The organism is Empedobacter sp. UBA7620, from assembly GCF_002484185.1.
In the GTDB taxonomy this organism is placed as follows: Bacteria; Bacteroidota; Bacteroidia; order Flavobacteriales; family Weeksellaceae; genus Empedobacter; species Empedobacter falsenii_C.
In genome coordinates, this window is sequence record NZ_DLJI01000048.1 from 1 (window position 1) to 42,243 (window position 42,243).

The 42,243-nt window shown below is 33.1% G+C and carries 36 protein-coding genes and 1 other RNA gene; 15 read left to right on the forward strand and 22 right to left on the reverse strand.

Features of this window, described 5'->3' with window-relative positions; translation table 11 throughout:
- On the forward strand, positions 1-403 hold a 403-nt coding region (locus B2217_RS11895; protein ID WP_414647365.1), incomplete at its 5' end, for a tyrosine-protein kinase family protein.
- Positions 404-454: 51 nt separating this feature from the next.
- Here B2217_RS11895 and B2217_RS11900 read toward each other — a convergent pair.
- On the reverse strand, positions 455-1,228 hold the full coding sequence (locus tag B2217_RS11900) for a TrmH family RNA methyltransferase (RefSeq protein ID WP_115002246.1): 774 nt from the start codon (positions 1,226-1,228) through the stop codon (positions 455-457).
- Positions 1,229-1,382: 154 nt separating this feature from the next.
- Here B2217_RS11900 and B2217_RS11905 point away from each other — a divergent pair, with 154 nt between their 5' ends.
- Both B2217_RS11905 and B2217_RS11910 read left to right on the forward strand, forming a co-directional pair.
- Positions 1,383-2,675, forward strand: coding sequence for a peptidase U32 family protein (locus B2217_RS11905; protein WP_038336270.1), 1,293 nt, complete (start codon positions 1,383-1,385; stop codon positions 2,673-2,675).
- Positions 2,676-2,688: 13 nt separating this feature from the next.
- On the forward strand, positions 2,689-2,919 hold the full coding sequence (locus B2217_RS11910; protein WP_038336269.1) for a ferredoxin: 231 nt from the start codon (positions 2,689-2,691) through the stop codon (positions 2,917-2,919).
- A gap of 71 nt (positions 2,920-2,990) precedes the next feature.
- Here B2217_RS11910 and B2217_RS11915 read toward each other — a convergent pair whose 3' ends face one another.
- On the reverse strand, positions 2,991-3,692 hold the full coding sequence (locus B2217_RS11915; RefSeq protein ID WP_280046197.1) for a hypothetical protein: 702 nt from the start codon (positions 3,690-3,692) through the stop codon (positions 2,991-2,993).
- Positions 3,693-3,878: 186 nt separating this feature from the next.
- On the opposite strand from B2217_RS11915, the gene B2217_RS11920 reads away from it, so the two are divergent.
- The 4 genes from B2217_RS11920 to B2217_RS11935 all read left to right on the forward strand — a co-directional run bounded on the left by B2217_RS11920 (position 3,879) and on the right by B2217_RS11935 (position 6,760).
- Positions 3,879-4,718, forward strand: a complete 840-nt coding sequence (locus B2217_RS11920) for an HAEPLYID family protein (RefSeq protein ID WP_280046198.1) — start codon at positions 3,879-3,881, stop codon at positions 4,716-4,718.
- Positions 4,719-5,359: 641 nt separating this feature from the next.
- Complete coding sequence (locus B2217_RS11925; RefSeq protein ID WP_219035425.1) at positions 5,360-6,115, forward strand: hypothetical protein; 756 nt, start codon at positions 5,360-5,362, stop codon at positions 6,113-6,115.
- On the forward strand, positions 6,115-6,570 hold the full coding sequence (locus B2217_RS11930) for a DUF5675 family protein (RefSeq protein ID WP_219035424.1): 456 nt from the start codon (positions 6,115-6,117) through the stop codon (positions 6,568-6,570). The genes B2217_RS11925 and B2217_RS11930 overlap by 1 nt, the downstream gene beginning before the upstream one ends.
- A gap of 1 nt (position 6,571) precedes the next feature.
- A complete protein-coding gene (locus tag B2217_RS11935; protein WP_306822329.1) occupies positions 6,572-6,760 on the forward strand; it encodes a hypothetical protein in 189 nt (62 codons plus the stop codon).
- A 1,777-nt stretch (positions 6,761-8,537) separates the two neighbouring features.
- On the opposite strand, the gene B2217_RS11940 is transcribed toward B2217_RS11935, so the two are convergent.
- The 14 genes from B2217_RS11940 to ssrA all read right to left on the reverse strand — a co-directional run bounded on the left by B2217_RS11940 (position 8,538) and on the right by ssrA (position 27,128).
- Positions 8,538-11,723 (reverse strand): helicase-related protein, encoded by a 3,186-nt coding sequence (locus B2217_RS11940; protein WP_291122656.1) that lies wholly within the window; start codon positions 11,721-11,723, stop codon positions 8,538-8,540.
- Between the two features lie 235 nt (positions 11,724-11,958).
- The gene (locus B2217_RS11945) at positions 11,959-15,171 is read right to left on the reverse strand and encodes a type I restriction endonuclease subunit R (protein ID WP_291122657.1); all 3,213 of its coding nucleotides are present in this window, start codon (positions 15,169-15,171) and stop codon (positions 11,959-11,961) included.
- Positions 15,172-15,183: 12 nt separating this feature from the next.
- Positions 15,184-17,610 (reverse strand): AAA family ATPase, encoded by a 2,427-nt coding sequence (locus B2217_RS11950; RefSeq protein WP_291122659.1) that lies wholly within the window; start codon positions 17,608-17,610, stop codon positions 15,184-15,186.
- Positions 17,594-17,785 (reverse strand): hypothetical protein, encoded by a 192-nt coding sequence (locus B2217_RS11955; protein ID WP_291122661.1) that lies wholly within the window; start codon positions 17,783-17,785, stop codon positions 17,594-17,596. The genes B2217_RS11950 and B2217_RS11955 overlap by 17 nt, the downstream gene beginning before the upstream one ends.
- Positions 17,786-17,792: 7 nt before the next feature.
- On the reverse strand, positions 17,793-18,092 hold the full coding sequence (locus B2217_RS11960) for a hypothetical protein (protein ID WP_291122662.1): 300 nt from the start codon (positions 18,090-18,092) through the stop codon (positions 17,793-17,795).
- 169 nt (positions 18,093-18,261) lie between these two features.
- Positions 18,262-19,422: a restriction endonuclease subunit S gene (locus B2217_RS11965; RefSeq protein WP_291122664.1), complete on the reverse strand. Its 1,161-nt coding sequence runs from the start codon at positions 19,420-19,422 to the stop codon at positions 18,262-18,264.
- Positions 19,412-20,299, reverse strand: a complete 888-nt coding sequence (locus tag B2217_RS11970) for an ORF6N domain-containing protein (RefSeq protein WP_291122666.1) — start codon at positions 20,297-20,299, stop codon at positions 19,412-19,414. The genes B2217_RS11965 and B2217_RS11970 overlap by 11 nt, the downstream gene beginning before the upstream one ends.
- On the reverse strand, positions 20,296-21,843 hold the full coding sequence (locus B2217_RS11975; RefSeq protein ID WP_291122668.1) for a type I restriction-modification system subunit M: 1,548 nt from the start codon (positions 21,841-21,843) through the stop codon (positions 20,296-20,298). The genes B2217_RS11970 and B2217_RS11975 overlap by 4 nt, the downstream gene beginning before the upstream one ends.
- A 96-nt stretch (positions 21,844-21,939) precedes the next feature.
- Positions 21,940-22,545 (reverse strand): ATPase, encoded by a 606-nt coding sequence (locus tag B2217_RS11980; protein ID WP_291122670.1) that lies wholly within the window; start codon positions 22,543-22,545, stop codon positions 21,940-21,942.
- 15 nt (positions 22,546-22,560) lie between these two features.
- On the reverse strand, positions 22,561-23,403 hold the full coding sequence (locus B2217_RS11985) for a transcriptional regulator (RefSeq protein ID WP_291122672.1): 843 nt from the start codon (positions 23,401-23,403) through the stop codon (positions 22,561-22,563).
- A gap of 371 nt (positions 23,404-23,774) precedes the next feature.
- Entirely contained in the window at positions 23,775-24,050 is a 276-nt protein-coding gene (locus B2217_RS11990; protein ID WP_291122674.1) for a helix-turn-helix domain-containing protein, read from the reverse strand.
- Between the two features lie 182 nt (positions 24,051-24,232).
- Positions 24,233-25,072 (reverse strand): RteC domain-containing protein, encoded by an 840-nt coding sequence (locus tag B2217_RS11995; RefSeq protein WP_291122677.1) that lies wholly within the window; start codon positions 25,070-25,072, stop codon positions 24,233-24,235.
- A gap of 105 nt (positions 25,073-25,177) precedes the next feature.
- Positions 25,178-26,410, reverse strand: coding sequence for a site-specific integrase (locus B2217_RS12000; RefSeq protein WP_291122679.1), 1,233 nt, complete (start codon positions 26,408-26,410; stop codon positions 25,178-25,180).
- Between the two features lie 320 nt (positions 26,411-26,730).
- Positions 26,731-27,128: a transfer-messenger RNA gene (ssrA, locus tag B2217_RS12005) on the reverse strand.
- Between the two features lie 142 nt (positions 27,129-27,270).
- Between ssrA and B2217_RS12010 the strand changes: the two genes are divergently transcribed.
- The 3 genes from B2217_RS12010 (at position 27,271) to B2217_RS12020 (ending at position 30,271) form a co-directional block, all read left to right on the forward strand.
- Positions 27,271-28,776 carry an aldehyde dehydrogenase family protein gene (locus B2217_RS12010; RefSeq protein WP_291122681.1) on the forward strand — a complete coding sequence of 502 codons (1,506 nt, stop codon included), beginning with the start codon at positions 27,271-27,273 and terminating at the stop codon, positions 28,774-28,776.
- Between the two features lie 63 nt (positions 28,777-28,839).
- Entirely contained in the window at positions 28,840-29,874 is a 1,035-nt protein-coding gene (gene adhP / locus B2217_RS12015; protein WP_038336794.1) for an alcohol dehydrogenase AdhP, read from the forward strand.
- A gap of 16 nt (positions 29,875-29,890) precedes the next feature.
- Positions 29,891-30,271 (forward strand): DUF779 domain-containing protein, encoded by a 381-nt coding sequence (locus B2217_RS12020; RefSeq protein WP_038336795.1) that lies wholly within the window; start codon positions 29,891-29,893, stop codon positions 30,269-30,271.
- A gap of 53 nt (positions 30,272-30,324) precedes the next feature.
- Here B2217_RS12020 and gltX read toward each other — a convergent pair whose 3' ends face one another.
- Positions 30,325-31,833 carry a glutamate--tRNA ligase gene (gene gltX, locus B2217_RS12025; protein ID WP_291122683.1) on the reverse strand — a complete coding sequence of 503 codons (1,509 nt, stop codon included), beginning with the start codon at positions 31,831-31,833 and terminating at the stop codon, positions 30,325-30,327.
- 117 nt (positions 31,834-31,950) lie between these two features.
- Between gltX and B2217_RS12030 the strand changes: the two genes are divergently transcribed.
- From B2217_RS12030 to B2217_RS12045, 4 genes are all read left to right on the forward strand, one after another.
- Positions 31,951-32,820, forward strand: a complete 870-nt coding sequence (locus B2217_RS12030; RefSeq protein WP_291122685.1) for an MBL fold metallo-hydrolase — start codon at positions 31,951-31,953, stop codon at positions 32,818-32,820.
- An 86-nt stretch (positions 32,821-32,906) separates the two neighbouring features.
- Complete coding sequence (locus B2217_RS12035; RefSeq protein ID WP_291122687.1) at positions 32,907-34,580, forward strand: PSP1 domain-containing protein; 1,674 nt, start codon at positions 32,907-32,909, stop codon at positions 34,578-34,580.
- Positions 34,564-35,025: a gliding motility lipoprotein GldH gene (locus tag B2217_RS12040; protein ID WP_291122689.1), complete on the forward strand. Its 462-nt coding sequence runs from the start codon at positions 34,564-34,566 to the stop codon at positions 35,023-35,025. The genes B2217_RS12035 and B2217_RS12040 overlap by 17 nt, the downstream gene beginning before the upstream one ends.
- Before the next feature lie 6 nt (positions 35,026-35,031).
- Entirely contained in the window at positions 35,032-37,368 is a 2,337-nt protein-coding gene (locus tag B2217_RS12045) for a penicillin-binding protein 1A (protein WP_291122690.1), read from the forward strand.
- A 54-nt stretch (positions 37,369-37,422) separates the two neighbouring features.
- On the opposite strand, the gene B2217_RS12050 is transcribed toward B2217_RS12045, so the two are convergent.
- Together B2217_RS12050 and B2217_RS12055 are read right to left on the reverse strand one after the other, a co-directional pair.
- Positions 37,423-37,644 carry a hypothetical protein gene (locus B2217_RS12050; RefSeq protein WP_038336800.1) on the reverse strand — a complete coding sequence of 74 codons (222 nt, stop codon included), beginning with the start codon at positions 37,642-37,644 and terminating at the stop codon, positions 37,423-37,425.
- Positions 37,645-37,656: 12 nt separating this feature from the next.
- Positions 37,657-38,181, reverse strand: a complete 525-nt coding sequence (locus tag B2217_RS12055; RefSeq protein ID WP_291122692.1) for a GNAT family N-acetyltransferase — start codon at positions 38,179-38,181, stop codon at positions 37,657-37,659.
- 95 nt (positions 38,182-38,276) lie between these two features.
- Here B2217_RS12055 and metG point away from each other — a divergent pair, with 95 nt between their 5' ends.
- Positions 38,277-40,313 carry a methionine--tRNA ligase gene (metG, locus tag B2217_RS12060; protein WP_291122694.1) on the forward strand — a complete coding sequence of 679 codons (2,037 nt, stop codon included), beginning with the start codon at positions 38,277-38,279 and terminating at the stop codon, positions 40,311-40,313.
- Between the two features lie 92 nt (positions 40,314-40,405).
- Here metG and B2217_RS12065 read toward each other — a convergent pair whose 3' ends face one another.
- Genes B2217_RS12065 through B2217_RS12075 form a run of 3 tightly spaced genes read right to left on the reverse strand, consistent with a single transcriptional unit; the run spans position 40,406 to position 42,158 of the window.
- Complete coding sequence (locus B2217_RS12065) at positions 40,406-40,798, reverse strand: hypothetical protein (RefSeq protein ID WP_291122696.1); 393 nt, start codon at positions 40,796-40,798, stop codon at positions 40,406-40,408.
- Positions 40,799-40,801: 3 nt separating this feature from the next.
- The gene (locus B2217_RS12070; RefSeq protein ID WP_038336808.1) at positions 40,802-41,773 is read right to left on the reverse strand and encodes an SPFH domain-containing protein; all 972 of its coding nucleotides are present in this window, start codon (positions 41,771-41,773) and stop codon (positions 40,802-40,804) included.
- A 58-nt stretch (positions 41,774-41,831) separates the two neighbouring features.
- The gene (locus B2217_RS12075) at positions 41,832-42,158 is read right to left on the reverse strand and encodes an iron-sulfur cluster assembly protein (protein WP_038336809.1); all 327 of its coding nucleotides are present in this window, start codon (positions 42,156-42,158) and stop codon (positions 41,832-41,834) included.
- Positions 42,159-42,243 lie beyond the last annotated feature (85 nt).

Consider the following 42,243-nt stretch of genomic DNA (forward strand, 5'->3'; position numbering starts at 1 on the left):
CATCAAAAATCCTGCTGATTATAAATTTGATGTTATTTATTCTGGACAGGTAGCTCCAAATCCTTCAGAGCTATTGATGAACGGACGTTTTGATGATATTGTCAAATATGGAAAAGCAAACTATGATTATGTATTAATAGATACTGCGCCTGTTAGTTTAGTTACAGATACTTTATTAATTTCTGATAGTGCAGATATTACAATGTACGTTGTTCGTGCTAATTATTTGGACAAACGAATGCTGGCTATTCCTAAAGAATTATATCAAGATAACCGTCTTAAAAATATGGCAATGGTTGTTAACGATGTTGACTTTACAAAAGAATACGGATATGGGTACGGATATGGTGAAAATCATAATAAAGGAAACTCTTTCTTTAGTAAACTATTCGGTAAAAAATAAAAATAAAAGCCACTTCGAAAGAAGTGGCTTTTATTTTTATTATAATCTATCTTATTGTCTTTGCCTCACAGCTTCGTAAACACAAATCGCTGCTGCGTTACTCACATTTAGCGAATCTACAAAACCTAACATCGGAATTTTAATCAACGAATCTGAATGATCAGCCCAAAAATCAGAAAGCCCTGTTGCTTCTGTTCCTAAAATAATGGCAGATGATTTTGTAAAATCAGTTTCGTATAAATTTTTCGTTTCATCTCTCAAAAATGTGGAAACAACTTGAATTGAATGAGATTTTAAAAACTCTAAAACAGCCTCTTTACTCGCCGATGCAATTTGATTAGTAAACAATGTTCCAACCGAAGAACGAATCACATTCGGATTGAAAAAATCAACTGTTTCATCACAAACAATTACAGCATCTACTTTTGCTCCATCTCCTGTTCGTAAAACTGCACCAAGATTTCCAGGCTTTTCTACCGCTTCCAAAACAACAACCAATGCATTTTCTGGCAATTGTAAATCTGTCAATGTCGAAGATTTCGTTTTATAGACACCAATAATTCCACCTGTCGATTTTCTATACGCAAGCTTCTCAAAAACTTGTTTGGTAATTGTAAATACTTTTACTTGTCCAAAATCTATTGATTTGTTATAAATATCTTCGCAAATATAAATTTCAACCGCTTCGTAACAACCTTTTACAGCTAATTCATTTTCTTGTGTTCCTTCCACAATAAATAAACCTTGATTTTTACGTTCTCTTGATTTTTCTTGCAATTTCAGCAAGTTTTTAATCCTTGGATTTTGAAGACTTTCTATTAACATTTTGCAAAATTAATTCTTTTTCAGTCAAAAAAATATAGAATTTTCATTTAACATTTTTTATCAGTTAAAAAACTCATTTTCAATCATATTTAATTTATATTCAGTATAAACTTATATTTTTTGTACCTTTGCACCTTAAAATCAGAATTTTCGTATGACCAAAGATGGAAAAATGGAGTTGATGGCTCCTGCTGGGAATTTCGAATCGTTACAAGCGGCTTTAGATAATGGAGCTGATTCTGTATATTTCGGAGTTGAGCAGTTGAATATGCGTGCGAGAGCATCAATAAACTTTACAATGGACGATTTACCAGAAATCGTAAAACGTTGTGAGGAAAAAGGTGTGCGTTCTTACCTTACTTTAAATACAATTATATACGATCACGATTTATCTTTAATCAAAAACTTATTGGACAGAGCAAAAGAAGCTAATATTACGGCTGTTATTGCGATGGATCAATCAGTTATTGCCTATGCAAGACAAATTGGGATTGAGATTCATATTTCGACACAAATTAACGTTACGAATATCGAAACAGTAAAATTCTATGCAATGTTTGCTGATACAATGGTATTGTCGCGTGAATTGAGTTTGAAACAAGTGAAAAAGATTTGTGAACAAATTATTAAAGATGATGTTCGTGGACCAAGTGGAAATTTAGTTGAAATCGAAATTTTCGGTCATGGAGCATTGTGTATGGCTGTTTCAGGTAAATGTTACTTGAGCTTACATTCTCACAATTCTTCTGCAAATCGTGGAGCTTGTAAACAAAACTGTCGTAAAAAATATACCGTAATCGACCAAGAATCTGGTTTCGAAATCGAATTAGATAACGAATACATGATGTCGCCAAAAGACCTTTGTACAATGGAATTTTTGGACGAAGTGGTTGATGCTGGTGTAAAAGTATTGAAAATTGAAGGTCGTGGACGTGCTCCAGAATACGTTGCAACTGTAATTCGTGCGTATAGAGAAGCGATTGATTCTATTGCGGATAAAACATATTCGAAAGAAAAAGTAGATTACTGGATGGGATTATTGCAAACTGTTTATAATCGTGGTTTTTGGTCTGGATATTATTTAGGTCAAAAATTAGGAGAATGGTCTGCTGTTCCAGGTTCTATGGCAACTCAGAAAAAAGTTTACATAGGAAAAGGAGTTCATTTCTTCCCAAAACCAAGCATTGGTCAATTTGTAATTGATGCGTATGATTTGAAAGTTGGTGATTTGATTTTAGTAACAGGACCAACAACTGGAGCCAAAGAAATGGTGGTTACAGAAATGATGGTGGAAGATGTAAAATCTGATACAGCTAAAAAAGGTGATTCGATTACAATTCCGATGGAATTTAGAATTCGTCCTTCTGATAAATTATACAAATTAGTAAAAGTAGAAGAGCCAGGAACGCAACAAAATAGTGTTGAAGAAGGCGCTTATTCTCATTAAAAAATAGTTATCAATGGTCATTATTACGTTACAACGCGATAAATGCATCGGATGCAACTATTGTTATGAGTTAGCACCAGAACGATTCAGAATGTCAAAAAAAGATGGCAAATCTGTTTTATTAAAAGCAATTGATAAAAAAGGTTTCCACACGTTGAAAGATCCTGATCATTCTATCGCAGATAATTGCGAACGTGCTGCCAAAGCTTGCCCTGTAAATATAATTACAGTAAAAGAAATATAGATTAAAACATTAGCTATATAAAAAGTCCATCAAAATTTTGATGGACTTTTGCTTTATGTAAAAAATAAATCTTAATTCATTTTTCCTTCTTTCTCCAATCTCTCTAATGCTTTTTCGTGAGCAGATTTCACATCATTTTTGATCTTTTTATCTTGGGTAGATTTTCTAATCTTTTCTGCATGATAGGCCAAATCATCCAAAGTCATTTTATAACTCACATAAAACCCGCGATTATATCTTGAATACGAAGCTAATCCCCAACCAGCAATTAATTGATTCTTAATTTTTTTGGTTTGATATTCGTTCAAATAACGTTGAAGTTTTGGAGATATTTCTTCTTTTGCAATTGATTTTACAGAACCATTCATTCGGCTAAACCAATATTTATTATCCAATTTTATATATGATTTTGCACCTAAAATGCTTTTAAAAGCAAGATCTCCAAGCAATAAAACCTTCTCAAATTCAGATTTTTCATTGGTCATATAATCCCAATACATTTCAGAAGTCATTCCAACCATCGGACTTTTATCTATTGTTGCTTCATACAAATCTTTACCATTTTGATAAGCTGCTGCAACATTTTTAAACTCGATTCCAAAATCATCACAAGCCTTCTGGTAACCTGTAAAAGAACCCGAATATTTCTCGAAATTATCTATAAAAACTCTATAAATACAATAATGTGAAATATCAATCAAAACTTTTTTAGAATCATCTAAAAAACCGTTTATCAACTGTATCGGAAAGTTATAATATTCGTAGGAACTCATAATTGTTTGATTGTCTTAAATGTGGTGTTAATTCATCGACTAAGATAAGATAGTTTTTATTATTCTTAAAATGATAAGTATCAAAAAACTTCAAAATTTAATAGGTTAGATTTTTAAAGGGGTAAAACTTCAATTCCTAATTTCTTCCTAAATCTTCTTTGTCCTTTGTCTCAAAATAATAAACAAATGAAATTTTTCTTAACAATAATTACAAGCACTTTCTTAACAATTACTACGATAGCTCAGACGAAAAATGATTCAATTATCACCATTCAACCTCAACAAAAAACATTAAAACCTAAAGTTGAACATGCAGAACCTCTCTATACAGATTTGATGCGTGATTTGGGCGCACGAAAAGGAGAAGCTGAGATAAATGTAGGATTTGGAGTTGCCTCAAAAAAAGGATATAATGAATATAATGGTTTTATTGAGTATGAATGGGCTGTTGCAGATCGTTTGGGATTGGAGGTTGAAGTACCTTTTTCTTTTAATCACAAAAGCGATAATAACGATGGCTCTATTTATGTTCCGAACAATAAAATTGAAGGTTTAAAATTAGCAACTCAATATACTTTTTTAGTAAATGAAAAACAAAAAATGTCTTTGGCTGTAGCTTATGTTCATGAATTTGAGTTTAATAATTTTAAAGAATTAGGACATCAAGGTTCTGTATTTACGGGTATGAAAATGAATCCTGTTTTTATTGGAGCAAAGAATTTTAAAAATTTCAACACGTTAATCTATACAGGTCCTGTTTTTGAACATCATTATAAAGAGCAAAAAGTAGATGTTGGAGCAACTATAAATGCAAGTATGATGTATGTTTTACCAAATTCGAAAAACTTTATTGGACTTGAAAATAATATGGATATTGACCGCGATGGATTTCATTATACTTTAAGACCTCAAATTAGATTGGCTATTCAACACAATTTAATGATTGGTTTGGTTACTGGAGTTCCTATCACCAAACATACCAGAACCAACCTTGATGTGATGACACGTATTATTTGGGAACCTTAGTTTTCTTAATAAAAAAAAACTCCTTTAAAACTTTTTAAAGGAGGTCTGTGGAGCTGGCGGGATTCGAACCTACGCCAAAATTCCTTTATTTCAGAGGGATTGAAAAATCTAAATTACTTAGGGTCTCGGTTGAGTACCTTCATATTTATAAGAACATCTTTATTCTTTTGCAAAGATAAAACATATCTAATTGTAAATATAATAGATAACTAAAATTTAGATAGCTAATTATAATATTAATTTACATAAATATTAAAACTTAATTTTAAATCTCCTTCACCCCTAAATACTCCTCTAATTCCTTCCAGGTAATGACTTGATGAGGTTGTTTATTAAAGTGTTTTTTTATTTTGTTATAGATGCGAAGGGATTGCCTATAACTTTTGCCTGTGACGATCTGAATGTCTTTTGGGTAAACACAAATCCTTTGTAACTTTTTTTGCTGCATAATTATACATTTTCATACACTATCTATGCTTTATCTATACTGTAAATATACTTCATCTATATGTCATCTAGTGACATAAGATGATAAAAAAGTCATTTGGAAAAGTTTGGTTTTAATAAAGTTACGATTTTTTCTTATTCTTGTTTTGTCTACCGGTAGAAGGATTAAATGTTGAACGAAACAATGTAGTAAAATGGCAAGACAAAAAGGTATTATTAAGCTTTTGGGTACTGTGGGAGACATTACCTTTTACAAAGCAAAAGAAGGGTTTTTAGCACGTGAAAAAGGTGGCGTGGATAAGAACAGAATTATGAATGATCCAAACTTTCAACGTACACGTGAAAATGGCGAAGAATTTGGGCGAGCAGGAGCATCTGGAAAGATTTTGCGAACGGCTTTTCGAGCGGTATTGTTAAACTCTGCTGATTCGAGAATGGTTGGGCGTTTAACTCGTGATATGGTTAAGGTGATTCAGACCGATACGGTGAGCGAACGCGGACAACGAAATGTAATTGATGGAGATTTATCATTGTTGAAAGGATTTGATTTCAACATCAACGGGAAATTATCGACTACGTTGTATGCGCCTTATAGCGTTACTTTAGATCGTGTGGATGGTGATGTGGTTGTAGATATTCCCGCATTTACTCCAGCAAATATGATCAATGCGCCATCTGGAACAACGCATTTTAAAATTGAAGCTGCAGCAGCTGATGTCAATTTTATGGATGGTTCATTTAATGTGTCGAATGCCGATACTGGAATTCTTCCTTACGATACTGTTTCCACTTCAACGATTAGCTTGGCGACGACTTTGCCTGCAAATAGTACAGAACCTATCTTCTTGGTTCTGGGTGTGGAGTTCTATCAAGAAATTAACGGTGAAAAGTATGTACTGAAAAATGGTGCGTACAATGCGCTACAATTAATTGATGTGAATCAAATCTAATGCAATTAGAATTAATCAGAACGTATTTCCCTAATGGAACAAATGGAATTTTGCAGAATGCAAAAGGTATTATTTGTTATACGATCGAGTTGCCTTGGTTGAATAATGAAGTGAGAAAATCGTGTATACCGGAAGGGAAATATGTTTTAGCGAAAAGATACAGTCAAAAATATGGATGGCATATTTGGTTAAAGGATGTAGCGAACAGGACTTATATTCTGATGCATCCTGCGAACAATGCAAAAAAGGAATTACTAGGCTGTATTGCTCCGGTTACTTCTTTGGGTGGTGCTGGAATAGGATGGGAAAGTCGAAAGGCTTTTAATAAAGTGAAGGATTTGGTTTATCAAGCGATTGATTCGGGTGAATCGGTTAGACTTGAAATTAAGTGTATAAAAAAAACGGATAATTTAACGGATGAAAATAATAGATCGAATACAATCCCCAACGCCTAAGTTGTTTCAATGGCTCCGAAATATCGGTTTGGTTTTAGCTGCAATCGGAGGAGTGCTTTTGGCATCTCCAATCCAATTGCCGGAATGGTTAAATGATCTTGGTGGTTATTTAACGGTTGCCGGTGGTGTGTTAGGTGCAGTAAGCCAATTGACGGTTTTAGATGGCGTGAATAAAGATGATACAGGATAGTCATATGAAAATGGGGGTTCTCTGTGGTACAATGTTTAGTATACTGGGAAATTTAGGTTTAAGTGATTTGTTACAAACTGCTATTCTCGCTGGAGTTGGTGCTTTTGTGAGTTTTGTGGTTTCGTACATTTTAAAGAAATTTGATAAATAAAAGTAAAGGTTCTTCAATGGAGGAACCTTTATTCATTTCTATATGCTCATTTTTATTCATTACTTTTTTAATTGTTTTTAAATGAATTCATATGCCCATCGGGGAATTCTTGACACAAAAACGAACCAAAAAAGTCAAGACTTCAATTCTCGACGGTCAATATTCATTTCGCTTCTCTAAAATGTTTAAATCATTCCCTACGGTCAGTAAACATTTATACGTTACTCTCAATGGATTTACACTCGTCTGCGAATTGTTATGCCGTTTTTTTATGAAAATGATTTTCTTAACGCTGAAGACTTAGAGGCTATTTTTGATTTTAGAGAAATAGAAAAAGGTTCTTCGTGTGAAGGGCCTTTTTCTATTTAGTCATTAGATATTTTTATTGAAAATCAGTTTTTATTCAGTAGATATTCTTCAAAAGAAAAAACGGAAAAAAAGAAAGCCACTTTTCATTATCAGGGGCATTTTAAAGGCAAGGTTTTTTGAAAAAATACAACCTAGAGAGGTGTTTTTTTAAAAACCTATAAGGCTTGACCTTGACTAAAAATGCAACTGATAGACCTTTGCCGTTCTTTTTGTTGGATTTTTTTTTCAAAATTCTTCTTTTCAAGGTTTTGTTTTCGATTCAAAGGTTTCTTTTCAAGAGTGGATTTTGGTTAGAATTCAAGGTTTTAAAACGGGGTAATATGCGCAGGTGAAGAAAAGCAATTTAAAATCAAAATAAGGTGGCGAGGGATTGTAGCTGAACATCCGACAGGATGTTTTGCTACACCGAGCCAATTGGTGTGGGCTAATAAGCTACAAAGCAGCACAAAAGTGAGGGGTTACGAATTGCTTGCAATGGCGTACCGAACGATGTGCTACGACTAGCGGTTTAGCGCAATACACCAATGTACCTTACTAAAAAACTTTTGCTTTTTCTGAACCTGTAACCGCTTTCTTGGGTGGCGGGGTGCGTGGAATAATTAGAAATTATAAATGATGAATTATTGGAAATGCGTTGTGGTAAGTGGAATAGCGTTCGAGATTTAATTTGCTAATCGAGCATTTTTGGTGGAACGAAAAGCCGTTCAAAAATGGGCTTGACTGAAAGGAAAGCTTATTTTAGGCTTGGTTTTGCGGAGTAGGGTGAATGGAACGCTTCGCTTAGATATTAGATATTAGTAAATAGATTATTACTGGGCTTGAAAAATGTACGGATAATGGAATGAACCTAAGGAGTATTTTTACCCGAGGCTTCTCAAGCTTCTCTTCTTAATCTCAAATCCAAAAATGATTGTGGCAAAACTGCACCATTCAACAAAGGCAAAAAACGATTTGAGATGCATAGACCTTCGGACATGTAATGGGCCGCTATTTTACATAATGTGATTATAGTGGCTTTACGCCCGTTAGCCTGTAGGTGACTATAATGCCACGTTATGTAAACATAGCTTGGGTGGAGCGGCTGGTTACTCCCTGCTGTGGTATGTGTAGGATGGAGTTTTTGCTTTTGTTGGTAGATGAGATTAGCGAAATGTGACCCTGAAATGAATTCAGGGTGACGTGAGATTCTTCACTTCGCTATCGCTCCGTTCTGAATGAAAAAAAAGCCCCAACTGTGGAGTTGGGGTAAGTCCAAAATTATTGTTTTATACCTAACAAATAATCTTCTATAAAATCCCAACGTTCATCTGAAGACAAATCTGAATTAAAAAATTCTTTCATTAATTCAACCCCTGAAAAATGTCTACTTCTTACATCTTCTAAAAGATTATTCTTATAATAATTATTATTTGCTTCTAATCTTAATCGGAATGGATCATTGATACGGACAAACATTTTTGGATTCTCTCCTCCAACTACTTCGTAACTTCCAAAATCAAATAGTTCAAGTATTTGCCCCAATTTTACATACAATTTTTTCTGAGCAGAATCTGGTGAAAAATATTTTTCCATTTCTGTTTTACCACTTCCAAAAGTTGTTGATAAAGCTCTTTTTAAGTTGCCTGCTATTTTTCCAAAAGCTCTGTCTACTAAACGGTATTTTGGCTCAATTTCTCCTGCTTCTTTTCTAGATTGTAAAAAATTATTATCACTGATCACATCATTAAAACCTAAATTATAATTAGAACTTTTACTGAACATGGACAAAATAATATGACTTACACGTTCTGCCATTTCTTCGTTCATCTTAAAACGAATCAATTTATTTTTAAACTCATTCACTTTAAAAAATCCATCCATACTATTTAATGAAGCATCAATAATATTCAGGTTATATTGAAAAGAATTCATCATTTCTCCATAAGATGATTGGATTGATAACGCTATTTTCAGTTTAGGTGAAATATCACAACCTTCAAAAAGTGAATTTTTAAAGTATTTATGCTTTAAAACACTAAAAGGAATTTCTCTGAATTTTTCTTCCCAAATTTTATCTAAATCAATTTTAATTACTGATTTTTGATGTTGACTAAATTGATTGTTTGGTAATCTTTTTACCGCCTGATTTCCATATTGAGCAACAAATTGTTCTAATTCAACATCTTTAATACTAGCAAATACTGTTGAAAACATATTTTTGGGACGGGCTATAATAACAGGAATTCGATCAAATTTTTCATTCAAATCTTTTTCTAATAACAATAAAGCTTTTTTCACTTCATTTGTTAATTTGTCTGGAGAATCCGTTTGAAAGATATATGCAAAATCATCAATATTTAACAAATGATTTTGTTTGTTATCTTCATCAAAAATTCGAAGCAGCTTCTTCATTACTTCTGTCAATTGCCAGTTATGTAAACGACTTAAACCATGCAGTTGATTGATGAACTGAAAATCACGATCTGAATAATCCAATGAAGCATAGCCAATCAAATTTGGATTTCTAGCAGCACGTCCTATTTCTTGAATATAATCTGGTAATAATCCTGTGGGTGCAAAGTGATAGACACGATCAATATTACTAATATCAACTCCCATACCGAATGCCTTAGTCGCAACCATTGCTACTGACTCTTGATTTTTAAAATTCTCATATGAAACATTTTGATCAGAAACATTCATACTTCCATGAAAACTATACGCATTCAACTTTTCATCTTTTGCTTTATTCGCCACAGATGTTACTTGAGTGGTAAATGGACAATACACAATTACCTTTTCTTTTTTATCTAAATATTCATCAATTCTATCAACAGTAATTTGAGTTTTACCCGTTTGTAAGTTACCTTCTATTTGAGTTTGTTGAATATCAAAAACAATATTGTCTCTAAGAGCATATCCAATATATTTAATTGGCGATTTCATTTGTAAACTTTTCATCGTTTCAAAAGCTACATCATGAACTCCATTATATGTAGCAGTTGCAGTTACAGCAATAACAGGAAAATGATAAGATTTTCCATCTTCATCTTTAACATACTTACGAATACGACTAATATGAAATCCTAAATACCAATAGTCGATTCTAAAATCTCTACCCCAAGTTGAAACCGTATGCGCTTCATCTACGATATATAACCCTAGTTTTCTTCCATTTAAGAAATAATTAATTTCATAAGAGAGTAATAATTCTGGCGCTAGATACAGAATATCAATTTCATAATTTTTTATCCTCTCTAATATATCCTCTCTTTCAATAACAGTAATGTCAGAATTGATATAAGCGACTTTATGATAATTCTTTTCTTGAATTAATTGATTAACCTGATCTACCATTAAAGCCTTTAATGGAGAAACTACGATACTTAATGCTTCGTACTTTTCACCAATATAAATAGCTGGCATTTGAAAAAGCAAAGACTTCCCAGCACCAGTCGGAGCCGTTAAGAAAATATCTTGTACATCCTTTTCTTTCAATCCATTTTCGAATTGTTGTATGATATTCTCAACCACATCAGATTGACTTATTTCAATTATTTCCTTTGAAATATCTGGATCAGCATAAACCCTTAAAGGCTTAAATTGTGGAGGATTAGCATTCCAATGTTTTTGTAATAAATTAAATAATTCAGGTCGAACTTCCTTATTTAAATTATGTATCACTCTTTTTAGCTCAAGCTCTTTTTCCATTAATTCAGCAGTCTGAATTAATTTACCTATAATTTCTTTTCCTAAATGATTTTTAATCGTTTCATTATCTACATAAATTGTTAGTCTATTATTTTGTTCCGAAAATAATTGATAATAAAAATTTAGATATTCGTTTGATTCGGGATTAAAAACAAAATCATTAATCGCCAACTCATCTTCATTGATTTTATCTAATCCATTAAACTCCCAAACGATTGGAGAAATAATTTTTTCAACCCATTTAGATTTAGATTTCAATTCTTCGTCTGCAAATTGTAGATAAAATTGATCATTCACTTGAATTGAATTAGATATTATCGAAGCATAAATCTCATTCATTTCATAAGACTCCGCAATTTCATTCAAATCAGTAATGTTTAAATTAAAATTGTCAAAATTATTTGCAACATAAGATGTAATAGAAAAATCAATAATCACAATTTCATTTTCGAATAATTCGTCCTTGTAAGGCTTTAAGATTAACAAAGTTTCGTAATTGATTAAGGTAGGAATATCCAAATCATAAAGAAGCTTATTCTTCAATTCTAAACGCGTTCTTCGATTAAATAAAACTTCTTCCGAAATTTTATTTTCTTTAAATACCGATTTATCGATAAAACAATCTTTTATCTCATCAGGAATAAACTCAATCGGAAGCCCTTTAATTGTAATTAAAGTATTGGTGTCTGCATATTGATTTAATAATAATACAATAGAGTTGCTAATAATTGATTTAGAAATTAGAGTCGTCATAATTGATATTAGATTAGTTGTTTAACAATACAAGTTTACTACCGAAGTGTCCAATGTATTTTCATATGTTTGTTTATATAGTAAATATAGAGTTAAAGCAAATCATTTCAAACAACAAATCATATTATAAATCTTCAGAAGAAAATTCATGTTTTTATTCTAATATAAAAAACCTCAACCAATAAATGATTGAGGATTATCATCTTTATTTAGCGAACTAAATTTATTAACTTTATTATATATTCGATATCTCCTTAGCTAACATCTCCGCTTGCTTTAATACTGTTTCTGTAGCCAGCAATTGCATATCTGGTGGATAACCGTATTTACGTAGTAATCGTTTTACAGCCACTTTTAATTTTGCTCGTACACTTTCTTTAATATTCCAATCAATGCTTGCATTTTGCTGAATAGTAGTCGTTAATTCTACGGCTAATTCTCTTAATCGATCTTGTTGAATTAATTCCTTAGCACTATCATTATTAGAAACTGCCGTATAAAAAGCATATTCATATTCTGTTAATCCCAACTTCTTGGGTTCATTATCCATTTCAACAATATCTTTACTTAAATGAATTAATTCATCAATCACCTCTGCTGCTGTTAAAATCTTATTGTGGTAGCGATTTATTGACTGCTCCAACATTTCCAATAACTTTTTACTTTGTACTAAATTCGTTTTTGTACGGGATTTTATTTCATCATTCAATAACTTTTTCAAGACCTCTAACGCCACATTTTTATGTTGCATATCTTTCAGTTCCATCAAGAAATCTTCTGATAAAATGGAAATATCTGGTTTCTTAATACCTGCTGCATCGAATACATCAATTACTTGATCGGAAACTAAAGCCTGATCAATTACTTGTCGAATGGTTGTTTCAATTTCTTCATCTGTTTTACCAGATCCCGTACTATCAAACTTTGCTAACCTTGCTTTAACGGCTTGGAAGAATGAAATTTCATCTTTAGCATCCATAGCTTGATCATGAGGTATAGCAATAGCAAATGCTTTTGATAAAGCGGTTACTTCATCAATATATCTTTTCTTACCATCTTCTAATCCTAAAATATGATCTTCTGCTGCCAATATCATCGATAATTTTTTTGATGTATCAGCATCAAAATAATCTTCATAAGGGAAACCATGATACATGGCCGAAATCACTTCAATTTTTTCTAACATGAAAGCAACAGCCTGCTCTTGTGCTACTGCTGGATCACCTTTTCCACCTGCATCTGAATAGAATGCTAATGCTTTTTTCAAATCGGAAGCAATCCCTAAATAATCAACGATTAACCCACCTGGTTTATCTTTATACACACGATTTACACGAGCAATCGCCTGCATCAAGTTATGCCCTTTCATAGGTTTGTCGATATACAAGGTATGCATACTAGGAGCATCAAAACCTGTTAGCCACATATCACGAACAATTACCAATTCTAATTCATCATTCGGATCTTTCATACGTTCGGCTAACATTCTACGTTGCTCTTTGGTCGTGTGGAATTTAGCCAATTCAGGACCATCAGAAGATGCAGAAGTCATAATGACTTTAATCTTTCCTTTTTTCAAATCGTCCGAATGCCATTCAGGTTTTATAGCAATTATCGCATTGTACAAATCCGCCGCAATACGACGACTCATTGACACGATCATTCCTTTCCCTTGAAACACTTCTTGACGTTGCGTAAAATGACCGACAATATCAGCAGCTATATTTTGAACACGTTGTTTCCCGCCAATCAAGGCTTCTAACTGTGTCCATTTACTTTTGGCTTTTTGAGTGGCTGTTAGATCTTCTTGATCCAATTCATCATCCAGCTCATCTACTAATTCCTTACCTTCTTCGGTTAGTTTTACTTTCGCTAATCTGCTTTCGTAGAAAATACGAACGGTTGCTCCATCTTCAACCGCTTGAGCGATATCATAAATGTCTACATAATTACCGAAAACTGCTGGCGTATTGACATCCGTACTCTCGATAGGTGTTCCTGTAAAACCTAAATACGTCGCATTGGGTAAGGCATCACGCATATACTTGGCAAATCCATACACGATTTTTTTACCAATTACATTACCGTTCTCATCCTTATCATCAACTGTTTTTGCACTAAAACCATACTGTGTACGGTGCGCCTCGTCTGCTATGACAATAATGTTTTCTCTAGCAGATAAGGTTTCAAAAACATTTCCTTCTTCCGGTTGAAATTTTTGTATCGTTGTAAAAATTACGCCTCCTGAATTTACCTTCAATAGGTCTTTTAACTGTTTGCGATCGGTTGCTTGAACAGGATCTTGACGCAACAATTGCTTCGATGCTGCAAACGTATCAAATAATTGATCGTCCAAATCATTACGGTCCGTAATTACTAAAACCGTTGGATTATCTAAGGCTAATACTATTTTACCTGTATAAAACACCATAGATAAGGATTTACCCGAACCTTGTGTATGCCAAACCACACCACCTTTACGGTCACCTTCGGGTTGATTTTTAACACCTGGTAAACCATAGCTTTCAGGAGATTCATTTAATAAATTCCCTAATGTTTGTTTTGAAATAAAACCAGAAGCTCTTTTAGTAGATTCTACCGCACGATTTACGGCATAATATTGGTGATACGCTGCTAATTTCTTTACTGTTTGAACGGTAACAATACCTTCAGCGTCTTCTTTTCTAAATTTTTCAAAAACCACAAAATGTCTGACCAAATCCAATAATACGGTTGGTTGCAACATTCCTTTTATTAATGTTTCTAATTGGCTGATTTGTTTTGATGCTTCGGAAATACCATCTGTGGTTTTCCAAGCCATAAAACGACTCAAACCTGCCGAAATCGTTCCTGCTTTTGCTTCCAATCCATCAGAAATAACCGAAAAAGCATTGAAAGTAAACAATGAAGAAATCATTGCTTTATAGGTTTCTATTTGGCGGAAGGCTGACTGAATGGTGGTTTGATCATCCGTAGCGTTCTTTAATTCGATAACAACTAATGGTAAACCATTGACAAAAAGGATAATGTCTGGTCTTTTATTTACTCCGTTTTCTACAATTGTGAATTGATTGACTACTAAAAATTCGTTGTGTAATGGATTTTCGAAATCAATTAAAAAAACACGATCTCCACGTTCTTGCCCATTTACCCGTTTGGTGATCGGAATACCTTCCGTTAGTAAACGATGAAAGGTTTCGTTATTGGATAACACATCAGGCGAAGCAATACGCAAAATTTGCTTTACAGCATCTTGTTGTGCATCTAAAGGAATATTAGGATTGATACGGCGAACCGCATTTTCTAATCGTTGTTTTAGCACCACTTCTTCAAATGATGTTCTTTCTAGATCTCCTGCATCTGGAGCCAATTGAACCCCATTGATATACGTATATCCTTGGTGTTCTAATAATTCTATAGCAAGTTTTTCAATTTCGTTTTCGGTCATTTTAGGTATTTATTATTTCCAATCATATTTTGTTGCATCACAACCACATCGTATTTTCTTCAAAACTGTGTCATAGTTACTCATAGATACTTTTGGTCTTTTACAATTTGGTACTTGACAGTAAAATACTGTCTCTAACTCTTTTATATCCGACCAAAATGCTGTTAAGTCTCCCAGTTTAGGATTAAATGGATTGTCGTGAGAAAGTAAATTTCCAAGTAAAGAAGAATTTGCAACTCGTTCAATAACGGGAACTTTTTCTTTAATGTCCTGTCCTCCTTTGTCTTTAATTCTTGATTTTAATTCATTTAATAATTCATCAGGCATTCGTTTTTCATTGACCTCATTTAGTCTGAAACTGACTTTTACGTCTAAATTCAAACAGATGTCTTTCAGTTTTGATTCCAAATATTTCCGTATTGGATTTCCAAGCGTTTCAACAGAACTGTTTGCAAGTTCACGTTCGATAAATTCTTTCAGATCACTTGGTTTTTCTTCAATATGAGTTCCTTTCGCTTCTGTCCATTTAATTTCACCTATTATCCAGCCTTTCTTTTTAGCTACTTGTTGAACATAGCTAAACCATTCAACTTCGTGCGTTAATAAAATAAATTGATAATCTGAAAATTTTTCAAATAACAAATCAGCAAAACGTTTTCTATGTGTTGAATCGAAACTTGAAATCACGTCATCTAATACGATAAATTTATTCTCCTTGTTAAACGCAATTACAGAAGCCAAGAAAAAAGAAATACCAAAACAGTTTAAGTGTGATTCACTGAAATACTTTTGCGGTGGCGAAACCCATTCATCATTGTATTTATATTCAATCGTGATTCCGTTTAATTCATCTTCTTCGCCAATAGTTACAATCCTGATTTCGTGAAATTGTTCATCAGGATTCATATATTGATAAAAGTCGTTTATGTATGATGAAAACGTATTTATAAAACTCTCCAGTCCTTCTTTTTGTCGTTTTACAAACTCGTTGTAAATAAGTTCCAAAGAATTTTTCTGGTGTTCTAATTTACTTTTGTCTTTTTCAAATCGTTTAATTTTCAAGAAAGCATCTTTTGCAGCGGAAATATTTGCATAAAGTTCGGTTGATTTATCATTTTTTATTGCAGTCTGTATTGCTTCAAATCTTGAATTAATTTGTTCTTGAATTTTGAAATCATCTTCCGTTAAAAGTAAAGTGTCATTTGTAGGAAGTTTATTTCCTGAAGTAACTTTTTCATTAGCTGTTTTCTGATATTCAGTTAACTTGGTACTTAAATTACTTATTGCATTTTTAATACTTTCATTTTCCTGTTCGTTCAATAAAGCATAGTGCGATACTAATTCAAGTCGTTTTAAACGTTCTGTGATTATGTTAGAAACAGATTTTTTAGCAGCATCAAATGCAAATTTCTTTTTAGATGATTCCTCAACTTCTTTTAATCTTCGTTGAATATCCGTTTTTAACTCTTCAAGATTTTTTTCTTGTAAGCATAATGGGCAATTATCCTCTTTATGATATTTCTTTAAAATGACAGTTTCGCCCGATTTCAATAGTTCAGCCAAAAAAGTTTGCATTATGCTTTGGACATCTTCGGCAATCTTATTAAACTCTGAAAAATATTTTTGATATTCTCCGTCAATAAATGAAATTTCACTTTTAAGTGTTGAAAGTGCTTTGTTGGTATTTTCTAAAAATTGAAGTTCTGTTATCTGTTTTGTGTTTGCAGGTTTTTTGATGTGATTCAAAACCTTGTCAATATCTTCAATAGAACTTACTGTAATTCCTGTTTTTAATGGCTCAATAATTTCGTTTATCTTTTCAAACAAATTATTTTCTTGGCTGACTGCTGCACCAATTTTAGCAATTAGTGTTTGTTTTTCATTGTTGATTTGTGCTTCAAAGTTTTGCGTTTTTATTTCCGATTTGATTGCATTAAACGACTTTCTTAAAACATCTTTCGTTTTGGTTACTTCTGCATATCCGATAATATCCGATAAATATTTGAGTTTATCGCCTTTTGTCTGGTCAATGAAATCACGCAAGAATTGGTATCTAAGTAATAAATTTTCACTTTGAGAATCGGAATAATACTTTTGAAAATCATTGGACGAATTAGATAATTCAGATGTCAACTTTCCTCTTTTGCTGAACAAATTCTTTGTAGCATCAATTATATTTCTGTTGTAAGAAATAGCAATAGAAGCGATATTACTATCTTTTTGATACGAATTTCGCAAAGCATCTTTTAAATCAATCTCACTGCCTGCCAAGTGGGAAACTTTGTCAGTATAAAACCATTCTATAGCATCAGATATACTACTTTTTCCAGTTCCATTATCACCATAAAGTAAAACAGATTTTTCATTAAGTGGTAATGAAATAGAATCTTTTATTCCTCTAATTCCTGTGATAGATATGCTTTTAATTTTCGTCGCCATTCTCTGTTCTTATTCTTAGTAACTCATTAATCACATTCTTGTCGCTTAATTTGCCATTATTGTATAATTCGGCTAAACTCTCGGCAATTGTTTTATCAACGTTTTCAATAGATGATATTTCTTTGAAAAAATCATCTAAAATTTCTTTACCCGATTTTACTTTATTTTCTGCCATTGTATTTTTATTTAAAGTAACTCCAATCAATTTTAAAATCTGTTTTAAGCGTATTATTCAAAATATCAAATCCTGTTTTGTTATTACAAATAGGATATACGCCATATTGCTCGACAAAATTCAAAATGAAATAACTTTCTAAATCCTCTACTCTGAAATCCCAAATATTTCGTAACATTTCAATATTTATGTAAGTAAACCAAAGCGGCTCTACTTTTCTATAATTTAATAATCCAACATTTTTTGATTTACCTTCAAAATGTCCAATTAATCGGCTTCCGATACTATTTGTCCTTTTTTCACTCATTCCAATATACAACAACTTGGATTTGTCAAAAGGGTATTGAACCTGAATTGTTGAAGTAAAAATGAAATACAGTCCTATTATACCGTTAAGAGGTTTAATGTTTTTTGCTTCAAATAACATTGGACTATCGAAGTATATATCAATCAGACTACTCATATTCAATAGATATTTATTTCACTCTTACCTCGCCACTCATTAACTTTGGCAATAAGGTATTGCGAAGTTTAAAAAGAGAGTTGATTTGATTATTATTAAGCTGAATTTTATCTAATATAGGATTCATTTGAAATGTCATTTTTTCAATTTCATCATTATCAGGAATTAAAACCATCGCTTCATCTAAATCACTTCTCTTTATGTGTCCCATAGTAGTAGCGTGACTTTGAGCAATAGAAATAAATTCTCTTAAGTGTTGTTTACACCAGAAGTAATAAAACCATTTTGGAAATTCTTCTGAAGTAACTTTAAATAAATGTTGATTTAAAATACAATCTTCACCATTCCAAATTTTAACCATTAAAGATGCTGACCATGCAAAAATTACATCTCCATTTTTAATGATATATTCAGGTTTAACATCAGTTGAAGCCCAATCTGAATTTTCAGAAAGTCCCGATGTTAAATCTTTAATCTTTAAAACAGGTAAACGATTAATACTATCTTTTGGTGGAAATTTTTGACAAGCTAATCCATTTAAAAAATTGGCAATTGAACTTAAAGGTCTTTCCTCCCAATCCTCTTTCGCATTCACTATAAACCACTGACGGAATAAAGTTTCCGCCAAAGCTTCTAAGGTTTGGTTTTGTTGATGGAGCAGGTCTATTTTGTCATCCAAACTTGATAATACCGATGCAATGGCTTTTTGCTCGGGAAGTGGGGGAAGTTGGATTTCTAAATTTTCAAAATCTCCTTTATTTACAATTGGTACAGCTGTTCCATCTCCTCCATAAATTCTCAATGTTTCATACATAGAAATTAATCTATAGTATAAAAAATCCGAATTAATATTGTTATTAGGGATAATTGAATTTATTTGTTGATTAGTTATTACAGAACATTTATTTATAACAATTTTCCCCATATCTGAACCTATACAAGTAACCAGAATTGAATTAATAGGAAGTACTTTACTTTTTAATCTTTCAATACCAATAGATGATAAATTTCTATCGGAAAATTTTGCAAACTTTCTATAATGTTTATAGTCAGAAGGAGTAACGAATGGCATTTCGTCGCCCCAATCCTCTGGATTATTTTTAGAAGGAGTTTTTCCTGTAATCACAGTTCCAACATCTTTTATTTTATATTCCTTCCATTCTCTATTCTCCATCATTTCCCCTTTTTATTTTACCCAATACATCCTTACTCAAGCTATCCATCCTCGAAAAACCAAACCACTTTTTTCCTAAATCTTTGAGTGAAGCACCAATGTGGTACAACTCCTTTTCATCAATGATTAAAAAGCGGTCGTGGCTTTGTTTAAACAATTCTGCTTTTACCTCAGGATATTGTGCATTGTGTTTTTCTAAATCTAACCGAAGCTGTTTACTTATACTTGCTGTATAAATCGTAGCTGTTACGTTTTTTTTACGTTTGCTAAACAAGGTTAGTACACTATCGTCTATGTAATTGTCTATTAAAATAATGGATGATTGGGCATTTTTTATTACATCGCTTACAAACTGATAGGCATCATAAACCTGTCCATCAAAATACACCCCGCGTTGTGGTAGTTCATTATTTTCTAATGCAGTAAAAAGCTTGTTGAATTTTTGATCATGCTCTATCAATTTGTTTTCAATACTTGATAGACGTAAATGCTGGAGCGTTTCTTGACCAACTAATTTCCTCAATTCTACAAAAGCATTCATGATTTGAATGCTGACTTTTACAGCGATATCACTTCGTAAAACGGCAGATAACATAGCGACACCTTGTTCGGTAAATGCATACGGATTTACAGCGGAATGTTTTAACGATTCGAACCGGTCGCAATTTGCGACCAGTTCATCTTTTTCTTGGCTATTCAGCTGAAAACGAAATGTCTCGGGAAACCGGTCAATGTTACGTTTTACTTGCTCATTTAACCTTTTTACTTCCACCTGATACATTTCTGCCAGATCTCTGTCGAACATGACTTGTTTCCCCCGAATCGTAAAAATTCGGTTTTCTATATGTTGTTGGGAAAGGGTTAAATCTTTACTCATTCTTTTGGCAGTTCAATTTTAGACAAGTTCTCCGCAATAATCGTATTCAGTTCCGCTTCTCTGGCTAATTGTTCCTCTAAAGTTGTTTTCAATGACATAAAACGTTCTACAAAGTTGAAATCGTCTTCTTCATCTGGTAAACCTACATAACGCCCTGGTGTTAGGACATAATCCAACTCCGCTACTTTAGACACCGGCACCGATGCACAGAAACCAGCAACGTCTTCGTACTGCCCATCTACATTACGCCAATTGTGGTAAGTAGAAGCAATTAAGTCGATATCTTCTTTGCTCAACTCACGGTTTCTACGGTTGATCAAATGTCCTAAATTACGCGCATCGATAAACAAGATTTCGTTTTCCGTATTACGGAATTTGGCATTTGGTACTTTCTTACGGCGCATAAACCACAACGCCGCAGGAATTTGCGTATTCAGGAACAACTTGGCAGGCAAGTTCACAATACAGTCAATTAATCCTTCTTCGATCAGATTTTTACGGATCTCACCTTCGCCCGAAGTTTTAGAGGTTAAAGCTCCTTTTGCCAATACCACACCCGCTTGTCCTGTTGGTGCTAAGTGATGGATGAAATGTTGCAACCAACCAAAGTTGGCATTACCTACAGGCGGTGTACCAAACTGCCAACGCGCATCGTTACGCAATAAATCACCCGACCAATCGCTCACGTTAAACGGAGGATTGGCAATGATATAATCGGCTTTTAAATCTTTATGTGCATCGTTCAAAAACGAACCTTCCGAATTCCATTTAACCCCCGTAGAATCAATCCCACGAATGGCTAAATTCATCTTTGCCAAACGCCAAGTGGTTTGGTTAGACTCTTGTCCGAAAATCGAGATATCATCAATACGACCTTGACGCTCGGTTACGAATTTCTCCGACTGTACAAACATACCACCCGAACCACAACACGGATCGAAGACACGACCTTTGTAAGGTTCTAACATTTCGACCAATAACTCTACTACCGAACGAGGCGTGTAGAACTGTCCTCCCTTTTGACCTTCAGCTAAAGCAAACTGCCCTAAGAAGTATTCGAAAACGTGTCCTAATACATCGGCAGAACGCTCTTGGGTATCGCCAAAGTCGATATTACCAATTAAGTCAATTAAATCTCCTAAACTGGTAGGATCCAGATTTTGTTTGGCATATACCTTTGGTAAAATCCCTTTCAGATGAGGGTTTTCTGCCTCAATAGCATCCATCCCATCGTCTACAATTTTACCATTCGTAGTTTGTTTCGCCGAACTTTGTAAGAACGACCAACGCGCTGATGATGGCACGAAGAATACGTTTTCTGCGGTATATTCTTCTCTATCTTCGGGATCTGCTCCTTGATCGATTTGTTCAGTTAATTCTGCGTGCATTTTTTCAAATGCAATTGAGATATATTTTAGGAAGATTAGTCCAAGAACCACATCTTTGTACTCGGCAGCGTTGATGTTTTTACGTAGTTTATCGGCCGCTTTCCACAGTGTTTTTTCGATGGTTTCTTGTACCTCTTCTTTTTTCTTTTTAGCCATTTTGGTAAGTTAATTTGGTTTAAAAATGAGTTTTCCCAAATTTAGTAAATATTATTTTACTAAAACCATAGATTGAATATTAAGAGGTTATACTATTCACGCTCTTTTATCCTTCCTATCAGCAGGCACAGAAAGCACATTCATCATCTGGCGAAGGCGAGAGCGGACACGTTCGGAGTAATACTTTTCGATTTCGGAAGCTGATAGGTTGGTGGTGATATGGGTTTTGATGTTGAGGTTCATGAAGAGGTCGTAGCGAGAAAGGATAATTTCTGCCATGACGTTACATTCGTTTCCGAAATATTTGATGTTGTTTTCAGTTCCAAGATCATCAAAGCAAATATTTTTCTTAGGGAAATCGTAAGGAATACCTCTGCTGTATTTATCAATGGTGTTATATCCTTCTTTGATGAATTCGAATGATACATCTCTGCAGGTGGTATAAAAAAACTTCTGTTCTTTAACCATGATGCGTTGCATTAAACGGAACCAAGTTGTTTTTCCAATTCCAATTGGACCGGTTAATAAAATCCCTTTACATAAATCCATTTGTAGCTCTTGACATTTCTCTTCATCATTCAAGAAATAAGCAGCTAAGCGAATGATAAAGGGTATATCTTCTTTTTGAAAAGTGTAGTTTGAATGAATATGTTTTCTACCCTGTTGTTCTAAGTGAAATAATAGCTTTTGGTAATTAATCATTGTATTTTGATTTGGTTATAATGGTTCGTCGTATCGTTTGTTTACTGATGTATCTAAAGGTTTTTGGATACCAAATGTGTTGTTCTTTGCATATATGGGTGCATTGATCATCCAATTATTTGCAGCTGCTCTCCAATTCTTCATTTTGGTTTTACCTCCTACTAACCAACCAACCGACTCGAAATAATAGAAAAACTTCTCTGCATCAATAGTCGGTTTCCCTTTCTCTTTGAAGTAAGTTTTAGCTTGTTCTAATGTTGGTATATTTACCTTTTCTTTTTTGGCGGAACTTTTTTCTTTTGGTCTGAAATCTTCTTGATGCATCTGGTTGTTTTGTAGTGCAATTACGGATTGATTAGTTTCAAAATTTTGAACATTTTTTATCTCTTCCGTATATAAACAATTCTTATTGTTTATTGTTTTATTGTTTATATGTTTTATAAAAGGCTCGGTACCTTTTTCGGTAGGTGTTTCTAAAGCTGTATTATTTTGTGTACTGCTATGTTTGCTATCTTTACCAACGGCTTGATTATTATTTGAACTCCTACGATTTGTGAATTGTGCTGACTTTGTAAAATCAATAAGGTACACTTTACTCCCTAAAAATGGATTGTAAGAAGGTTTGTAAATGATATATCCATTATCATGTAAAATCTTCATAGAGCGATGATAAGTGCTTTTGGACATGATCTTACTTAAACGCATGATTTCATCACGTATTACAACTATTGGATTAGAGAATTGATGCCTGTTCCATGTATTGAATAATGCTAAATAAATAGAGATTTGGCTTGGAGATATATCTGGATCACTTTGTACTTTTTGAAAGAAGAATGATAAGTGTTTGATGTAGTTCATATTTAGTATGTTTTAAGTTATATTTATAAGGATTAACTTTCATTTTTATTCATGGGTTTATTATTTTAAGAATAATGTATTCATGAATCCTAGGAATTTGTCTTGACACAAAAACGAAACAAAAAAGTCAAGATTTCAATTCTCGACGGTCAATCATTATTTTGTTACACTAAAATGTTTAAATCACTCTTTACAATCGGTAAACATTTTTACGTTTCACACAATGGATTGACGCACGTCTATGAATTGTTATGCCATTATTATGCTTTTAAAAAGTATATAGATAAGGAAAAATAAGGGCAGGATTATTACTTATTCATCGTAATTAAACCTGCCTTAAATAACCAACCTAAACCAAATGAAAGCAATATCTATACGCGATGTGTACTGACTTTATTCTTGACGAGAAGTTTCTCGATATCATCTAAATTATAGTAGTAATGTTTACCTATTTGAGAAAATGAGATTTGATGAGTATTTCTTAAATCTAATAGTTTTGATCTAGAAATTCCTAGAATATCACAACATTCATTGGATTGTACCCATCGGTTTAAACTTTTATTCTCTAGTGCAATTTTAAGTTCTTTTACAATTTCATCTTTCAAAAATGAAATATCTTCTGGATGTAATCTTTTCTTGTTTTTCATTTGTTTTGAGGTTTAATTTTTGACTGAAACAAATTTCAAACAGTTTAAAAAATATTTTTATGTACTATATATTAACTACATAAAGAAAAATATAGATATCCCTAATGATGAGGATTGTAAAGGATAAAAAAATGAATTAAGATAAAATAGGTAGTAGATAAGTATATAAATTGACTTTTTTTTTAATCGATTAACTTCGCATTTAATTGATCACGGAGTAAATCAATAAACTTTGTTTTGTTTGATTTACGAGCTTTTATATTTTGAATCATGTTGTTGTGATTATGTAAATCGATATTAAATATGTCTTCAAAAAATTCCACTAATTCTTGTAATTCGATTTTTCCATCATTAATTGTTTTGCTCAAATACAGGGCATAAATCAATTCAACTAATAAGACTTTAGAAGAAGTCCAACGAAAATTATATTTTTTTTCATTTTTTGTATTATCCTTCTGATGAATAAACTCATTCAGTACACTAATTTTATGCTGAATGTATCGAATTACTTCTGGTATAGACTCTCTCTTACCTATTGCAATAGATATAGAGTTAGTTATGTAATTTTCATTCAGTACACAACTTAAATTATTACGCCTCCAACGGTAATGCTTGCGTAAGAATAAACGCTTTTTCTTTTTATTAGAGAGGGCTTTTGATTCATTTAATAACAATAATTCATCATCGTAGATATTATTAATTCGTTTAATACATTTTGTATAAAAAAGAATTTCTTCACCTATAGTAAAACAAGTGAGGTACTTTTCCTTTTCGATCATTGCAATTGATTTATGGAGGTAATACAATTTGAATATTTTAGGAAAATATGTTTTGAAGTAGATTATTTCATCATCTTTCGAACTGAAAATATGGGCTTTCAATTTCTCTTCAATGATGGTTAAATAATCTTCGGTTAATTGCATGGCTGAAGAAGAAAATTCGAAATCATCTACAATTTGTTGTCTTAGTTCAGCTAATTCATTCTCCAATTCGCTGAATACTTTTACTAGTGATTCACTCATATTGGCATTTAATTGATTAGTTTATTAATTCAGTATGAATTTAATAAAATCGATTAAAATCAACAATACTTAATAAAAAAAACTCCCAATCGGGAGTTTCTCTGTTTATAATACTTTACTTTTCTTCTTATCAAATATGTTTTTCAAATGTTCCATATCATGGCTGATTTTCTGTTCTGTTATTCTCGCATAATGTTGAGTGGTTGTAATACTATTATGACCTAACATTTTAGAAACTGATTCAATCGGTACTCCATTGGATAATGTGACTGTTGTTGCAAAAGTATGTCTGGCACAATGAAAAGTTAGTTCTTTGTTGATCCCTGCAATAGCTGCAATTTCTTTTAAGTAAACATTCATTTTTTGATTGCTGAATACAGGCAATAACTTTCCTCCTTTACACAATGGATGATCTTGATATTTGTTGATTATCTCTAAAGGGATATCCAATAAAGGAATTTTGGTAGGTGTTGAGGTTTTTTGACGATAAGTATGTATCCATAATTGTCCGTCAATCCCTTTTACAATATGATTCTTCGTGAGGTTATCAACATCGACATAAGCCAAACCGGTATAACATGAAAAAATAAATATATCACGAACCAATTTTAAACGTTCTGCAGGATGCTCATGTATGTAAATTTTTACAATCTCTTCTTCTGAAAGAAATATACATTCAACTTTTTCAATTTTCACTTTATAATTAACAAATGGATCTTTTCGAATCCAATCATTTGCCAAGCAATAGTTGATGATCTTTTTGAAGTTCTTAATGTACTTCACCGTAGTATTGTTATTGCAATTACGAACTGTACGAAAGTAAAAATCAAAGTCCATGATAAAGGCATGATCTATTTTCTCCAATGCCATGTCTTCAACTTTATATTGAAATTTTAAAAAGTCTTGTAAATGCTTTAATGTAGTTTCATAACGTAGGATGGTACCAGGAGCAAATTCTTTGTTTGCTAATTTTGATATTTGTTCATTGTGTAATTTAAAGATGGGTACAATCATACGAACGACCTCATCTTGTTTACGAGCAAATAAATTTTTAATATCATCCAAAGAGATCTCTTGATTTCGGATGTTATATTCTATTTCAAGATTAATAATTTGTGTTTTGATTTGATTAAGATAATTATTAATCGAACTAGCTTCAGTTACAGTAGGCTTTATTTTAGCGTTTTTAGCATCCCATGTTTTAGGATTGATAAACTTTTTAGTACTGAATTCCCATCGTTTTCCATTTAATGTAATGCGCACATAAATAGGATAAAACCCTTGTTTATTGGTTTTGGCACTTCTTGGGTAAATGTGAAGTTTTAAATCTTGTTTCATCTGATTCAAATTTTAATGGTTAATAAAAATTTAATTGGTTTTTGAATGAGAATCAAGATGTTCGAATGTTGTATAGGTTATATTGACAGCTATTAATACAGCCTATAAAACAGTTATAAAATAGGTTATTAAACTCTTCTACATCCCTTTTATATAAAGGATTTCCTTAATTTGCCGAGACCCTAATTTTAGTTGTAATTTAGGGTCTCGATAGGGTCTCTCTATTTATGTGCTTAGTTGTGCACAATTACACATAAAAACGCATAAAAAAACCCTATTTCCATTGAAATAAGGCTTTTTGTGATTAAATAACCATTAAAAAGTGGAGCTGGCGGGATTCGAACCCGCGTCCAAACAAGCAACAAATAAGCTTTCTACATGTTTAGTCTATTCTTAATTTTCGACGAAATCCTGAGAACAAACACTCTGTCATTCGCTTATCATCTAAAATCTCGAAACCTATCCGATGCACTAAGGTTTCTATTCTTACTTTCCCGTGTTCCTTTATCAAACGCCGTAAGTCAAGGCTTTTGAGGAACATTCAGCTTCTATACCTTGTATAGACGTGGCGAATTCTTACTAAAATTCAGAATTATGCAGCTAAAGCGTACTCTTCGTTGCCAGTTAAAAAGTTGAAGTGCCTGATTAAAGTGAGTACACAACCTATCACTACATGCTTACTTACCCATTGGCCCTGCTGTCAAAACCAGTCAGCCCCTTTTTAGTAAATGGTCAATTCAATAATTGACGGATGCCAAATGTACAAATTTTATACCAAATAGAATTAACTTTTTCTAAACATACTTATTCAATATAAATTTTTAAATTAGAACAAGTAAAAAATTTAAAATCACATAAATATGTCAAATTTAGTAAATCTACCAGCTTTCAAAGCGCACTATGACAATTATATTAATGGAAAATTTACGGCACCAAAATCAGGAAAATACTTTGATGTTGTAACGCCACTTACTGGAAAAGTTTTTACAAAAGCTGCGCATTCTTCAGAAGAAGACTTAGTAAAGGCGGTAGATGCTGCTCACGAAGCTTTCAAAAGTTGGAGTCAAACTTCGCCAACGCAACGAAGCATTATTTTGAATAAAATTGCAGATCGAATCGAAGAAAATCTACAAAATGTTGCGGCTGTAGAAACTTACGATAATGGAAAACCAGTTCGTGAAACGTTGAATGCTGATATTCCTTTGGCAATCGATCATTTCAGATATTTTGCTTCGGTAATTCGTGCTGAGGAAGGTTCTATCAACGAATTAGATAAAGATACAGTTTCAATTATTATCCACGAGCCAATTGGTGTTGTTGCGCAAATTATTCCTTGGAACTTCCCAATTTTGATGGCGGTTTGGAAATTAGCTCCTGCGTTAGCTGCTGGAAACTGTGTGGTTTTAAAACCTGCTGAATCTACTCCTATCTCGATTTTATATCTATTCGAATTAATTGGAGATTTATTACCTCCAGGAGTTGTTAACATTGTAAATGGTTTTGGTGGAGAATTAGGTCGCGCATTGGTGACAAATCCTAAAGTATCGAAAGCTGCATTTACAGGATCTACAGCTACAGGACGTTTCGTGATGCAATATGCAACAGAAAATATTATTCCGGTTACCTTAGAATTAGGTGGAAAATCACCAAACGTGTTCTTCGAATCTGTGATGGATCATGATGATGATTTCTTAGACAAAGCAATTGAAGGTGCAGTATTATTTGCACTTAATCAAGGTGAAATTTGTACGTGTCCTTCGCGATTATTGATTCAAGAATCTATTTATGATAAGTTTATTGCACGAGTTGTAGAACGTGTAAATATGATTAAAGCAGGAAATCCTCTTGATCCAGAAACAATGATTGGTGCGCAAGCTTCTCAAATTCAATATGACAAAATTTTAAGTTATATTAAATTAGGAAAAGAAGAAGGTGCAGAAGTTTTAACTGGTGGAGATGCTAATCATTTACAAGGAGATATCGAAAATGGTTATTACATCAAACCAACATTATTTAAAGGAAATAACAAGATGCGTATTTTCCAAGAAGAGATTTTTGGACCTGTGTTAGCTGTGACAACTTTTAAAGATGAAGCAGAAGCGATTGAGCTTGCTAATGACACAATTTATGGTTTAGGAGCTGGTGTTTGGACGCGTGATGCACATCAATTGTATCAAATTCCACGTGCTATTCAGGCTGGTCGTGTTTGGGTTAATCAATATCATAGTTATCCTGCTGGAGCGCCTTTTGGAGGTTATAAACAATCTGGAATCGGACGTGAGAACCACAAAATGATGTTAGATCATTATCGTCAAACTAAAAATATGTTAGTTTCTTATAGCAAAAAGAAACTTGGATTCTTCTAGTCAAAACATTTAAAAATGCTACCATTGATATCTATTTTAATAATAATTTAAAACCATAATATTATGATTCCAAAAACAATGAAAGCGGCGGTTGCACAAGGATATGGACAACCTTTAAAAATTCAAGAAGTTCCAGTAAAAACTCCTGGGCGATATGAAGTTCTCGTAAAAGTAATCGCATGTGGTGTTTGTCATACAGATTTGCATGCAATTGATGGAGATTGGCCTGTAAAAGCTAAAATGCCTTTAATTCCTGGACACGAAGGGGTTGGTATTGTCGTAGCATGTGGACCAGAAGCTCAAGTGAAAGAAGGTGACGCTGTTGGTGTTCCTTGGTTATATAGCGCTTGTGGATGTTGTGATCATTGTATTACTGGATGGGAAACACTTTGCGAAGCTCAACAAAATGGTGGATATAGTGTAGATGGTGGATTTGCTGAATATGTAATTGCAGACTCTAGGTATGTAGGGCATTTAAAATCGAATACAAACTTTCTAGAAATAGCTCCAATTTTATGTGCTGGTGTAACAGTGTATAAAGGATTAAAAGAAACGGATACTAAACCTGGAGAGTGGGTTGCTATTTCTGGAATTGGAGGCTTAGGACATGTTGCTGTACAATACGCAAAAGCAATGGGATTGAAAGTAGCTGCTATAGATGTTGCTGATGACAAACTAGATCTAGCAACAAAACTTGGAGCTGATATAACTGTAAATGCTAAAAATACAGATCCTGGAAAATTTTTGCATAAAGAAGTTGGCGGAATGCATGGAGCTCTAATTACTGCAGTATCTCCAATTGCTTTTAAACAAGGAATTGATGTATTAAGACGTAAAGGAACAATTGCTTTAAACGGATTACCTCCAGGATCATTCGAACTACCTATTTTTGAAACTGTTCTAAAACGAATCACCGTAAGAGGTTCTATTGTTGGAACAAGAAAAGACTTACAAGAAGCATTAGATTTTGCTAACGAAGGTTTGGTAAAAGCTACTGTAACACCAGCTAAATTAGAAGACATTAATGATGTTTTTGACAAAATGAAAAAAGGTCAAATTGATGGTCGAATAGTATTAGATATAGCTAGTACAACTTAAAAAAAAATTTTTCTGTATGAAATCAATTAATCGTATATCTGCATCTGATAAAGCAAAAAAACTTCTAGTTGAATTAAAAGCAAAACATGGCGATTTAATGCTTTATCAAGCGGGAGGTTGCTGTGAAGGAACGCAACCGCAATGTTTCAGAAAAGGAGAATTTTATCTTCGATACAAAGATGTTTGCATAGGAGAAATTGATGGAGTAGAATTTTGGATTGACAAAGATTTGTTCGAATATTGGAAACATGCACATTTCGAATTAGATGTAATTGATGCAATTGGCGCAGGAGGTTTTTCGTTAGAAGTTCCGCTTGGCAAAACATTTAAAGTCAATTATCGAATATTCTCTCAAGAAGAACTTAATCAATTAGACGAAGTCAAAATCAATTTATAAAAGAAAAGCCATTTGCAATGCAAATGGCTTTCTTATTTATGATAGAAATAATTTTATCCTAAAACTTCAATCGCTTTGTTGATACGCGCAATCGTTTCCTCTTTTCCTAAAGTTGCCATAATTACAGGAACATCTGGTCCTTGTAATGCACCAACTAAACTAAGACGTAAAGGCATTCCGATTTTTCCAAATCCAATTTCTTGCGTTGTAACATATTCTGCCATTGCATCGTGTAAAATTTCTGAAGTAAATTCTGATGAATTTAAAACTTCTATAAATTTTCCTAAAATCTCTTTCGAATCATCTTTCCAAGCTTTTTTAGCTGCTTTCTCGTCGTAAGTAGAAGGAGCTATATAAAAGAATTGACCTTGTTCGAAAATATCTTTTACAAAGTTTGCTCTTTCTTTTAACAATTCAACCACTTTTGCATCTAAAGCTGGATTCGCTTCGATTCCGTTTTCTTTTAAAACTTCTTCGAAAGATGGCAATAATTCTTCAACAGATTTTTGTTGTAAATATTGGTGATTAAACCAAGTTGCTTTTTCTGGAGAAAAACGTGCGCCCGATTTTGAAACTTTTTCTAATGAAAATAATTGAATCAATTCTTCCATTGTAAAAATCTCTTGATCAGTTCCAGAATTCCATCCCAATAAAGCTAACATATTCAACACTGCATCTGGGAAATAACCTTCTTGTTTGTATCCTTTTGCAATTCCTTCTTCTGTTTTCCATTCCATTGGGAAAACTGGAAATCCGTGTTTGTCTCCATCACGTTTACTTAATTTTCCTTTTCCTTCTGGTTTCAAGATTAATGGTAAATGTGCGAAACGAGGCGCTTCCCAACCAAATGCATCATACAATAATTCGTGCAAAGCCATTGATGGTAACCATTCTTCTCCACGAATTACGTGAGAAATTCCCATCAAATGATCGTCCACAATATTGGCTAAGTGATACGTTGGCATTCCATCAGATTTAAACAAAACTTTATCATCTAAAGTTGACGCATCAATCGTGATTTTTCCACGAATCATATCATCCAATAAAACTGTACGCGAATCATCAATTTTGAAACGAATCACATATGGGGTTCCATTCTCAATTAAGGCTTTTGTTTCAGCTTCCGTCATTGACAATGAGTTTTTCAATTTTCCTCTTGTCGACCAGTTATAAATAAATGTTTCTTTATTTTCTTCTGCTTTTGCACGTGCAGCATCTAATTCGTCTGCCGTATCAAACGCATAATATGCATTTCCTGAAGCTAATAATTCGTCTACATATTGTTTGTAGATTTCTTTACGCTCTGATTGACGATAAGAACCTAAATCTCCACCAAAACCAACACCTTCATCAGGAGTTAAGCCTAACCATTTCAACGAATCGATAATATATTGTTCAGCACCTTCCACATAACGTGTTTGGTCTGTATCTTCAATTCTTAATAAGAATTTTCCGTTATTATGTTTTGCGAAAAGATAATTGTATAACGCAGTACGGACTCCTCCGATGTGTAACGCACCTGTTGGACTTGGCGCAAATCTTACACGAACTTCTTTTGCCATTGTATCAAAATTTTTGCAAATTTAAGTCGTTCAATTCTATAATAGATATTTATTTTAAATAATATTCTATTTTTAACTTCTAAAAAGTAAAATTCAACAAAATAAAACCACATAAAAATGAAATTATATAAAATAGAAACAGGAAATTTTAAATTAGATGGCGGTGCCATGTTCGGAATTGTACCAAAATCGATTTGGAATAAAACCAATCCTGCTGATGATAGAAATTTAATCGATCTTGCGATGAGATGTCTATTAATCGAAGATGGTGAACGATTAATTTTGATTGATACTGGAATCGGAACAAAACAAGACGCAAAATTCTTTGGTTTTTATTATTTATGGGGCGATGCAACTTTAGATAATTCTTTAGCAAAACATGGTTTTCATCGCGATGATATTACTGATGTTTTCTTAACTCATTTACATTTTGATCATTGTGGTGGCGCAATTCAATACAACAAAGAGAAAAATTATTTAGAAGCTTCATTCAAAAACGCAAAATTTTGGTCGAATGCGAATCATTGGGATTGGGCAGTAAATCCAAATCCTCGCGAAAAAGCATCTTTCCTAAAAGAAAATATTTTACCTCTACAAGAAAGTGGACAACTTAATTTGATTGATTTGCCTCAAAATGGATCAATTTTAGAAAATTCTCCACTTGGTTTTGATATTTTATTTGTGGATGGACATACCGAAAAACAAATGTTGCCAATTATTACATACAAAGGCAAAAAAATAGTTTATATCGCAGATTTAATCCCAACTGTAGGACACATCCCGTTAATTTATGTCATTGGGTTTGATACACGACCTTTAATAACAGTTGAAGAAAAAGGAACGTTTTTACAAAAAGCAGTCGAAAATGAATATATTTTGTTTTTTGAACACGATCATGTCAACGAATTGGCTAAATTAAAATTAACAGAAAAAGGTGTAAGATTAGACCAAACCTATTCATTTTCAGAAGTTTTTGATTCAATTTAAAATCAATTCCATAACCGAAATGATTTCACAAATTCAGAAAAATATTTTCATACCTTTGTGTTGTCATTAAAAAAAATTATAGAAGCATGGGATGTGGATCTTGTGGAACTTCTAATGGCCTTCCGAAAGGATGTAACAATAATGGTGCTTGTGGCACTGATGGTTGTGGAAAATTATCAGTTTTTGATTGGTTATCGAATATGCAACTTCCAAATGGACAAGAAAAGTTCAATTTTGTGGAAGTTCGTTTCAAAAACGATCGAAAGTTTTATTATAAAAACGAAAACAACATATCTCTAAATATTGGCGATGTAATCGCTGTTGAAGGAACACCTGGTCATGATATTGGGGTTGTTACACTTACGGGTGAGCTTGTTAGAATCCAGATGAAAAAGAAGAATCTTTCGTGGACTGCGGAAGATGTCAAGAAGGTTTATCGCAAAGCGAACCAAAAAGATATAGAAACTTGGGTAGAGTTTCGTGATAGAGAAAAACAAACAATGGTTGATTCTCGAATTATAGCGAAAAACCTTAATTTGGAAATGAAAATTTGTGATGTTGAGTACCAAGGAGATGGAGCGAAAGTTACATTTTATTATACAGCAGAAGGACGTGTCGATTTTCGTCAATTAATCAAAGAATACGCAGGTAAATTTGGCGTAAGAATTGAGATGAAACAAATCGGATATCGTCAAGAAGCAGCAAAAGTTGGTGGAATTGGATCTTGTGGACGCGAATTATGTTGTTCTACTTGGTTAACAGATTTCCGCTCTGTGAGCACTGCTGCGGCACGTTATCAACAATTGTCAATTAACTCGCAAAAGTTAGCTGGACAATGTGGTAAATTAAAATGTTGTCTAAATTTTGAATTAGATTCATATTTAGATGCATTAAATAGTTTTCCGTCAATGGAAAGCCGTTTCGAGACTGAAAAAGGTTGGGCACATTGTGTTAAAATCGACGTTTTCAAGAAAGAAATGTGGTTTGCTTATGACAAAGGAGGAATTGTTTGGTACAAATTTTCGGTAAACGATATTCAAGAGTTTTTAGCAATTACTGCAAAAGGTCAAAAAACTGAACCTTTAGAAGATTTAGCTAAAAATGTAGAGGAATCGAAACCAGATTTTGCAGATGTAATTGGTGAAGATTCTTTAGAACGTTTTGAACGTAAAGAAAAAAAGAACAAAAAACGTAAAAGAATTAAGAATAATCAAAATTCTGGAAACGAAAAAGTTGCAGCGAATGCTAATAATCTGAAACCTCAGAAGGCAAAACAAAAACAGCCGAATGAAGCGAAAGATAAAGCAAATCGTCCTGAAAATAAACAAGGAAAGAATCCAAATCAGTCTAAAAAGAATAATCAAAATAGACCGAACAAAAATTCGAATCCTAATCAGAATCAGCAACAACAAAATCAGCCAAAAGAGAAGCAACAGCCAACTCAAGCGAAAGAGCAACAAGCTCAACCAAATACTGATCAGCAAAAGCCGCAAGGAAATAATCGCAATCGCAATCAACAAAAGCGAAAACCGAATAATCCGAGCAATAATAGCCAACAAAATAATCAAACAAATCAGGCTAATCAGTCAACTCAACAACCAAAAAAACAACCTCAGCAAAATAATCAAAATGCTGAACAAAAATCGAAAACTAAGGACGAGAATCAAGCAAATAATTCTCAACCGAATCCAAATAAATCGAAGAATCGAAATAAAAAAAGATTTAATCGTGGGCCAAAACCAGATGATACACAACAGTAGTTTGCTTTTTATTTTAGTCTTTTTATTGTTTAGTTGTGAGGCTAAACATTATTATCAAGACACAAAAGATATGAAAGACGAATGGAAGAGTAATCAGCCTCAAACCTTTACGTTTGATGTAAAAGATCCTAAACCTTCGGCTGTTAACATTGGATTTGTGTTAAGAAATAATACGTCGTATGAATATAGTAACTTATATTTGTTCACGAAATTCATCGATCCTAAAGGAAATGAAATGATTGATACCTTACAGTATTACATTGCAAATCCTGATGGAAGTTGGATTGGTAAAGGAATGACAACAAAAGAAATGATGTTGGTTTATCGCGAAAATTTACCAATAAAAGACTCTGGTCGCTATCAACTAAAAGTTTGGCAAGGTATGCGAACAAAGAATTTGAAAGGAATCGAAGACATTAGTTTGATTGTTGATAAAGCTGAATAATACAGAATGGAAAACAATAAAAATCCTAAAACAAGCACAACTTCTAAAGCAAAAAAGAAGTTCAATAGCTTTTCATTAGCCAAAAAAATAATCGTTACCATTTGGGTACTGTTTTTTTGTGCCGTATTAGGAATTTTCGGAATCTTTTGGGCGACATCTAACGGATGGTTAGGTGAAATTCCCAATGTACGTGATTTAGAAAATCCTGATATTTATGTTTCATCAGAAATTATTTCTTCTGATGGTGTTTTGTTAGATCGTTTCGAAGCAGAACGCAGAACACCAGTCGATTACAAAGATTTACCTCCACATTTAGTTGACGCATTGTTAGCAAAAGAGGACGTTCGTTTCTTTGATCACTCAGGTGTAGATATTAAAGCAGCAGCTCGTGCAATTACTTCTGGAGGAGAATCTGGAGGTGGTTCTACTATTACACAGCAGTTAGCAAAACAATTGTACACAAAAGATCCTTCTTCTAATAAAGTAAAACGTGTTTTACAGAAATTAAAAGAATGGGTAACTTCTGTTCAGTTAGAAAAATTGTATACAAAAGAAGAAATCATTGCGATGTACTTCAATAAGTTTGACTTTATCTATGGTGCAAAAGGAATTGAATCTGCTTCTAAAGTTTATTTCAACAAAACAACGAAAGAATTAAATTTAGATGAAGCTGCAACATTGGTTTCGATGTTTCAAAATCCGGTAGCGTATAATCCTGTAAAATATCCTGAAGTTTCTAAAAAGCAAAGAAATCTTGTCTTAAAGCAAATGATGAAATACAACAAAATTTCTCAAGCTGAAGGAGAAGCTGCGCAAAATGCGCCTTTGGTTACGGATAAGCAAGATATTATGAAACATGATGAATCACATTCAGCATATTTCAAATCTGCTTTGAGAAAAGAAATTCAACAATGGATGGTTGATTATGAGAAAGAAACAGGAAAATCTTATAACCTTGAAAAAGATGGTCTAAAAATCTATGTAACATTAGATTCAAGAATGCAAAATTTAGCTGAAGAAGCGGTTAAAAAACAATTAAAAGTTTTACAAGATCAATTCTTTGGTGAGCAACGTGGACGTAGTTTAGCACCATTTTATAATATTTCTGCTGCAAAAAGAACACAAATCTTTAAGCAAGCAATGGCCCGTACAGATTTGTACAAAAAGATGAAAGCCGAAGGAAAATCTGAAGCTGAAATCGAAACTGTTTTCAATACACCTCGCGACTCTGTTCAGTTCTTTACATGGAATGGAATTCAGTACAAAAAAGGGAAAACATTGATGGATTCAATCGAATATCACAAACATATTTTACAAGCTGGTTTGATGTCAATGGATCCAAAAGATGGAACAATCAAAGCTTGGGTTGGAGGAATCGATTGGAATTATTTCAAATTTGACCACGTAAAACAAGCGCGCCGTCAGGTAGGTTCTACGTTCAAACCGTTTGTTTATGCAACAGCGATTAATCAATTAGGATTAACACCTTGTCATACTGTTTCTAATGAAAGAATTCCAGGGAATTGGTCTCCTCGAAATGCTAATGGTAAATATGGTGGATCTCAAGATTTAAGAACTGCATTAGCTTACTCAACAAATATTGTCGCTGCTCGTTTGATTATGCAAACAGGTACAGAACCTGTAATTCAAATGGCTCGTGACCTTGGTGTTGAATCTCCTATCGTAAAAGATCCTACAATTGCATTAGGTTCTGCCGATTTATCACTGTATGAAATGGTTGGTGCGATGAGTGCTTTTGCAAATGGTGGTATTTACATTAAACCGCAATTAATCTTAAGAATAGAAGATAAGCAAGGAAAAGTTATCAAAGATTATACGCCTCAAACACGAGAAGTTGTTAATGAAAACGTAGCGTATACTATGATTGATTTGATGAAAGGTGTTGTAGAAAGAGGTTCTGGTTCGCGTCTTAGAAATAGATATAACATCACAGCAGAAGTTGCTGGTAAAACAGGTACAACAAACGAAAACTCTGATGGTTGGTTTATGGGATTAACACCAAATTTAGTCACTGGAGTTTGGGTTGGTGCAGAAGACCGATTTGCTCACTTTGCAAGTACAGCCACAGGACAAGGAGCTAATACAGCTTTACCTATTTGGGCTTACTATATGCAAGGAGTTTACAAAGAAGGAGGAAAATTTGGCGTAACAGCTGGAGATAAATTTGATAAACCTAAGGACATTGAAAAACACTGGGATTGTTCGAATACATACGGATTCCATCAATATGATGAAATGTATGATCCAGGTCCAATTATCGAAGGAAGTGGTAGTGAAAGCGTAGGCGAAAACTATGAAGTTCCTGATGAAGAAGGTCAATAATTAAATTGATATAAACAAAATAGCCACTCAAAATTGAGTGGTTATTTTTATGATTTATAATTCTTCTTTTTCCTCTTCGTTATCAAACTGATTGTTGTATGCTTCACGTTCTTGTGCCAATTTCTTTTCACGTTGTTTTTTCTTAAAATCTCGAATCGTCATATACGTTAACAACACTACAAGCGCTGCAACCAAAAAATAATTAGCATACGTAAATAAGTTCGTAATTGTATCCGTTACCACCTCATCTGGTGTTACAACAGCTTTTTCTTCCATAGGAAATATTTATTATTGATAGAATTCTTTCGGATATTCTACCATTCCATTTATATTTTTCAACGCATCTACAACCAACTCAATTGCCATACAATTTTCATCTGGAACATCAAAAGGTAACTGAATATCAAATTCAGATGCTTTTCTGTAACCAAATTTAGGATAATAAGTTGGATGACCTAACAAAATAATCGATTCAAAACCTAATTCTTTCGCTTTCTTATGCGTAAATTCTATTAAATGACCACCAATTCCATTTCCCTGATAATTAGGTAAAACCGCTACAGTAGCAAGCGCTAAAGAATCATACGAAGAATTAGAATGATTAATTTTAATCTTTGTCAATAAAACATAACCAACAATAAGTCCATTCATTTCAAAAACAATAGACAAATCAGGAACAAAACCATCAGAATTTCGTAATCGTTCAACTAAAAATTGTTCACGATGATCACTATATTCTTCATTTTCAAAAGCTTTTTCAATCAATTCAAAAACCTGATTATAATCTTTTTCCTCCTCTTTTCTAACAAACATTCCAACTATCAATTGATTAACCTTATAAAATTAGAAAAAGGTTTTAACAAAACAAACAACAAATCGTATCTTTGTAGCTTATAGATTTTAAGCAAATGAGTCAACCAAAAAGATATACAATTACAGCGGCTTTACCTTATGCTAACGGACCATTGCACATTGGTCACATGGCAGGTGTTTACGTTCCTTCTGATATTTATGCGCGTTTTTTACGAAGAAAAGGAAAAGATGTAGCATTTATTGGAGGTTCTGACGAACATGGTATTCCAATTACAATTCGTGCCAAAAAAGAAGGCGTTACGCCTCAAGACATTGTTGATCGTTACCACGAAAACATCAAAAATACATTGGCTAATTTTGGTGTGACGTTCGATATTTATTCTCGTACAACATCAGATAAACACAGAGAAGTTGCTCAAGATTTCTTCAAAACGTTGTATGATAACAACAAGTTTACAGAAGATGTTACGGAACAATTTTACGATGAAGATGCGCATGAATTTTTAGCGGATCGATACATTCGTGGTGAATGTCCGAAATGTGGTAATCCTGATGCTTACGGCGATCAATGTGAAAAATGTGGCTCTACATTAAGCCCAGAAGAATTGATTAATCCTCGTTCTGCTTTATCTGGAAATACTCCAATCAGAAAAGAAACAAAAAACTGGTATTTACCATTAGATCAATACCAAGATTTCTTATCAAAATGGATTTTAGAAGGTCACAAAAATGATTGGAAATCGAGTGTTTATGGTCAAGTAAAATCTTGGTTAGATGATGGTTTAAAACCTCGTGCAATGACACGCGATTTGAACTGGGGAATTCCTGTTCCTGTTGATGGAGCTGAAGGAAAAGTAATGTATGTTTGGTTCGATGCGCCAATTGGTTATATTTCTTTCACACAAGAATGGGCAGAGAAAAACGGTAAAAACTGGAAAGATTATTGGCAAAATGAAGAAACGAAATTGGTTCATTTCATCGGAAAGGACAATATCGTTTTCCACTGTATCATTTTCCCAACAATGATGAAAGCGCATGGCGATTACATTATGCCTGATAATGTTCCTGCAAACGAATTCTTGAATTTAGAAGATGATAAAATCTCAACTTCTCGTAATTGGGCGGTTTGGGCACACGAATATTTAGAAGATTTCCCAAATCAACAAGATACATTGCGTTATGTGTTGACGGCAAATATGCCTGAAAATAAAGACAATAACTTTACGTGGAAAGATTTCCAAACAAAAAACAACTCAGAATTAGTTGGAATTTTAGGAAACTTTATTAACCGTGTAATGGTGCTTTCTCACAAATATTACGAAGGAATTGTTCCTGCAAAAACAATTGAATTTGAAGAATTAACTGAAATCAAATATTTTGCAAAGCGCATTGGTGATCATTTAGAGAAATATGAATTCCGTGCTGCGTTGACAGAATATATGAATTTAGCTCGTCTTGGAAATCAATTTTTACAAGCGCAAGAACCTTGGAAAAAAGGTGATGATCCAGAAGCTGTAAAAGGAATTATGTATGCTGCGACGCAAATTGCTGCGGCATTAGGACAATTGGGAGAACCATTTATTCCATTCGCTTCTGAAAAAATGTTGGCTATGATGAATGTAGAAAAAATGAGTTGGGATGATTTAGAATCAACAGACGAATTTGTAAAAGCTGGACATCAATTAGGTCAATCTGAACTAATCTTTGCGAAAATTGAAGACGAAGCAATCGAAGCACAAATCAATAAATTAAACGAAAGTAAAGTCAAAAATAATATGACAAATCCAAACGCAGAACCTCAAAAAGAATTGATTTCTTTTGATGATTTCCAAAAAATGGATATCCGTATCGGAACTATTTTAGAAGCGAAAAAAGTTGAAAAAGCAGACAAATTATTCGAACTAAAAGTGGATACAGGAATGGACGTTCGTACGATTGTTTCTGGTATTGCAGAACATTTTACGTTAGAAGAAATCGTAGGAAAACAAGCAATGGTTTTAGCAAATTTAGCGCCTCGTAAAATTCGTGGAATCGAATCGAACGGAATGTTATTATTCGCTGATAAAGTAGACGGAAAATTAACGTTTGTAAATCCAGAAGAAGAAACGCCAAACGGTGTTCAAGTTGGATAGACTTAGATTTTAGATATAAGTATTGAGATAGTAGAAAGCCACTTCGATGAAGTGGCTTTTATTATGTTGTTTATTAATTTTATTAGAAATTATTAATTGATAATAATATAATATTTACGTCCTTTTTTATTATTAATATTTTCTAAAAGATTAGTACTTGTAATTTTTAAAGTATCATATTTTTTTATTTTAACAGAATTAAAGGGTAAATAATTCCCTAGATAACCTCTGTTTCCAAATAAAAAAATACTATCATTTGGGTTTAAGTTGTAGATTCCTTCCTCAAAATTATCTATTCCATTTATTTTTTTAGAATTAATTTTATTGTAGGAATTGCCTTGTTTTATTCCTATTCTTTTTTCTATCGATGGATAGGTTTGTAATTCAATTTTAGAATTAGTGTTATTTACAATATAAACATTATATCCAGGATAACAGCTTATAATAGATAATAAAAAACTAAGTAAAACAATATATTTTTTCATCTTCTAAGGATATTCTGGAAAAGTAAACGAATCGCCTTGATTTGGCTTATTTTTTCGTTGAGTTGGATTATCTTCTTTTGTTATTTGATGCTCATTCAGTTCATGTGCTGCGGTAAACGAAGTAACCATTGTATTCAGCATTTCCGAAGCGGCAGTTGGTGAATTTGGCAACAAAACTAATTTACTTCCAGATTTTTCTCCAATCGCTTGCAATGTATCATAATGTTGCGTCACCACAATTAGCGCAGAAGCTTCTTGTGACGTAATTCCTGCTCCATTCAAAACATCTACAGATTCCAATAAACCTTTTGCAATTTCACGACGTTGATCCGCAATACCTTGTCCTTGCAAACGCTTCGATTCTGCTTCGGCTCTTGCTTTTTCTACAATCAAAATACGTGCAGCATCACCTTCATATTGCGCTGCTAATTTTTCACGTTCAGCTGCATTAATACGATTCATCGCATGCTTTACTTGCTCATCTGGATCAATATCGGTTACCAAAGTTTTGACAATTTCGTAACCATATGAATTCATTGCTTCCTGCAATTCACTTTTTACAGCAACCGCAATATCATCTTTCTTCTCGAAAACATCATCTAAACGAAGTTTTGGAACTTCAGCTCGGACAACGTCAAAAACGAAAGAAGTTATTTGCGTATAAGGATTATCTAATTTGTAAAATGCATCATAAACTTGAGTTTTGATGACTTGATATTGAACAGAAACTTTCAATCGAACAAATACATCATCTTTTGTCTTCGTTTCGACAACAACGTCTAATTGTTGAATTTTAAGAGACATTTTTCCAGCAATTCTGTCTACAATCGGAATTTTGAATTGTAATCCTGGATTACGAATACTATTAAATTTCCCGAAACGCTCGATTACAACCGCAGTTTGTTGTTTTACTGTAAAGACGAATAAAAAAAGGAAAATAATTCCAAGAAAAACGATCACGCCTAAATATCCCATAAGTTTTAGTGTTTTGAATTTGTTGGATTAAGATACAAAAAAAATTAGGAATGTTAAGTTATAACATTCCTAATTCGAATTTTGCTTCTTCGCTCATCATATCTCTATCCCAAGGTGGATCGAACGTAATTTCTACGTAACATTTCGTTACATATTCTATCTCTTCTACGCGCTGTTCTACCTCTAGAGGTAAACTTTCAGCCACAGGACAGTTTGGAGATGTAAGGGTCATGGTAACTTTTACTTCACCATCTGCATTCACCTGTGCATCGTAAACCAATCCCAATTCATATATATCAACTGGAATCTCTGGATCGTAAACTGTTTTGAATTTTTCAACCAATTTTTCTCCAATCGAATCTAATTGTTGTTCTGTTAATGCCATTGTTATCAACTGTTATTGTTCTGCAAATGTACGAATAGTTTAGCTTACGTGGAATTTTTCTAAATAGTCTCTCCTTAAACTACTT

Excerpts from the sequence above, each read along its gene's own strand:
- B2217_RS11900 (WP_115002246.1), bottom strand. The coding sequence starts at position 1,228 with ATGTTAATAGAAAGTCTTCAAAATCCAAGGATTAAAAACTTGCTGAAA.
- B2217_RS11905 (WP_038336270.1), top strand. The coding sequence starts at position 1,383 with ATGACCAAAGATGGAAAAATGGAGTTGATGGCTCCTGCTGGGAATTTC.
- B2217_RS11910 (WP_038336269.1), top strand. The coding sequence starts at position 2,689 with ATGGTCATTATTACGTTACAACGCGATAAATGCATCGGATGCAACTAT.
- B2217_RS11915 (WP_280046197.1), bottom strand. The coding sequence starts at position 3,692 with ATGAGTTCCTACGAATATTATAACTTTCCGATACAGTTGATAAACGGT.
- B2217_RS11920 (WP_280046198.1), top strand. The coding sequence starts at position 3,879 with ATGAAATTTTTCTTAACAATAATTACAAGCACTTTCTTAACAATTACT.
- B2217_RS11925 (WP_219035425.1), top strand. The coding sequence starts at position 5,360 with ATGGCAAGACAAAAAGGTATTATTAAGCTTTTGGGTACTGTGGGAGAC.
- B2217_RS11930 (WP_219035424.1), top strand. The coding sequence starts at position 6,115 with ATGCAATTAGAATTAATCAGAACGTATTTCCCTAATGGAACAAATGGA.
- B2217_RS11940 (WP_291122656.1), bottom strand. The coding sequence starts at position 11,723 with ATGACGACTCTAATTTCTAAATCAATTATTAGCAACTCTATTGTATTA.
- B2217_RS11945 (WP_291122657.1), bottom strand. The coding sequence starts at position 15,171 with ATGACCGAAAACGAAATTGAAAAACTTGCTATAGAATTATTAGAACAC.
- B2217_RS11950 (WP_291122659.1), bottom strand. The coding sequence starts at position 17,610 with ATGGCGACGAAAATTAAAAGCATATCTATCACAGGAATTAGAGGAATA.
- B2217_RS11955 (WP_291122661.1), bottom strand. The coding sequence starts at position 17,785 with ATGGCAGAAAATAAAGTAAAATCGGGTAAAGAAATTTTAGATGATTTT.
- B2217_RS11960 (WP_291122662.1), bottom strand. The coding sequence starts at position 18,092 with ATGAGTGAAAAAAGGACAAATAGTATCGGAAGCCGATTAATTGGACAT.
- B2217_RS11965 (WP_291122664.1), bottom strand. The coding sequence starts at position 19,422 with ATGGAGAATAGAGAATGGAAGGAATATAAAATAAAAGATGTTGGAACT.
- B2217_RS11970 (WP_291122666.1), bottom strand. The coding sequence starts at position 20,299 with ATGAGTAAAGATTTAACCCTTTCCCAACAACATATAGAAAACCGAATT.
- B2217_RS11975 (WP_291122668.1), bottom strand. The coding sequence starts at position 21,843 with ATGGCTAAAAAGAAAAAAGAAGAGGTACAAGAAACCATCGAAAAAACA.
- B2217_RS11980 (WP_291122670.1), bottom strand. The coding sequence starts at position 22,545 with ATGATTAATTACCAAAAGCTATTATTTCACTTAGAACAACAGGGTAGA.
- B2217_RS11985 (WP_291122672.1), bottom strand. The coding sequence starts at position 23,403 with ATGAACTACATCAAACACTTATCATTCTTCTTTCAAAAAGTACAAAGT.
- B2217_RS11990 (WP_291122674.1), bottom strand. The coding sequence starts at position 24,050 with ATGAAAAACAAGAAAAGATTACATCCAGAAGATATTTCATTTTTGAAA.
- B2217_RS11995 (WP_291122677.1), bottom strand. The coding sequence starts at position 25,072 with ATGAGTGAATCACTAGTAAAAGTATTCAGCGAATTGGAGAATGAATTA.
- B2217_RS12000 (WP_291122679.1), bottom strand. The coding sequence starts at position 26,410 with ATGAAACAAGATTTAAAACTTCACATTTACCCAAGAAGTGCCAAAACC.
- B2217_RS12010 (WP_291122681.1), top strand. The coding sequence starts at position 27,271 with ATGTCAAATTTAGTAAATCTACCAGCTTTCAAAGCGCACTATGACAAT.
- adhP (WP_038336794.1), top strand. The coding sequence starts at position 28,840 with ATGATTCCAAAAACAATGAAAGCGGCGGTTGCACAAGGATATGGACAA.
- B2217_RS12020 (WP_038336795.1), top strand. The coding sequence starts at position 29,891 with ATGAAATCAATTAATCGTATATCTGCATCTGATAAAGCAAAAAAACTT.
- gltX (WP_291122683.1), bottom strand. The coding sequence starts at position 31,833 with ATGGCAAAAGAAGTTCGTGTAAGATTTGCGCCAAGTCCAACAGGTGCG.
- B2217_RS12030 (WP_291122685.1), top strand. The coding sequence starts at position 31,951 with ATGAAATTATATAAAATAGAAACAGGAAATTTTAAATTAGATGGCGGT.
- B2217_RS12035 (WP_291122687.1), top strand. The coding sequence starts at position 32,907 with ATGGGATGTGGATCTTGTGGAACTTCTAATGGCCTTCCGAAAGGATGT.
- B2217_RS12040 (WP_291122689.1), top strand. The coding sequence starts at position 34,564 with ATGATACACAACAGTAGTTTGCTTTTTATTTTAGTCTTTTTATTGTTT.
- B2217_RS12045 (WP_291122690.1), top strand. The coding sequence starts at position 35,032 with ATGGAAAACAATAAAAATCCTAAAACAAGCACAACTTCTAAAGCAAAA.
- B2217_RS12050 (WP_038336800.1), bottom strand. The coding sequence starts at position 37,644 with ATGGAAGAAAAAGCTGTTGTAACACCAGATGAGGTGGTAACGGATACA.
- B2217_RS12055 (WP_291122692.1), bottom strand. The coding sequence starts at position 38,181 with ATGTTTGTTAGAAAAGAGGAGGAAAAAGATTATAATCAGGTTTTTGAA.
- metG (WP_291122694.1), top strand. The coding sequence starts at position 38,277 with ATGAGTCAACCAAAAAGATATACAATTACAGCGGCTTTACCTTATGCT.
- B2217_RS12065 (WP_291122696.1), bottom strand. The coding sequence starts at position 40,798 with ATGAAAAAATATATTGTTTTACTTAGTTTTTTATTATCTATTATAAGC.
- B2217_RS12070 (WP_038336808.1), bottom strand. The coding sequence starts at position 41,773 with ATGGGATATTTAGGCGTGATCGTTTTTCTTGGAATTATTTTCCTTTTT.
- B2217_RS12075 (WP_038336809.1), bottom strand. The coding sequence starts at position 42,158 with ATGGCATTAACAGAACAACAATTAGATTCGATTGGAGAAAAATTGGTT.